The following is a 57,101-nucleotide window of genomic DNA, read 5'->3' as shown; positions in this document are numbered from 1 at the left end:
TTGACAACGACTGGGGGAGCAAAGGGCGTAGGACAATCGACAACAACGGCTGTTGTTACATCTCTACTAGCGATTTTTATTGCTAACTTTTTCCTATCTTGGTTGATGTTCCAGGGTTTAGGTAGTGCCTTAGTGGGATGAAATTCAAACTGCCACATTTTGTTTTGGGTCTAAGCATTGCCCTTGTAATCAGTCTACATGGTTGTACTTTTGGTAATTCTGGGCAAACTTTAGTGGTGGCGATCGCCGCTTCCTTGACCGATGTCATGGCAGAGATTCGTACCGAGTTTCAAACACAGTATCCAGACATTTCAATTCAATTTAATACCGCTGCTTCCGGGACGTTGCAAAGGCAAATTGAGCAACAAGCTCCCATTGACATTTTTGCTAGTGCGGCCCTAGAACCTGTTGAATCCTTGGCTCAAAAAGGGTTTATCGCAGCAGAAGCAATTCGTATTTTTGCGGAAAATCAACTCGTTCTGATTCAAAATCAACAAAGCCAACCGCAACTGAATCGTTTGGAAGATTTAGCGGGTGAGGATGTTCAAAAAATTGCTCTGGGTAATCCAAAAACAGTACCAGCAGGACGATATGCCGCAAATCTCTTAGAAAAATATTCCCAGCTTTACCAAACCCTAGAACAGTCCCAAAAATTAGTTTTTGGGGAGAACGTGCGGCAAGTTTTAACCTATGTCCAAAATCAATCGGCAACGGCAGGGTTTGTCTACCAAACAGATATTTTTCAGCAATCTAATTTGCGAGTTATTGAATCTTTTTCGCCAGAACTAACAGGGTCAATCTTGTATGTGATCGCCCCAATTAAAGTCTCACCCAACCAAACCCAAGGGCAACTTTTTATCAATTTTATTCTGGGTCAAAAAGGTCAGGCTATTTTACAAAAATATGGCTTTCTTCCCCCTAGGGATTAACTGTTTTTTGCTGCCAAGTACCGTCGGCTGTGAGGTCATATAAAAAGCGATTTTGGGGATTGCCCCGCAGTTCGAGGTGATCGACCTTTGTCACTTGAAACAGGAGAAGCACGAAATTAGAAACAGGCTCTTGATTATTCACTGCAGTTGGCTGGAAATCAGCTAAATTTTCACTACGGCGATCGCCAGGCTGGGGCCAGAGAAATTGAGCCCGGGCTTCATCCGAAAGGGCTTGCCAGGTCTGTTGTCTAGCGCGATTTAGTCGTGATGGCGGACTTGCTGCTGTAACCAGCTTAATCTGACCACTAAAGCGGAATTGCTCCCGGGTTTTGGTGAAATACCAAGCAATTTCGGCGTCGGAGCTAGTGGTGAGGTGGTTTATTTTGTCACTGCGCTGATCCGTAATGATTTTGAGATCATTGCTTCCTTCGAGGAACCCCCGAAAAACCACCGTGCGATTCCTGGGTTTTCCTGTCGGCGTTACGGTGGCCAACTGAAAAAAGCGGTGGTGGGGCTGACTTTTATTCCGGTGTAAGGCCCGGGCTAGGGGCGATCGCCAAGGAGCCAATTCAAACGTCACAGGCATGATTGTTTACGGTAGGGCCAAGCATAATCCAGTATCGAATAATTAGGCCTCTCCTTCTAACTGACGTCGCTTTTGAGCCACTTGCCAACATTCAGAAACCAATTGGTGCCAGGGCATCAACACCTGAACATCGACTCCAGCATTGCCATCGGTGGCTTGGAAAAGAGACTTGGTCGCCATCACCTCCCCCTGGGCCTGGCGAATGCGGGCGATTAGGTCTTCCTGCTCGGCGGGGGCCATAAAACTTAAGGATTTTTTTTCGAGGGCCGTTAGGGATAGATCAAACCAATAAAGAAAATCATCCAAAAGCGGGGCCAGTACAGCCTTTAAAAGTTGCTTTTCATCGGCGGGTTCTGGAGAAAACATAGATATTTTTGAAAATGAGACTTTCTTCACATATCTTAACATTTTGAGGCGATCGCCGCTGTCGAGGATGATTTCCTTGAATATTAAGCAACCTTAACAAACATTTCTTCACTCCCATTGCCCTGCTAAAAATAAGGGGAATTAGCTTGTATTGGGCTAGTTTATTCAAACTCTTATCAGGTAGAGTCACGGTGAAATACGAAATCCGCTATAAACCCGCCTTTGCTTGTCTATTTGTCACCCTCGAACCCGGCGAACAGGTCACAGCCGAATCCGGTGCAATGGTCAGCATGGATGGTGGAATCTTAATGAAAACTGAATTTTCGGGGGGATTTTTCCCGGCGATTCTCCGTCGGTTATTTGGGGGAGAATCCCTGTTTGTGAATGTTTATCGCAACACGAGTCAGCGGCCCCAGACCGTCATTTTAACCCAGTCAATGGTGGGTGATATCCACCGCATTGACCTGTCCCAGGGGCCGATCTGTTTTCAGCCCGGTGCTTACATTGCCCATACCCCCGGCGCAAAAATGGGAATCCGTTGGGCTGGCTTTGCCAGTTGGTTTGCGGGGGAAGGTCTCTTCAAGCTGCAATTCACAGGTAGTGGCCGGGTCTTTTACGGGTGCTACGGCGGCATCATTGAAAAACACATCAAGGGTGAATTTATCGTCGATAACAGCCACCTCGTTGCCTACGATCCGGGCATCACCATGAATATTCGGATGTCTGGGGGCTTATTTGGTTCTCTCACCTCCGGCGAAGGCCTGGTGAATAAACTCAAAGGCCGTGGCCGAATCTACCTCCAATCGCGGAGTGTGTCAGGTCTTGTGGGCTTTTTACGTCCAAAATGTCGTTAGGGGGTAGCTATGGAAATTAAACTCTTACATCAACCAGATAATGCGATCGCCCATGTCACCCTCGACGCTGGGGAAGAAATCATTGCCCAAGCCGGCGCCATGGTTGCCATGAGCGGCAATATCAATGCCAGCACGACCCTCCGCAAAGGCAAAGGGGGCGGCATCATGGGAGGGCTAAAACGGATGCTTGCCGGAGAATCCCTCTTTCTGAGCGTTTTTCGAGCACCCTTACCCAATAGTGAAATTTGGTTTGCCCCCAAGCTGATGGGGGATCTCCTCCTGTACGAAATGCGGGGCGATGAATTTGTTGTCCAAGCCTCTTCCTACCTTGCCTCTGGCCCCAATGTGGACATTGATCTCGGTTGGCAAGGCTTTAAATCCTTCTTTTCAGGGGAATCTATCTTTTGGCTCAGCATCAGTGGCCAAGGGCCTTTGCTGGTGACGTCCTTTGGGGCCATTTACGAAGTGGATGTGGATGGCGAATACGTCGTGGATACGGGCCACATCGTTGCCTTTGAAAAGAGCCTGAGCTTCACCGTGGGTAAAGCAAATCCCTCTTGGATTGGGGCATTCCTCGGTGGAGAAGGGTTAGTCTGTCGCTTCCGAGGCAAGGGCAAACTGTACTGCCAAACCCATAATCCCGGAGCCTTTGGTTCCCTGGTTGGTTCCCAATTACCACCCCGTTAAGTTGTCCTTTGAAGCCAGTGCTGAAAGTGCTTAAAAATTATGTCTCAGTTTGAATTTCGCGTTGAAAATAATCCCTCCTATGCCTCGCTCATTGTGACCTTACCGCCCAACCAAACCCTACTCGTAGAGGCGGGGGCGATGGCGGCAATGGATGCCAACATTGAGATGAAGTCGAAGATGCGGGGGGGTTTGATGAAGGGCATCGGGCGGATGTTCAGTGGAGAATCCCTATTTATCAGTGAATTTACCGCCAGAAATAGCGCCGGGGAACTCTATATCTCGCCAGGGGTGCCGGGGGATGTGACCTACTACCATTTGGACGGTTCTAAGGGTTTGATGGTTCAGTCTTCGGGTTTTGTCGCTTCTAGTCCCTCAGTGGATCTTGACACCAAATTCCAGGGGCTGAAGGGTTTCTTTACGGGGGAATCGATCTTTTTCCTGCGGGCATCGGGCCAAGGGGATTTTTGGTTCAGTTCCTACGGGGCGATCATTGAAATTCCTGTAGAGGGGGATTATGTGGTGGATACGGGCTACATTGTCGCCTTTGAGGATACGCTGCAATACAACGTGGAAATGATTGGGGGCTTATCTTTCCGGAGCCTGCGCACAGGGATTCTCGGCGGAGAAGGCTTAGTTTGTCGTTTCAGTGGCAAGGGTAAGCTCTGGGTACAATCGCGGAATCTTTTCCCCCTGTTGAATTTCCTTTATCCGTTCCGCCCCGTGCCAAATAATAATTAACTGCGTTTCTAGGAAAATTGATTAGCTGCTGTGCGGTGCGCCTTCGGGGTGATTACGGTATCCTGAAGGCAAATTCCATGCACGCAACAAGAGCAACCATGGCCCAAAAAAATGATACGTTGCCTCTAATGATGGCCCTCGTCGTTACCCTAGGCATTCTGGGGGGCGGTGGTTGGTGGTTTTTAAATCGTTCTGGCTTCCAGGGTTTGGCCCCAAATGGTGCAGAAACGGGAAATAATGATGGGGCGATCGCCCCAGGTTCCCAAGCTACAGATAATCCTTTCAGTCCACCGGCAACAGTGGCCCCAGGAACGGTGGTAAAAATTTCTGGCTCTACCAGTATGGTGCAGATTAACACCGCCCTAAAAAATCGGTTCGAGTTGCAATATCCCCAGACTCGTGTTGAAACAACTGCTAATGGGTCGAGTAAGGGGCTTGAAGATCTGCTGGCGGGAAATATTGACCTCGCGGCGATCTCCCGCCCCCTCCAGCCGGAAGAAATGCAACAGGGCCTCAAGGCGATCGCCGTTACCACCGATGCCGTCGCCATTGTAGTCGCCAAGGAAAATCCCTTTAGTACTGGGCTGACTGGGGAACAGGTACAGGGCATTTTCCAAGGGAATCTCACCGATTGGTCAGCGATTACCGATAAAGCGACAGGAACAATTCGGGTTATTAATCGCCCTCCAGTGAGTGGCACTTACCAAACTTTCCAAGAAACGGTACTCAACGGCTCAAACTTTGGGAATGGCCCTAATTTTATGAATATGGAACAGGATGCCACCACGCCGATTTTGCAGGCCCTGGGTGCAGATGGGATCAGTTATGCCACTTACAGCCAGATCGCCAATCAGCAAACTGTCAGAACAGTGCCCATCGATGGGGTCACCCCAGAATCAGACCTTTATCCCTACACCCGCACCCTTTATTACGCCTACCAAGAACCCGCTTCCCCCCAGGTTGAGGCTTTCCTTGGTTTTGTTGGGACTCCTGTGGGAGCAGAGTTGATCCAAGCGGCGCAGCAGTAATGTTTCAAACCACCCGTAATCGTCTGGCCCTCTGGTACACGGCGATCACCGCAGTGTTGCTTTTGGTTTTCGCGACGGGGGTTTATTTTTACGTGCGCTACACCCTGATTGAACGCATCGATGACACCCTAAAGCACGTAGTGGAAGTGGTAGAGCGATCGCTGATCATTGAGCCAGATGATCCTGTGGGCTATCACATCAATTTAGAAGCCAGCTTTCGGCAACAGTCCCCCACCGTCGAAGATGACCGCATTGACCTCGAATTTTTCAACCCAGCCGGAGAATTGCTCTGGTCTACTTTTTCTGAACCATTAGTCTTGCCCCTAGAGTGGCACCCCCGGGGGGAAACGGTACGTCTGGGTGATGATTATCTTCTGCGACAAATCACCGATCGCCTCGAAGTGGATCGCTATGTTTTGGGGTATCTACGGGTGAGCCATCCTTGGTTTGAGGTGACGCGACCAATTCGCAAATTAGTCCTTGATCTCAGCCTGGGGATCGCGATCATGATTACCTGTGGGGCGGTGATTGGCTGGTTACTGTCTGGTATTGCCATCGAACCGGTAAAGGATTCCTATCAACAATTGCGGCAATTTACGGCGGATGCGTCCCACGAGTTGCGTAATCCCATTGCGATGATCCAAACCAATGTCCAAATGGCGATCACCTACCCAGATCCCGACCAACGCCAACAAAATCTCAAGGTGATTGAGCGACTCACCCAACGGTTGGGCCGTTTAGTGAATGATCTCTTATTTCTCGCCCGCAGTGATAGTGGGGTGCTTCAGGCGGAATTTGAACAATTACCCCTGGATGCTCTATTGCTGGAGGTTATTGAAGAACAACGGGCCATCTGCCGCCAGGAAAAAATTGAGTTGCAGTTGGATATTCAAGGGGATGCCACCGAAGAAGCCTATCTCATCTTGGGAGACTGGGATCAGATGGCGCGCCTCTTTACAAATCTGATCGGCAATGCGATCGCCTATGCTTTTCCAGGGGACTGGGGCGACAAACCCAAGCAAATTACCGTCACCATGGCCCTCAAGGAGAAAACAGGGCGGACAACCGGAGAAACCCTCCAAGTGACGGTTAAAGATAATGGCATCGGTATTCCTGCCGAAAATTCAACCAATATTTTCGACCGTTTTTATCGTCTTGATCCCGCCCGGACAAACCCTGGGGAAAGTAGCACTGGTTCAGGTCTTGGCCTCGCCATTGCGGCGGCGATCGCCAAAAACCATAAAGGCAAAATCACCGTTGAAAGCAAAGATCAAGGCACAACATTTTCCGTTTTTTTACCACGAGCGACTTAAGAGCTTATTTATAAAGCCCTCCTACCCTCAGTCTGGGGGAGATTTTCGGACAATCAATTGGGATCATTGGGATCAAAGTCCTCCAAAATGAAAGTCTCTAAATCCCCAGCGAAAAATTCCCAAGAAAAAAGCCCCAACAGTTTTAACCTGCGGGACTCTTAATCTCCCCTTGAGGGGAGCTAGATGGGTGTTCCTGAAGGGGGGAGCTAAGGAGGTGTAGTTACTCCCACTCGATGGTGCCAGGAGGCTTAGAAGTGATGTCATAGACCACGCGGTTAACCCCTTTCACCTCATTCACCATGCGATTAGAAATGGTTTCCAAAAGCTCATAGGGGGGACGAGCCCAATCCGCTGTCATCCCATCTTCACTGGTAATCATCCGCAGTACGACGGGGTGAGCATAGGTGCGCTTATCGCCCATCACACCCACACTACGAATCGGTAGTAAGACCGCAAAGGCTTGCCAAAAATCACTGTAAACCCCTTGCTTTTTGATTTCATCCCGCACAACCCAGTCTGCATCCCGGAGAATATTTAACCGTTCTGCGGTGACTTCGCCAATGATCCGAATCGCGAGGCCAGGGCCAGGGAAGGGGTGACGGCGAATAATCTCTTCGGGCAAACCAATGCTGGCTGCTACCTTACGCACTTCATCTTTGAAGAGTTTGCGGAGGGGTTCAACCAATTTAAAACGCAGGTCTTCTGGTAAACCGCCGACGTTGTGGTGACTCTTGATTTTGACCGCGACCCGTTCTCCCGTTTTGGGGTCAACGTTGGTATCCGCCGATTCGATTACATCGGGATATAGAGTCCCCTGGGCGAGGTAATCAAAGGGGCCAAGGCGTTTTGATTCTTCCTCGAAGACGGCGATAAATTCGTGGCCAATGAGGCGGCGCTTTTCTTCGGGATCGGTAACCCCTTTGAGCTTGTCGATAAAGCGATCGCGGGCGTTGATATAGGCGACGGGAATGTGAAATTGCTCATCAAAGATTTCCACAAGGCGTTCCGGTTCCCCTTTCCGCATAAAGCCTTGGTCGATGAACATACAGGTCAGTTGATCGCCGATCGCTTGGTGGAGCAAAAAGGCCAAGGTAGAAGAATCGACGCCTCCAGAAAGGGCGAGGAGTACCCGTTGATCACCGACCCGGGCTCGGATCTCACGAATTGCTTCTTCAACGAAGGCTTCTGTGGTCCAGGTGGGTTCACATTTACAAATGTGATAAACAAAGTTGCGGATCAGGGCCATACCGTCCTGGGAATGAACCACTTCTGGGTGGAACTGCACCCCGTAAAGTTGGCGGCCATGGTGGGCGATCGCCGCACAAGGAGTATTGTCCGTATGGGCTAAAATTTCAAACCCTTCGGGCAGGTGCACACAGGAGTCCCCGTGGCTCATCCACATGGTGGAGCCTTCCTCCACATTGGTCAGCAGATCGGTGGGATCATCGATAAAGATTGATGCTTTGCCATACTCTGCGTGCTTGGCGCGCTCGACGGTACCGCCGAGTTGTTTCACCATTAGCTGCATCCCGTAGCAGACCCCAAGGACAGGAATCCCAAGATTCCAAATTTCAGGGTCACAGGCCGGGGCATAGTCGTCATAGACAGAACTGGGGCCACCGGAGAGGATGATGCCGCTGGGATTAAGTTGCCGCAATTGTTCGGCGCTGGTGCGATAGGAAATGACCTCAGAGTAAACTTCCGTTTCGCGAATTCTTCTGGCAATTAGTTCAGAGTATTGGGAGCCAAAATCTAAGATAACGATGATTTGGCGTTGAAGACTATTGCCTGTATTGGTGGCGTCAATCGGTTTTTGGAGTGGAGTCGTAGTCACGTTCAGCAAAAAATCCCTAGTGGAAGTTAACAGATAAAATAAGCCAGGGAAAAATCCAAGGCCTCGTATTTCCCAGCACCAGCGATCGCCGGGTTGCTGTGGAGATTGGGGAAAATTGTGAATGCTGAAGAGAGATTAAAAACGGTATTTTATAGAGCAAATAAATATTCCGAACAAAATAACACAGATCGATATTTTTTTAAAGTCTGATCTGAACCAGACAGAGGATCGTCATCTTCTGTATCCTCAAAGGGAGCTTGTCCTTTATTTGTCGTGGTAGCAGTAAGCATGAATCCGGTAGATTATCTCCGCATTAGCTTGATTGATCGATGTAATTTTCGTTGCCATTACTGCGTCCCAGATGAAGCGAGCCTCCAATATTTGCTGACCTCAGAGCAGTTGAGCAATGGGGAAATTCTCACGCTCCTCGAACAGGTGTTTATTCCCTTGGGATTTCGTAAATTTCGCCTCACGGGGGGAGAGCCTCTCCTACGTCCCCAGTTAGTCCCCCTCGTCCGGGCGATCGCCCACTTGCCGGGGGTAGAGGATTTATCGATGACCACAAATGCTTATTTACTAGCGGATCTGGCTCAGGATCTCTACAATGCGGGTCTGAATCGTCTCAATATCAGCCTAGACTCTTTGAATCCTGAGACCTTTGATCAAATTATTGGCAATCGGGGCAAGAGTCGCTGGCAGCAAACTTGGGAGGGCATCCAAGCGGCCCATCGGGTTGGTTTTGACCCCCTCAAGCTCAATGTCGTGGTGATCCCTGGGGTAAATGATCAAGAGGTATTAGATTTAGCCGCGTTGACAGGCGATCGCCATTGGCACGTGCGCTTTATTGAGTTTATGCCCATCGGCAACGACAAATTATTTAATGAACGGGCCTGGATTCCTTCGGAAGAATTACGCCAACGGATCCGGGCAAAATGGGGCTTAGAAACGGCATTCGTTCAGGGCAATGGCCCCGCAGATATTTTTAAGATTCCCGGGGCAAAGGGGACGCTTGGGTTTATTTCCCAGATGTCTGAATGTTTTTGCGATCGCTGTAACCGGATGCGCCTCTCAGCGGATGGTTGGCTGCGGCCTTGCCTATTGAATGAAGCAGCACAAATGGATCTCAAAACATTACTCCGGACTGGGGTTCCCCCTAGGGAAATTCGGGCGGCAGTCAAAGCACTCCTCGACCAAAAACCAGAGATTAATTTCAAAATGCGCGATATGGGAACCACCACGGGTCAATATGGCCGCACCATGTCGCAAATTGGCGGCTAAAGGGCAGTATTGTCTCGGATTCATTACATTTCGCGGCACAAAACGTCAATAAACGTGAATTAGGTTCCCCAAAGGGAGCTTTTTTTTTCTAGAATATTTGTAGCGAATGTTACCGAATAAATTTCGATTTGTGCATCAGTCCAAACCTATGATCAAAGAACGCCTTACTACCTGCGAAACTCTCCTCTACCGTTGGCTCCATTTCCACCAAAACCAAACGAAGCCAGAGGAGCTGAATTTACAGTATTTTCAAGTCTGGACCGCAGAATTTCTTGCGGAAAAGGCCAGTGGCGAGGATATTGATCAAGCTCTGCTGCGGTTGATGCAATTGCGCCTGATTTATCTCAACGATGGCGGAACATTGGCGATCGCCCCAGAAGAGCAACCGGGCGTACAAATGGCTCCCCTCCCCCGGAAATTTTGGCAAGCGTGGTCTTGGGAGCACCATTTGGCGGCGGGCAGTTTGGCGATCGCCTCGGTGGTTTTGATGGCCGTCTCTGCCTTTGCCCTGTGGCAAAACACCGATGCGCCCTTGGACATGACAGAATCAGCAACCGTTACGGAACAGGTGCTTGGAGAAAATGACCCAGAATAACGGCACTAGGGCAAGCACAAACTGGTGCAATCCATTAGCGGCGAAGGGAACGGGGGTTGAGATATTTTGCGGCGATCGCCCCGCCGATAAGTCCGAATAAATGCCCCTCCCAAGACACCCCTGGGGTCGTCGGTAGAACACTCCAAAGCACCCCACCATAGAGAAAAAATACCAAGAGCGAAACGGCAATGGATGGGATATCTCGCCGAAAGTAGCCCCGAAACAACAGAAATCCCAAATACCCAAAAATTAAAATACTGGCCCCAATATGCACAGAATTTTGGGCACCAATGAGCCATACTCCCAGGCCACCGACAAGCATTGTTATTAAAGTAACCGTAAAAAAGTCACGGATGCGGTCTAGCATCACGAGCCAGCCCAACAGCGCAAAGGGGATTGAGTTGGTGACGAGGTGCTGAAAACCACCATGGAGAAAGGGTGCAAAGAAGATTCCCCTGAGTCCCAGCAGTTGTCGGGGCAGAATGCCGAATACATCTAGGCCACCCCGCCAAAGATTTTGAAAAACAAACTGATCACTAATTTCTAGGCCCCAAAAACTCGCAAGAAACAAACCCAAAATCATGATTTGCTGCTTTAATTCCTGGGCAACAGCCTGGGCTTCGGGATCGCGCTGGTGGGTCATGGATTCGGCGAAAAGTTAGTTGTAATATTCCTTCCCACGTTAACAAGTTTCGCGATCAATGGGACGACTGCATTCACGAAAAGCGAAACAAGTGCAACCACTGCATGATCTGTGCCCCAGAAAGCTGCAACCGACTCTGTAAATCTGCAAAATCACGATACTGGCCCCGTTGCCGCTCTGTAATGATCCGTTGGGCCAGGGGAACTTCGACGCCAAAATCGACTAGCGCCCCAAGGTCAGCGCGGTTTAGGTTAATTTGTACTGGGGCTAGCTCTGGGGCATAGTAAGCAAAACTGAGGATCGCGGCCAAGGGCTGGAGACGTTGACGGGGAACCCCTAGGGCCGCTGCCACATCGTCGAGGCTATAGAATTGCACCCCCTGGCTGGTGAGCTGCACGAGCGATCGCCCCTGGTGAATGGAAATACCCGGCAGACGGAGCCAATCATCGACAGTGGCTTGGTTAACATCGATCTTGATGCCTATGGCCGCAGCGAGGGCGACTTCTTCGAAGGAACGGAGGCGGTAGTAGGGATCCTGGCGCAGGCGTTGCTGTAATTGCTTTTTCCGGAGAAAATTCATAGTCTTTTGCGGGCCTCAATCTTGTTTACTCTACAGGCGATCGCCTCTATTTTTTAGCATTGCCGAAAAGATCCCTTAGCCTTTACAATAGGCCGATAGACTTATTTTTATGCTTTATTCCGTAGGAATGCCTGGCCTAGTCCATCTGCTAACCTACACTATATTTCTCTTTTATTTTTATTGCGAGGGAACAACTTCTTCCCTTTATTTAAACCCAAACTAAAACCCTATATTTAAAAAAATCACCCTATTATTTTAGGGCCAATTTTGCTATGAACTTTTATCAGCGTCGCCTGTCTATTTTTGTAGATGGGAATAATATGTTTTATGCACAACAGAAAAATAATTGGTTTTTTGACCCCCGTCGTGTTTTAGATTATTTTACTTGCGATCCCACCGTGCGCCTGATTAATGCCTTTTGGTACACAGGCCTAAAGGATTCCCAAGATCAGCGGGGTTTCCGCGATGCCTTGATTAGTCTGGGTTATACAGTACGCACAAAAATCCTCAAAGAATACTATGACGATGTCTCCGGTCGCTACTCCCAGAAAGCAAATTTAGACATTGAAATTGTGGTCGATATGTTTAATACAGTCGATCAATATGATCAAGTTATTTTGTTTAGTGGCGATGGTGATTTTGAACGGGCCATTGAACTTTTACGCTCAAAAAATACCCACATTACCGTTGTTTCGACAGAAGGAATGATCGCCCGGGAACTGAGAAATGCCACGGATTGTTACATTGATCTAAATAATCTGCGGGCCGAAATTGAAAAAACAGAACCTTAAGCAATCACAGTAGCCATAAATGCTTTAAAAATGCCTTGAATGACGCCACTATTTTTGACTGAATTAAGGCCAAAGATTTAGTGTTGTGTTCCAATAACATAGGTACCCTCAATCGCACATGCTCTGGATGACTGGCAACTATAACTCTCGCCTGATATTCCGACTTTTTTGAGCTACCTACAGGAGCAGTAAGCCATTACCTCTGACCATGGGTCATGTTTGGATAAACGCCACCCATCCTTTTTTACGGCAGGAATATCTAATTCCTAAGGAATTGGTTTATCCTAGGGAGATAGCTATGGACTCTTTTAAAGTGGAGCATAGCCAGTACTTTTATTCCAATCAACATAGAGTTTTTATTTAGACTATTTTCACGCTAAGGGAGCGGGAAATGATGAACAACCAAGACGATCGCATTATTATTTTCGACACAACATTACGGGATGGTGAACAATCTCCGGGGGCAACCCTAAATGGAGACGAAAAGCTGGCGATCGCCCGTGCCCTGGCGCGACTTGGTGTAGATGTCATTGAAGCGGGTTTCCCCAGGGCGAGTCGGGGTGATTTTGATGCTGTGCAACGTATCGCCGCCGAAGTCGGCACAGAAAATGGGCCAACGATCTGTGGTCTAGCCCGGGCCACCAAGGGCGACATTGAAGCGGCAGGCAATGCCCTGAAGCCAGCTTTTAGCAATCGAATCCACACCTTTATCGCCACCTCCGATATTCACCTCGAGTACAAACTCCGCAAAAGCCGCAAGGATGTGTTGGCGATCGCCCCGGAAATGGTTGCCTACGCCAAAACCTTTACCAACGATGTGGAATTTTCCCCCGAAGACGCAGGCCGCTCGGATCCTGAATTCCTTTATCAAATCCTCGAAGCCGTCATTGATGCCGGGGCAACCACCGTTAATATTCCTGACACCGTCGGCTACACAACCCCCGCCGAATTTGGCGCTCTGATCAAAGGCATCAAAGAAAACGTCCCCAATATTGACCGCGCAATTATCTCTGTCCATGGCCACAACGATTTGGGCCTAGCGGTGGCCAATTTCCTCGAAGCCGTAAAAAATGGCGCTCGGCAGTTGGAATGCACTATTAATGGCATCGGCGAACGGGCCGGGAATGCCGCCCTCGAAGAATTGGTGATGGCTCTCCATGTGCGCCGCCAGTATTACAATCCTTTCCTTGGTCGGCCTGCTGACTCAGAAGCACCTTTGACCAGCATCAATACCAAAGAGATCTACAAAACATCTCGCTTGGTATCTAACTTGACGGGGCTTTCTGTCCAGGCCAATAAAGCGATTGTGGGTTTGAATGCCTTTGCCCACGAGTCAGGCATTCACCAGGATGGCGTCCTGAAAAATAAGCTCACCTACGAGATCATGGATGCCCAGTCCATTGGCTTAACTGATAATCAAATTATCTTGGGTAAACATTCTGGTCGGAATGCTTTCCGTACCCGCTTGGCAGAATTAGGGTTCGATCTGTCTGACAACGATCTCAACAAAGCTTTTCTGCGCTTTAAAGATCTGGCCGATAAGAAAAAAGAAATTACCGACTGGGATCTTGAGGCGATCGTTAAGGATGAAACCCAGCAACCGCCGGAATTATTCCGTCTGGAGCTGGTGCAGGTTTCCTGTGGTGATCATGCTCAACCCACAGCCACCATTACGATCCGTACTCCCGGAGGAAAAGAATTAACCGATGCAGCCATTGGTACTGGGCCTGTAGATGCCATTTATAAGGCGATTAACCGGGTCGTTCAGGTGCCCAATGAATTAATTGAATATTCCGTGCAGTCGGTAACGGCGGGCATTGATGCCATTGGTGAAGTCACGATTCGTTTGCGGCACGAGGGACGGATTTATTCTGGCCATGCTGCAAATACAGATATTGTGGTAGCGTCGGCCCGGGCGTACATCAGCGCCTTGAATCGTTTATATGCCGCTCTTCAGGAAGATGTGTCGGCTAATCCAGCGAAGGCTTCTCTGTAGTTGCTGCGACAGTTAACCCGCGCGCTTTTTCCCAGCTTTTTTTCAAGGGGACTTTTTCTCTAATTAATTGGGGAAAAGTCTCTTTTTTTATGTGTGGGATTTAAACTGCGCCTCAGAGCTTATTGACACAGCCCCCCTGCCCCCAGTTGGGGGGAGATTTTTTTAGTTGTGATCTCTCAGGCTAGCTGAAGTGGGCTAAATTTAAGGTAATTCAAAGACTTCTGAACGCGCGCGTCCCTTGGCTTTGGCATGGTACATCGCTAGGTCTGCGTCGCGTAAAATGCCCGTCGCCGTCAGATAGCGATCAAGTTTAGGTAAGACACCAATGCTCACCTTTACAAATAGGGACTGGCCTGCGAGTTCAAAGGGGGTTTGTAGGGCTTTATGGATCCGTTGACTAACCTCAAAGGCGGTCTGGGGCTCGGTTATTTCTGTGAGGAGTACGACAAATTCGTCTCCCCCCAAACGGGCCAGGGTATCCACATCCCGGAGACAGTGACAAATGCGTTTGGCAAAGTCTTGTAGGAGCTGGTCGCCAACGAGGTGGCCGAGGCGGTCATTAATCGCTTTGAAATAATCTAAGTCAAGAAATAAGAGGGCGTTGTGGTGCTGGGGATAGCGTTGTTGTTGTTTAATGACTTGCTCGAGGCGCTCTTCTAGGAGGGAGCGATTGGGGAGGCCGGTGAGGTGATCGTAGAAGGCCTCTTGGACGAGGCGCTGTTCTATTTGTTTGCGATCGCCAATGTCTACCATTTGCCGAATTACATGGAGGGGTTTGCCTTCGGCATCGCGCACGAGGGCGACTTGTTCTAGGATGTGAATTTTTTGGCCATCTTGGGCGATGTAGCGTTTTTCCCGCTGAAATTCCTGGCGATCGCCTTGCTGCAGGAGCTCATTGAGGCGTTCATCTTCGGCTTGATCATCGGGATGGGTTAACTCTAGATAGGTTTTTTCTAAGAGGGTCTCTTGATCGTAGCCAGTGATCCGACACCAGGCTTGGTTGACCCGTTCATAGTGGCCCCCTAAGGTCGTGATTGCCATGCCAATGGGGGCGAGTTGGAAGGTTTGGTGAAATTGCGCTTCGGTTTTTTGGAGGTTAGCAGCGGCGGCCTTTTCGTGGCTAATATCCGTTTGGATCCCAATAAAGTGGGTCAGATAACCGGCAGGATCTCGTACCGGAAAAATGTGGAGGGCATTCCAAAAGGGTTCACCATTTTTGCGGTAGTTGCGGAGGGTGACGTTACATTCTTGGCCCTTGAGGATCGCAGCCCGCAATTCTGTGAGGGGAGGCTGTCGGCGATCGCGGCCCTGAAGAAAATTGCAGTTACGACCAAGGATTTCATCTGCGGTGTAGCCAGTAATTTTTTCAAAACCTTGGTTGACATAAATAATTGGATTATTCTCTTCCCGGGCATCGGTGATTACCACTCCCTGGCGGATCACATTGATCGAGCGGTGTAAAAGGTTCATGTCCGCTGCCTGGCGATCGCGTTCGATACTACTAGACAGAACATGGGCGATCGCCTGGAGAAAATAAGTCTCATCCCCACTGAAATGACGTTCTTCGGTACTATAAACCGCCAGTACTCCCCAGGGGTTATCCACTGGGCCAATGGGCATACTAATTCCACTGACTACTTGATAATTGTGCAGTAGCGTTTCGCCCCGAAAGCGACTTTCAACGCGCAAATCCTCGATGCTGATCGCCTGTTGTTGGGTCAGGGTGTAGCCAACGTGGCTATCTGGAGTCGTGCTCACTGTGACCGCACCGATGAGATCGACAGGCCAACCATAACCTGCTTCTAGGGTGCAAATAGAGGTCTTTTTTTGTTTCAGATAGAGGCAGCTATAGGGAACGTCCAGGGTGCGGGCCACAAAAATCACCGCTTGACGAAATAATTTCGCTAGATCTGATGTGTTGAGGCTGATGCTCCCTAATTTGGCGATCGCCGACTGTTGGCGCACCTGTTGGCGGAGTTGTTGTTCCGTGAGGAGTTGCTCGCTCTCGTCGAGAATACACATCAAGATTTGATCCGGAGCAATAAACACATACTCCACCCGGAGGTACAAATTTAAGCGAATAAATTGCAATCGCTGACTGTTCGAGACCTCCCGTTTGAGGCAATTTTCTAAGTGGTGGTAGAGGGTGGGTAACGCAGCAAAAATTTTCTGGGGTCGTTGACCAAGATTTAAAGAAGGCTGCTGGAGTGCTTGGCTGTTAAACCGTGCCGCCGCCGGATTAAAGTCCGATAAATAAAGCTCTCCCTCAATGGCTTGCCAACGGTAGCAGGGAAGGGGCAACGAAAAATATTCTTGGTACTGTTGACTGTATTGGTGATCGTATTGCTCCTTGAGCTGATGGTATTGCTGGAGCGCCTCTCGATATTGGTTGGCGAGATGATCTTTTTCACGTTCTAAAGTTTCGATCTGGGCCGCTTGATTTTCTAACAGGGCGATCGCCTGACCATAGGCCTCAATTAACCACGCAAAACTGCCGATTCCTCTCGGTGGTTGCCCCCCTTGATCTGACGATTCATTAACCATAAAGTCTCTATTCCTAATCCAACGTTCCTTCTGTTTTTGTTACACAATCTGCTCTGATGTTGTTTATGGGGGGCACGTGCGAGAAGAGCTAAAAATGAAGCAACAAAAAGAGGACTTCTCCGTACTGGCTGTTAGCAATTGCCTAGGGGAGAAATTTGATCCCATCGCCGTTTTCTAGAGGTAGACCCTTAACCTGAGATAGAAGCAGCCTTTCTATCCTACCAAATTTCCTTTGTTTTCTCGGAAGAATCAAGGATTGATCGGCCTAAGATTACGGCTTTTCTAGGGGATTCTTTTTTGAGGGGATAATGCAGACTGAAATAATTTAAACCACTGAGGAGCGCCAATATCAACTAGATAAAATCATTTCTAAATAATTGGTGGGCTTGAGCCAAAAGGGGCGATCGCCCTATCAAAGAAATTGAGTATTTAAACTTATTAATTACCCCATTTCCCTGCAATGACCTGGGTATAATGAAGCTAAAGAAGCAACGCCGTAACCGCCATTGGGTTCAACGTTTAAAATAGGGGATTCCGCTGTTCAACCAGCAGTTGAGTCGAAATTAACCTGGGGTGATGTGCCATGTTTTCGCTGAGCAACCGTGATCGCGTTCTGGTCGTGGATGATTCGCCGGATAATTTATTGTTGATCCAGAGCATTTTAGAAGATGAAGATTTAGACCTGGTGACGGTTAATAACGGCCAAAAAGCCCTGGAGCTTGTGGCACAGCAGCCTTTTCACCTGATCTTGCTCGATGTGATGATGCCCCACATGGATGGCTTCGAGATTACACGGCACATTCGTAACGACCCCGACATCCCTTACATTCCCATCCTGTTGATCACCGCCCATGCTCAACCAAGTGTTGCCCTAGGTTTGGATATTGGTGCCGATGATTTTATCCGTAAACCCGTGGAGATTGATGAACTGATTGCCCGGGTGCGATCGCTGCTGCGGTTTAAACATACCGTTGATGAGAAAAATATGATTGTCCGGCAACGGGAAGACTTCGCCTCCCGGTTAACCCACGATATGCGCACCCCCTTAATTGCGGCGGATCGGATGCTCAATCTCCTTTTGCAGGGGGCTTTGGGGGAACTGTCGGAAGCAATGCAAGAGGTTTTACGCACCATGTCCCGCAGTAATGCCAATCTGTTGGAGATGGTGAACAATATTTTGGAGGTTTATCGCTACGAATCCGAGCGGAAAACGTTCTATTTTAGTCGGGTGGATCTCAAGACTGTGATTACCAATGTGCTTGAGGAATTACGTCCCCTCGCCCAGGAAAAACAACTGCAACTCCAGGGGGAACTCCCCGAAGTCTCCGTGTGGCTCGAAGGCGATCGCCTGGCCATGCATCGCGTTTTAGTGAACCTGGTGAGCAACGCCATTAAATTTACCGATCAAGGCCACATCACTGTTAAATTGACCCCAGTCGATCAAGAGCAAGTGCAAATTCAAGTAATCGATACGGGGAGCGGCATTAGCCCGGAAGATCAATTAGAAATCTTTGAGCGATTCCGCCAAGGCAAGCATTACAACGGGGGCAGCGGCCTGGGGCTACACCTTTCAAAACTGATCCTCGAAGCCCACCAAGGTCAGATTAGTCTCACCTCCCGTCTCCAGGAAGGTAGTACCTTTACAATCACCTTGCCCCTCTCCCAAACCCCTGCCCAAAGCGAGGAAAAAAAAGTTGTATGATTGAAGCTCTGCACAGAATATTATTGGCGTACTTGAGCAATTCAGTTCTATGAGCAAAGGCACTCTTTTTGATAAGGTTTGGGACTTACACACCGTTAAAGTTTTACCCTCTGGCCAAACGCAACTATTTATCGGACTGCACCTGATCCATGAAGTGACCAGTCCCCAGGCCTTTGCCATGCTCAGAGACCGCAATCTCCAGGTCATGTATCCAGAACGCACGGTCGCTACGGTGGATCACATTGTCCCGACGGAAAATCAAGCGCGACCCTTTGCGGATCCCCTCGCCGAAGCGATGATGCAGGAACTGGAAAAAAATACGGCTACCAACAAAATTCGTTTTTATAATGTCGGCTCCGGGGGCCAGGGGATTGTCCATGTGATTGCCCCAGAACAGGGATTAACTCAACCGGGCATGACCGTTGCTTGCGGCGATTCTCACACTTCTACCCACGGCGCTTTTGGGGCGATCGCCTTTGGGATTGGGACTTCCCAAGTGCGGGATGTGCTCGCCTCCCAAACCCTAGCTCTGGCGAAGTTAAAAGTCCGTAAAATCGAAGTAAATGGTGATCTCCAGCCCGGAGTTTATGCCAAAGATGTAATCCTACACATTATCCGCAAACTGGGCGTTAAAGGGGGCGTCGGCTACGCCTATGAATATGCCGGGACAACCTTTGAAAAAATGTCCATGGAAGAGCGGATGACGGTTTGTAATATGTCCATCGAAGGGGGCGCCCGCTGCGGCTATGTCAACCCCGATTCAGTAACCTATGACTATTTGAAAGACCGTCCTTTTGCACCCAAGGGAGAAGCATGGGAAAAGGCGATCGCCTGGTGGGATAGTCTCCGCAGTGAAGCCGACGCCGAATATGACGATGTGGTCACCTTTGACGCAGCAGACATTGCCCCCACCGTCACCTGGGGGATCACACCGGGTCAGGGCATTGGCGTTGATGAATCAGTGCCGACCCCAGAAATGATGGCCGAAGATGAACAGGCGATCGCCGCTGAAGCTTACAAATATATGCAGCTTCAACCAGGCCAAGCGATCCAAGGCACTAAAATTGATGTCTGTTTTATCGGTAGTTGCACCAATGGTCGCTTGAGCGATCTCCAAGAAGCCGCTAAATATGCCAAAGGCCATCACGTTGCTCCGGGAGTAAAAGCCTTTGTGGTGCCCGGTTCTGAGCAAGTGAAACAACAGGCTGAGGCCGAGGGACTCGATCGGATTTTTACCGAAGCAGGCTTTGAATGGCGGGAACCCGGCTGCTCCATGTGTCTCGCCATGAACCCCGATAAGCTCGAAGGCAACCAGATCAGCGCCTCTTCTTCGAATCGCAATTTTAAAGGAAGGCAGGGTTCTGCGACGGGGCGCACCCTACTCATGAGTCCGGCGATGGTCGTTGCTGCCGCTGTGACGGGTCAAGTCACCGATGTGCGCACCCTCAACTAAATTATTTCTTCCCCCAAGGTTACTCTTTCACCGAAGATAATACCCTCCGCCTTCAGCACCTCTCTCAAGGGCAATCTTTTAACGCTCTTCCACTAGAGGGGGCTAGGGGAGGGTTATCGAGCAACTGCGGAATAATAAGTTCCCTTCCTGAATTAAGCAAAAAAAGTGAGCCCTATCTCCATGGAACAGGACTCAAATTCAAGCTAGCTTAGGGAATAAACCCTAAGACTGGCGGGAGTTACAACTTAGGCGCTAACTGCAGTTTTTGCTGCGAGTTCACCGCTGGCATATTTCTTCGCAAACTCATCTAAGGGGATTTGCTTGATCTTGCTAGCGTTACCAGCACACCAGAATTGCTGATAGCGATCGCTACAAACCTGCTTCATGTACTTGATCGAAGGCTTGAGGAAGTGACGGGGATCGAAGTTCTTCGGATCCTTCATCGCTGCTTCACGAATTGCCGCAGTGATCGCCAGACGGTTGTCGGTGTCGATGTTGACTTTACGCACACCGCTCTTGATACCCTTTTGAATTTCTTCTACGGGTACACCATAGGTTTCAGGAATGGCACCACCGTACTCATTGATCATGTCGAGCCACTCTTGGGGTACAGAGGAAGAACCGTGCATTACCAAGTGGGTGTTGGGGAGTTTCGCGTGGATTTCAGCGATCCGGCTAATGGCGAGGATTTCACCAGTGGGCTTCCGGGTAAATTTGTAAGCACCGTGGCTGGTCCCGATTGCTACAGCAAGGGCATCTACTTGGGTACGCTCAACGAATTCGACAGCTTCGTCGGGATCAGTTAGAAGTTGTTCTTTGCTGAGAGCGCCTTCAAAACCGTGGCCGTCTTCTGCTTCACCCATCCCTGTTTCGAGGGAGCCAAGGCAGCCGAGTTCCCCTTCGACGGAAGCACCAACGGAGTGGGCCACTTTCACAACTTCAGCAGTCACACTGACGTTGTAGTCAAAGCTAGCGGGGGTTTTGGCATCGGCTTCGAGGGAACCGTCCATCATCACAGAGGTGAAACCGTTACGGATCGCAGAATAACAGGTGGCAGGGCTGTTGCCGTGATCCTGGTGCATCGCAACGGGGATGTGGGGGTAGGTTTCCACGGCGGCAAGCACGAGGTGACGGAGGAAGTTTTCCCCGGCATAACTACGGGCACCACGGGACGCTTGGAGAATTACGGGGCTATCGGTCTCATCAGCGGCCTGCATGATGGACAGAATCTGTTCCATGTTGTTGACGTTAAACGCAGGAATGCCATAACTATTTTCTGCAGCGTGATCTAAGAGCAAACGCATTGGGACGAGAGCCATAGATGTCCTCCTATCTTACTTGCTTATTTTATTCGTGATTTTGTCAAGAAAATTAATTCTCTTATCTGACAATCTTAAGATACATTCACCCTTTTGACGAATGCTTTTGTTGAGTTTTGGCGATCGCCTTTATTGTTTGGGATTTCTTATCACTGGGTTTAACCCCACTAATTATGCAAAAGGATGACCGAAAAATATTGGTATTTCCCAGGGCGATCGCCCGACAATTCACTTTCCCATTTGATGCGACATGGAGTTTTCTTTGGGAAAACTTTCCATGGTTCAATTTGGCTTAATAACGTTTCAAGGCCCGCGCCATTTCCCGGCTATCCTGGCGACGTTTAATCGTTTCGCGTTTATCGTGGAGCTTTTTCCCACGGCCAAGCCCCAGACTGACTTTCACTAAGCTGCCCTTGAGATACATTTTTAAAGGAATCAGCGTCAATCCCTTTTGTTCTAGTTGACCGATCAAGCGGCGAATTTCTTTACGGTGCAACAGCAATTTGCGATCGCGCTTGGGTTCATGGTTAAAGTACTGGCCACTGGCAGTATATGGCGAAATATGCACATTGAGCAGCCAAGCCTCGTTGTTGCGAATTAACACATAACCGTCCCCTAGGTTCACCTTGCCCGCCCGCACCGATTTAACCTCCGTTCCCTGGAGCTGAATCCCGGCCTCTAAGGTTTCAAGGATTTCATACTGGAAACGGGCTTTACGATTATCACTAATGATTTTGATCGGTTTTTTGGTGTCTGCCATAGGGTTTTGAACAACTGCGGAACAAGAAATATGTAATCTCTAATCCTAACAAATTCCCCGAAACCCCTGATCCCTTTCCCACCAGGCGCTTAATGAACCGCAATGGTCAGCAAAAGTGCCCGATCAGCCCATCGTTGTCGATACAGGTTTTTTAATTCGCGCAGGCAACACACCCTTCTGATCCCTCTTTAAAATCATCTTTTTGTACGGTGCGGATGTAGTAAATTGCCTTGCAACCTTCAGCCCAAGCCAGCATCAAGATTTCAAAAATATCCTTTGCTTTTAAGGCCCGTTCTGGTTCGTTCGGGAAATAAATGCCTTGGTTGAGATTGAAAATCAATTCCATCGAGATGCCCGTATCGATCCACTTTTGCATCGTCGCAACGGCTTTGACCACAAGACGCTGATCCATGCTTTTGTTTTCTTGGTAGAACCAGAAAGATTTACCGATAAACGGTGGGGCAATGGGAACGGTGCCTTTTGCCCATTTGTCATAGAAAAATTTGCTGTAGGTCGGCAAAATACTCGCGCTACAACCTTGCACTAGGGAAGAGGAGGTATTGGGGGCGATCGCCGTAATGTGGCTATTGCGGATCCCGTACTTTCGTACATCTTCACTGAGGCGTTCCCAGCGGTCTACTGCGTGGGCATTTTCCCGATACCAAGTAATCGGTTTCGCGCCAATCAGATGTCCCTTACTCCATTCACTACCCGGAAACCCAGGGTAAGCACCCCGTTCTTGGGCGAGGTTTACAGAGGTGCGGGTGCAGTAGTAGCCAATGTCTTCAAAGAGGCGATCAATGGCCTCAATATTTTTATAGGAAAGCTTATTTTTCGCGAGCCAATCTGCCAAACCCATCGCCCCCACACCAATGGTGCGGTAACGCTGGTTGTGGATGCTGCTGTCTTCAAAGGGAGTGTTGGTAATTTCGATGGTGTTATCAAGGATGCGCACCGCCACTTCGCAGGCATCGGCTAATTCATCAGCTTCAATATTCGCCAAGTTTAAAGAGTCGAGATTGCAGGTGTGGGCGAGCTGACCCGGCACCACATTGGAAAAAGATTCGACGCACAAGTTGACCCCAGGAATGTAGCCCTCGTGTTGGTTCGGGTTAGCGCGGTTGATGGTGTCTTTAAAGGCGATGTAGGGCATCCCAGTTTCGATCTGCGATCGCATAATTTCCTTAAACAGGTGCCGGGCATCGACTTTTTTGTAGAGCTTAATGTCTTGGTCTAGGCTTGCTTCGATTTGACGGTAGGCCGCGTCGAATTTTTCGCCCCAGAGGGCCGCGAGATCAATGCCGAGATTTTCTTTAACTTCGTAGGGATCCACCAAAGTCCACGCTTCTTTGTGTTGTACCCGCCGCATGAACTCATCGGTGACTACCAGTTGGGGAAAGACATCGTAGGCTTTGCGCCGCTGATCCCCGTTTTCGGTCTGCATTTCGAGAAATTCTGGCACATCTAAATGCCACACATCGAGGGAAACAGTAATCGCCCCGGCGCGGCGGCCCCCCTGATTAACGGCGATCGCCGTATCGTTGAGGAGTTTAATCCAAGGAATAACGCCCCCGGAGGCATTGGCCTTGCCCATCACGCGGCTCCCCGTGGCGCGGATCCGACTGACATTACAGCCGACCCCGCCGCCATTTTTCGAGATCCGGGCGGCATTGGTGATTTCGCGGAAAATACTTTCGAGGTTGTCTTCCATGCCAATGATGAAGCAGGAAGAAAGGGAGCCATTGGGAATCCGCAGGTTGGCGAGGATCGGCGTTGCTAAGGAAATCTGCCGCTGGGCGATCGCCTCGTAGAATTTTTTCGCCCACTTGAGCCGATTTTCTGGTTTTTCCGGGAGAGCCAGGAGGAGCGCACAAGTTAAAAAGGCTTCCTGGGGCAGTTCATCATCCAGCAGATAACGCTTTGTCAGTAACACCGCTCCGGCATAATCATAATCCATATCCCAATCGGGATTGATCCAGCCATTGGCAATTTCTAGCTCCGCCGCACTGTATTGTAATAGCCGCTCGTCGTAGGCTTTTGCGGCTACTTTATCTGCCACGAGCTGGGGGTATTGACCATACTGATAACCACGCGCCACGAGGGTATCTTTCCAGAGGCTCCAGATGTGGAGACGCCCAGCCACATAACGCCAGTCCGGTTCTTCGGGACTGCACATCTCCAGGGCACATTGAATTAAATTTTCTTGAATTTCGCGGGTGGTAACCCCATCTTTGAGGCGTGTTTTTAGACCGGCTTCCAGTTCGATGGTGTTGGCTTCTAAATCTTGACAGGCCCACTGCACCACGTTGCGAATTCTGGTGACATCGAGGGGAGCCCGTTTGCCACTCCGTTTGATCACATAGGTCTGGGGTTTCGTCGGTGTTACCGCCCTGGAAGCAGAGTAGGTAGCCGTAGCGCTGGGGGTGCTTCTGGAGAGGGCAGTATCTTGACGGAGATCCATAGGGCAGACGGGATTAATGGGGTGAAGTGACAAAAAAATCCTGTTCAGAGATAGCACCATATTTATGGTGAAAAACAGGAAGCCTGCATATACTAACACTAGATAAGCTTGGGAAACAAATAATTTTTTTACAGAAATTTTCAGTCAATTTAGGGTATCTGCGCTAGGAAACGTTAGGAGAAGATCCGTCATTTTCTGTCCTCTTTGCGGCGATCGCCAATCGCTGAGGGGACTCCCTTACAATGGCAAGGGTACAAAACTTTTTCTGACCCTGACGACTTTGTTTGACCAAGAACGCCTCCTTTTTGATCCTGTAACACCGACGGCCAACGCGATCCCTTTGATTTTTGCCTTTCCGAATACCTACACCGTGGGGATTACGAGCTTGGGCTACCAATTGGTGTGGGCAAAATTTAGCCAACGGCCCGATGTGGATGTGCGTCGTTTATTCACAGATTTAGAGGAAAAACTGCCGTCTCAGCCAGAAATTGTCGGCTTTTCTTTTTCTTGGGAACTGGATTATACAAATCTCTTTAGCTTGTTAGAAAAACTAAAAATTCCGCTGCGGGCAGCCGAGCGTGACGAACAGCATCCCCTTGTGTTTGGGGGTGGGTCGGTATTGAGTGCCAACCCTGAACCCTTTGCGGACTTTTTTGACGTGATCCTCCTGGGAGACGGGGAAAATCTCCTGGATGAATTTATCGATCAATACCAAGGAATGCGCCAAGGCGATCGCCAAACCAAATTACGCCACCTCGCCCAAACGCCGGGGATCTATGTGCCCAGTCTGTACGAAGTAACCTACCAGGAGCCAACGGGGGCCATTGAAACCATTCGTCCCAAATATCCTGATATTCCTGAAAGTGTTGAAAAACAAACTTACCGGGGGAATACCCTCTCGGCCTCGACGGTGGTCACAGAACAAGCCGCCTGGGAAAATATCTACATGGTAGAAGTGGTGCGCAGTTGCCCGGAAATGTGCCGCTTTTGCCTCGCCAGCTATGTCACCTTGCCTTTTCGGACGGCTAATTTAGAGCAGTCCTTGATCCCGGCCATTGAGCGGGGCCTTAAAGTTACGGATCGCCTTGGTTTGCTCGGGGCTTCTGTGACCCAACACCCGGAATTTGAGCAACTATTAGATTATCTTTCCCAACCCCAATATGCCGATGTGCGCCTGAGTATTGCCTCGGTACGGACAAACACCGTCACGGAAAAACTAGCCCGGACTCTTGCGGCACGGGATACCCGTTCGATCACAATCGCCGTAGAAAGTGGTTCGGAACGGCTCCGGGAGATTGTCAATAAAAAGCTCACCAACGACGAAATTATTACCGCAGCAATAAACGCAAAAGCGGGCGGCCTCAAGGGGATTAAATTCTATGGCATGGTGGGCATTCCTGGGGAAGAAATGGCGGATGTGGAAGCAACCGTCGCAATGATGCAGGCTGTGAAAAAAGCGGCCCCAGGCTTGCGTTTAACCCTCGGTTGCAGCACTTTTGTTCCCAAGGCCCATACGCCTTTCCAGTGGTTTGGAGTAAACCCAGCGGCCAAAAAACGGCTGCAATTCCTCCAAAAGCATCTCCGCTCCCAGGGGATAGAGTTCCGGCCCGAAAGCTATAACTGGTCTGTGATTCAGGGGTTGCTTTCCAGAGGCGATCGCCGTCTCTCTAGCCTTTTAGAATTAACCAGGGATTACGGTGATACCCTCGGCAGCTACAAGCGGGCCTTTAAGGAACTGAAAGGCAAAATTCCCCCCCTAGATTTCTATGTGCATCAGGATTGGGCGACAACTCAGGTCTTACCCTGGCAGCATTTGAATACGGCGATCCCCAAGGTCACCATCAAAAAACACCTGGCAACGGCGGGAGTGCCCCTCCAGGTTTAGCCCAATCTAAAACTGAAATAAGTCGGCGATCGCCTTCCCAGGATCCAGCTGTTTCACGAGAGATTCGCCGATTAACACTGCCTTTGCTCCGGCTTCTTTGACAAACTGGAGATCCAGGGGCGTATGCAAGCCTGACTCGCTGACAACGCGGACACCCTTAGCCTGGAGTTCGGCGCGACGACTTTCCAGCAATATGGTGGTTGTTTCCAAATCGACGGAAAAATCTTCGAGGTTACGGTTATTAATCCCCACGAGGCTCACCCCCTCAATGGCGAGGACGCGATCAAGTTCCGCGAGGGTATGGACTTCCACCAGGGCGGTCATCCCTAAGCTGCGGATAATTTTGACGAAATAGGCGAGGTCTTGGTCACTGAGGATCGCGGCGATCAAAAGAACCGCATCGGCACCATGGCTGCGGGCCTTAAAGATTTGATAGGGATAAATAATAAATTCTTTGCAGAGCAGGGGCAGATCCACCGCATCGCGCACGAGGCTCAGGTTTTCGAAGCTGCCCTGGAAAAACTTGTTATCGGTGAGGACTGAGAGGCAACTGGCTCCCCCGGCGGCATAACTTTTGGCGATCGCCACAGGGTCAAAATCTTCCCGAATTACCCCCTTACTAGGCGAGGCTTTTTTTACTTCAGCGATGAGGGCTGGCTGGGTCTTCCCATGGACTAAGGCCCCCAGAAAATCTTTTGCAGGCGGCACCGTTGTGACCCGCTGACGTAGCTCTAGCAGAGAAACCTTATCGCGTAGTTGCTCCACTTCTTTTTCTTTATGCCAAACAATTTCTTCCAGGATATGCTGGGGTTTGGCATCGGGCACCGCCACTTGGTACTGCAAGATGCTGACGTTAACGGGACGGCTGGGGTGGAGACGACGGATTTGCACAGTCATAGATTTGCTGGGGATGAAAAAGCAACCCCTAGGGGCTGCTCCTGTCAAAAACAAAGGGTAATTTACGCGAAAAGCAGTAGAGATAAAGACTTATTTCTTCGTTTGCATATTGCGGAGTTGGTTCAGGGCAGCCGCAGCAATGTTAAAGATTGCCCAAGAGCCAGCGATGATTACGGGAGCTAAAACAACAACAACTCGCCAATCCATGGTTTGATTCCTCTCAGTTAAAAAATGATGATAAACAAAGTTTTTCAATTCTATACTAATAACCCATTAAGCTCCTTTTTCCAAGGGTTGCAAGAAGATCCCCAGGGGGGTGTCTGACCGGGGCGATCGCCGCTCAAAATCGAGCAAAAGACCAGGGATCGGTTAGGGTAAATGGAGCAATTTTTCTGGAATTTAGGTGTGGTAATGGTCGCTTTGCAACAGTGGTTTACCCTGATGATCGCCCAATGGCTGATCCTTTGGCCCTGGCTTTTTGTGGGGGTATGTCTCTCGACGGTGGCTTTAATTTTTACGCCCCGTCCCTGGTGGGAAAAAGTTCTTCCCCAAAGCGCCTGGTTACAATTACTGGCTGGTCTTGGCCTCGGCTTTATCCTACCTGTGGGTCAAGTGGGTGGGCTGCCCCTCCTGCGACGGCTCCTATGGCAATCCGGCTCCTCGGCGGGGGCGATCGCCTTTTGGTTGGGGACTGTTTCCCTGAGTCCCTTTGTGCTCGCTAAATTCTGGCAGCAGCTACCTGGTCGGGGAGGACTTGTGTTGTTCTATGGCAGCCTGAGCCTAGGGATTTTGCTTTTAATTGCCAGTATTTTTGTGGGGGCGCGTCAACAGCGCAGTTACCAACAGGGAGATCTAGACACTTTTTTGTATCCGGCGATCGCCCGTCCCAGTTCCCACCGCATTCCCAATACCCAACCAGAAACCCTGGCGCCACCGAGTAAATTAACCATTCTGCCCACTTCTCGCCGATTTCGATCCCTCATGGCGAGCCAAAACCTTATGCAAGAACTGCTGGAATGGTCGGTTTGGCTCCTGATCGCCTGTGGTGTGATGGCTTGTGGCCAAGTCCTTTTCCCCCTAGAAACATTACTCAGCCACGGTATGACGGGTCTATTTGGCGCGGGGATCTTGTACGCTGTTCAACCGACACAAATGGCGGCGATCGCCGATCTGATCTTGGGGAATAATAGCCCTGGTGTTGCCCTTGGCTTTCTCCTGACTGGGACTTTCTTCAATGGCATCACCCTAATTTTGTTGATTAATGTTGTCCGCTGGCGGGCCTATTTTTATCTCAGTCTGCTTTTGGGGTTGACCCTCCTGGCCCTGGATCTATGGCTGAATTTTTATGTTTTTTAATCTTTTGTAAGTGCCTACTTTTAGTGGCCCAAAGAAAAATCACGTTCCCCCAGATCTCCTAGATTGGGTGATATCGTTAGAGGCAAGAAGCAAAGCGCTTCTCCTGGCAGATTAAACAGCTTAATCTAAACAATAGAAAAAAGAGGTGAAAACGCTGTTCCAAACTACGTCTGTCCATCCATATCCAAAAGCAATAATCCTCACGAACATTCGCTATTTTCCAGAGTGCTGAACAGGGGAGTTTGATCAAGGCTAGTTCTTTGGCAGCTCCAAGATTTTCTGAAATAGATTCGGAAAAGCAAGCTTGAGTATTCGGACTGGATTCTTGTTTTTGTCATGAACTCTCTGTTACACATTCGTTTATCAACTGCACATTCTCTAAGCTCACAGTTTGTGGGCTTTTTTTGTGGGTAAAAAGCCAAGGACAGATCAATTTATTGTTTGTAGCGGCGTCCCCGGAGATTTTCTTTTATCTTTAAGGATGCATTCTGTTTAGATTTTTGCGACGTAATCCATGGCCTACCCCTCGATTCATCCTGAAACCATCGAAGAAATTCGCGCCAAGGTTGATATTGCGGAGGTGGTATCTGATTATGTGGTGCTTAAAAAGCGGGGCAAGGATTTACTGGGGCTTTGTCCATTCCATGATGAGAAGACCCCCAGTTTTACGGTGAGTCCGACGAAGCAGTTCTATCACTGTTTTGGCTGTGGGGCAGGGGGCAATGCGATCAAGTTTTTGATGGAAATCAATAAGTCTCCCTTTGCCCAGGTGGTGCTGGACTTGGCCCAACGGTATCAAGTCCCGGTCAAAACCCTCGAACCAGAACAGCACCAAGAGATCCAGCGGGAACTGTCCCTCAAGGAGCAGCTCTACGAAATTGTGGCGATCGCCAATGATTTTTATCAATACTCCCTGCGGCAACCGGAAGGGCAAACGGCCTTAGCTTATGTCCGCGAGCAACGGCGATTAACGGAAGCAACGATTCAAAACTTCGGCCTGGGCTATGCGCCGGGGGGCTGGGATACCCTCTACCACTACCTTGTGGAACAAAAGCGCTATCCCATCGATTTGGTCGAAAAAGCAGGCTTAATTAAACCACGCCAGTCGGGGAACGGCCATTATGATCAGTTCCGCGATCGCCTGATGATCCCGATCTACGATGTCCAGGGTCGGGCGATCGCCTTTGGTAGCCGTACCCTCACGAACGAAGAACCAAAATACCTCAACTCCCCAGAAACGCCCTTATTTGACAAGAGCCGGACTTTATTTGCCCTCGACCAAGCAAAGGGGGCGATCGCCAAACAGGATGCTGCCGTGGTCGTCGAAGGCTATTTCGATGCGATCGCCCTCCACGCAGCGGGTTTTGAAAATGCGGTGGCTTCCCTCGGCACTGCCTTTACCCAGGGGCAGATTAAACAACTGCTGCGCTACACCGATTCCAAGCAAATTATTTTTAACTTTGACGCAGATAAGGCGGGGATCAAAGCCACCCAACGTACCCTCACCGAAATTGGACCCCTAATTTACAGTGGCCAGGCCCAGGTGCGGATCCTCAATCTCCCTGGGGGGAAGGATGCGGACGAGTTTTTGCAAACAGACCAAGGCCCGGCGCAGTATCAAACGGCCCTTACAACGGCGCCCCTCTGGCTCGATTGGCAACTGGAGCAAATTTTGCTGGGCCAAGACGTCACCCAAGCCGACCAATTCCAAGGGGTGATTAAACAAATGATTCGCCTGATCGCCAAAATTGATCATCCGAGTTTTCGGAGCCACTACATCGCTAAAGCCAGTGAACTCATCAATCACGAAGATTCCCACTACAAAAAACAATTGGAAGCGACCCTCCTGACCCAGGTAAACCGTTTCCGCAAAGCCCAAGCCCGGAATCCGACGGCGACCCCGGAGGTGCAACCAGAGGCGATCGCCATTTCCTCCCAAACCATTGCCCTCGCCCAGGCCGAAGAATTGCTGCTACGGATCTATCTCCATAGTCCAGCCCAGCGTCACCCCATCGAAGCACGCCTCGCCGAAAAGGAAGTGATGTTTAGCCTGTCCCACCACCGTTGGCTCTGGCAACAAATCCTTGAAACCCCCTTAGAAATTAAGCAAAACCATGTCCATAATCAATTATTGGGCCGGATGCTCGATATTTTGACCCACCACCCCGAACGGATGCATAGCCTCGGTTCTTTGCTCTACCTCACCGAAACCACTGAAATCGATGTGCGTCGGGCCACCTTAAATATCCATGCGGCGATCGCCACCCTCGAACACGTCAACTGGACTCAGCATCGCCGTTATTGTCAAGAGAAATGGCAAGGTCTCGATCCCCAGCACCCAGATTTTGCCTATTATCTACGGGAATTTGAACAGGCCGACCGTAAACTGAAGGCGATCGCCCAGGAACGGCAATTTTCCCACCTGGAGATCCTCCACTACGAAACATAACTCGCCCCATTCCCACAATGGAAAGAACAGAAACTGATACCATGAGAGCTTGCAGATAGCCATGCTTTTATATCCTAAATTTTATGAGTACCCCATCCGGTCTAATTGCGCCCCACGGTGGCCAATTAATTAACCGCATCGCCTCCGACGCCGAGAAGCAAGAATTCCTCGCCCAAGGCGATCGCCTCCCCCGCATCACCCTCGATGCCCGCGCCCAATCCGACCTCGAAATGATTGCCATCGGTGGCTTCAGTCCCCTCAAGGGTTTTATGGAGCAAAAAGACTACGAACTCGTAGTTGAAGAAATGCACCTCAGCAATGGCCTGCCCTGGTCTGTGCCTGTCACCCTCTCCGTTTCCGAAGAAATTGCTGATCCCCTCAAAGAAGGCAATTGGGTACGCCTTGATGATGCCAACGGTCGCTTTATCGGTGTCCTCGAACTGACCGAAAAATACCACTACAATAAAGCCCACGAAGCGATCAACGTCTACCGCACCGATGAAGAAAAACACCCCGGTGTCAAAGTGGTCTACGAACAGGGTGCCGTAAATCTCGCTGGCCCCGTCTGGTTACTCGAACGGGATGATCACCCCCTTTTCCCCAAATATCAAATTGATCCCGCCGCTTCCCGGGCCGCTTTCCAAGAGCGCGGCTGGAAAACCGTGGTTGGCTTCCAAACCCGGAACCCGATCCACCGTGCCCACGAATACATCATTAAATGTGCCCTCGAAACCGTCGATGGTTTATTCCTCCATCCCCTCGTTGGCGCAACCAAGAGCGATGATATCCCGGCTGATGTGCGGATGCGTTGCTACGAAATCATGCTGGAAAACTATTTCCCCCAAGAGCGCGTAATTTTAGCGATTAATCCTTCAGCAATGCGTTACGCTGGCCCCCGTGAAGCGATTTTCCACGCCCTGATCCGGAAGAATTACGGCTGTACCCACTTCATCGTTGGTCGTGACCATGCGGGTGTCGGTGATTACTATGGCACCTACGATGCTCAAAAGATCTTTGATGAGTTTGATCCCCAAGCCCTTGGCATCACCCCGATGAAATTTGAACACGCCTTCTTCTGTAAGAAAACAGAACAGATGGCGACCTCGAAAACCAGTCCCAGTGGCCCCGAAGATCGGATCCACCTCTCTGGCACGAAGGTTCGGGAAATGCTCCGCCGTGGGGAATTACCACCGCCACAGTTCTCTCGTCCCCTCGTTGCGGCTGAACTCGCGAAAGCAATGCACGATTAATTTCTACTAATTTCAAAGAAAAAACAAAACCTCCTTTTCGCAATGATGAGGAGGCTTTTTTATGCATTTCAAACTGCTATTAAATATCGAGATCGTCCATATTCAGCTTGGGGGCATTCATCTCGATAAACTCCCGCCGAGGGGCAACGCGATCGCCCATCAATACCGTAAAGATTCGATCCGCTTCCGCCGCATCCTCAATTTCAACGCGTTTGAGGGTACGACTTTCTGGGTTCATCGTGGTGTCCCAGAGCTGTTGGGGCATCATTTCCCCCAGACCCTTAAAACGTTGGATATTATATTTCGCGTTATCAGGAAGCTGGCTAATTTGATCTTGCAGTTCGCGATCGCTGTAACAGTAGGCGTGATTTTTACCCCGTTCCAGCTTATAGAGGGGCGGGCAGGCAATATAAATGTAACCCTGATCAACCAATTCCCGCTGATACCGATAGAAGAAGGTTAATAGGAGTGTCCGAATGTGCGCTCCATCCACGTCCGCGTCGGTCATGATCACCACCCGATGGTAACGGAGTTTTTCCGGGTTAAATTCCTCCCCTTTAATCCCTAAGCCCAATGCCGTGATCAGAGACTGAATTTCATTATTTTTATAGATTTTGGCGTCGTCGGTTTTCTCAATATTGAGGATTTTTCCCCGCAACGGCAAAATCGCTTGGAAGGCGCGATCGCGGCCCTGTTTCGCACTACCGCCCGCAGAATCTCCTTCCACTAAATAAATTTCTGTCTTCGCCGGATCTCGTTCACTACAATCGGCTAATTTACCGGGGAGCAAAGAAGACTCTAAAACGGATTTACGGCGCACCAATTCCCGCGCCCGCCGTGCTGCTTCTGCTGCCTTAAAGGCTTGGATTGCCTTTTCTAAAATCGCATCAACAACATTTAAATTAAATTCAAAATATTCCGTTAACACCTCGCCCACAAAGGAATCAACAATCCCCCGCACTTCGGAGTTGCCGAGCTTCGTTTTCGTCTGCCCTTCAAATTCTGGATCGGGCACCTTCACCGAAATTACCGCGGTTAAGCCTTCACGAATATTTTCACCCGCCAAATTTGAATCATTATCCTTGAGCTTATTGCGTTTGCGGGCAACGGTATTCATCGTCCGGGTGAGGACACTTTTTAAGCCTTCAAGGTGTGTCCCGCCGTCAACGGTGCGAATATTGTTGGCAAAACCCAGCAGGTTATCGCTATAAGCATCGGTACACCATTGCAAGGCTACTTCTAGCTGGACACCGTTCTTTTCCCCGGTGACATAAATGATTTCTTCATGGAGGGGCGATTTTTCGCGGTTCATGTAGGCGACATATTCTTTGATGCCTCCTTCATAAAAATAAGTATTACTGGCCTGTTTTTCGGAGCGATGATCCGTAAAGACGATTCTGACGCCAGCATTTAGATATGCCAGTTCCCGCAGGCGTCCGGCGAGGGTATTGTAATCAAAAACAGTAGTTTCAGTGAAAATTTTCGCATCGGGCAAAAAACAAACGGACGTTCCCGATAAATGCTGGGGGGCCGGGGCTTCGGTGAGTTCGCCTTGGGGGACGCCCCGTTCGTACCGTTGTTTGTAGGTGGTTTCGTCGCGCCACACGGTAACTTCGACCCATTCGGAGAGGGCATTAACCACAGAAACGCCCACCCCGTGCAGACCACCGGAGACTTTATAGCCACCTGCGCCAAATTTTCCGCCTGCGTGGAGCACGGTCATCACGGTTTCGAGGGCTGATTTTCCGGTACTGGGGTGCACATCAACGGGAATGCCGCGGCCATTATCAGTGACGGTGACGGAGCCATCGGCATTAATTTCAACGTTAATTTCTGTGCAGTATCCGGCGAGGGCTTCATCGACGGAGTTATCAACCACTTCATAAACGAGGTGATGTAAGCCACGGGGACCAGTGGTGCCGATGTACATTCCGGGACGTTTGCGGACAGGTTCTAATCCTTCGAGAACCTGGATCTGCTGGGCACTGTAATTACTGGTCATGGACGAACTCCGAATTTTGGGCGTAAAAACTCTGTAGCCTGTTTTTGGGTTAAATCAGGCAAAAATTATACCATAAAAGGCTTCTGGGAGGAGCAAGCTGAATCTGCGGCAAGATTTACCGAGGGGGTGGAGCGGAGATTTTGCAGCCAAAAAATATATATGCAAACTAAGCAAAAAATAAACTCGGGGCGATCGCCATAAAAAGACTCAATGAAGCGGGAAGAAATTAGTACGTCTATTTCACAATTTTAGCGCAGGGGCGAGGGATCAGAAAAAATGTTTGGGAGCTAGAAGATGTTGAGATGTTGGGGTTGTTCGGCGGCGGCAATGAGGCGATCGCACCCAGATTTGGGGGCGGCCCAGCGATAGTGACATTCCTTCGGGTTGCCCCAGCAGAGGGCGAGGTAAAATTCACCATGGCCCACGTCTAATTCCGCCCATTCAGCGAGTCGACTGGCCCGCTCTAGCTCCGTAAAAGTCAAGGGAGAAAGTTGATGATCGACTAACTGCCAGAGGTTTAAACCAGTGGTGATGTGGTGCCAAAAGTCGAGGACATTTTGTTTGGCTGCCCGGAGAATCGCTTTGTCGCTGTCGATGGCAATGAGTTGCTGATGAATTTCCGGCAGGCGCAGTTGGCGATCGCCGACGGTGATTTCCCGCCAAACGATGCCGGAAACATGATTTTCCCGTTGGTATTGATGAATCTGTTGGGTAAAGTCCTGACAGGCAAACACTTTTCCCAGTTGGTCTTGATCCAGGGCCATGGTCACAATCGGTACCCCCACCCGCGCATCGGGGGAGAGCAAAAGGCGATCGCCCCGGAGGGTTGCCTTTAACTCTTGGTTGAGGATTTCAATTAAATCTTGGGTGCTGTAGACCATGGCTTTCAGGTGGTCGCTTTCTTCTAACGATAACCTGCCCAGGGACTCACTTCGATCACGCCGTTGGGTTGAAAGACCACATTCACCTGGGTCAGCGGTTCCGTGGGCAAGATGGTTTCGCCAGGGACAATGCCCGCTGCCGCTGGTTCGACCAAGGCCGGGAGGGGGGTCTGATCAAGGGCTGTTTTCGCAGCGTTATTATCGGCGACGACAATGGCGATCGCCCCGTCGTTGGTCACCCCTAGGGTATAGGCCAGGGTTTGGGGGATGGTGGCATTTTCTCGGTCAAACTCAGCGGCGATGGTGTCTTTGACCTGTTGGATCAATTGTCGGAGTGCTTCTCCTTCTACTTCGCGGGAGTCAAAATCCAATTCGCTAGAACTTTGAAAGCCATCCCAGGGGCTTACTTCCAGGACATTCCCCGCAAAATTGACTCGAAATTGAGCCATGGCCTGTTCGTTGGCGATCGCCGCTACCTCTGGAGTATGACCCAACTCACCCAAGGCCGTTGTTCCCGTTGTCACCGCAGCACCAGCTAAAGGTTGTACCCCCAAAAGACGACCATCGGTTCCCAGGGCCAAGCGATAGGAAGCATTCTCTGTGGTATCGCGCTCCGTCCAGGCCGAGTCCAAAGTGCCATAGAGATAAGCTTGCATTAGCTGAAGATCGCGGTCTGTGGCAATGGTGGGTAAAGTTTCACCAAGACGATTAAAATCAGCTTCCGTCCAGAGGGCCGTATCCGGTAAAGTTGCGCTGGCGAGTTGTTCCGTTTCTTCCCCAGAGCTAACTTGTTCACTGTCGGTGCGTGTTGTTTCCGGTGCTGGGACAAAGAATAATGCAAAGGCCGTTAGGGCTAACCCACTGACGCCAACCAGGGGCGGCACTGCTCGATCCGCAAAGGATTCTTCGGGTACGCAATGGCGACGGCTCAGGGGCGTTAGGGGTAAAACAAAATCCGGGAGGGTCAAACCATCGGCCAGGAATTGATCAATGGCTTCGGTTAAATCAAACAACTCCGCCGTGGTTAGTTCGAGGGTTTCGGCGGCACTGCCATCGGGTTGTTGCCAATGGAGATGATGGGTATAGGTTGCCGTGGCTGTTTCTAAGCGAACTTGGCCTTTTGCATCGAGGATTTCGGGGGGGCGTTGGAGACCGCTTAAAATACCCTGGGCATATTCACTCACGGCTTGGACGAGGTGATCAAAGAAAATTTTCCCGCCACTGAGCACTTTCTGGGAGGTAGTAAAACGACATTCCACATTGGAAAGGATGGTCAGGGTGTCGAGGAGTTTGCCGCTCCCATCATCGAATCCTTCGAGGGTGAGGGTGCAGTTGGGGAGGTTGTATTGGCGACGAATATTCATGGTAATTGTTTAGCTCACTTCTCCATCAAAGAGGCTGACCCATAGCCGTTGGGTGCCAACGGTGCCTGTGCAAAACAGCAGTTTTTCGAGGAGGGCGATCGCCAGTTCATTTAAATCTTGTTTTGACTGGTTGTAGAGGGTGACACGGACGCGCCGGGGATTCATCCGACTCCGGAAGTGGGCCCGAAACCGCTCTAGGTATTCCGAAAGGCGAAAATGACTATCTAAGGGGAGATTGCGTTCCCGGAGGTGCTGGGCGGCGGGTAAAAGTTGTCGCAATAAAGCCAGTAAATTCTTGGCGCGATCGCCAATGATCAATACCAACGCCTTTGCTTCTGTGGGGGTCAGGTGGCCGTGGGTGTGGGAACGTCGCCAGGGGTTGGTGCGCCGTAATCGCCAGAGGACGACCCGATTCGGGATAATTTCTGTCAATTCTAGTTTTTGGGCAGAGCGCAGCATCAATTCTGAGCCGCCCAACTCTAACGCTTCTAGGGCCAAGAGGAGCAGGTCAATTTGCTGTTGTGCCCGGCGCGGGAACACTTTTCCCTCCGGCAACAGATCCGGCAGATTTTGCAACAGGTAGGGTTGTCCTGGGGATACCGATGGGGAACTAGGATTGGGCATTACGCTCACAGAATCATTCATACTCTCAGAAAAACAAGCTTGGTTCGCTGCAAACCCACGACGGGAGATGATTGCTATCTATCGCCAGGCCATCAATGAGGCTCAAACCCGATCATACGCGATGATCAGAGGTCTCACACCAGGGCAATGGATTATTCTCAATCAGTTTACCCCACAAGACCGGTCGTCCCAGCGAAAAAATTCCGGGCGATCGCCCCTTTAAACTTCTGGTTGATCTCCACTGATCAGCACAAAGGGCTGCACAATTAATGTCGCAAATACGAGGGTCTGGGTTGCTTGGTTCCAACGTTCTAGTTCTTCTTTTGTGGGCTTACGCACTAGGCCACCGCTCATCCACTTGCCCACCAGGGGAGCATTATCCGTGGCGATCGCCTCTCCCACCTGTAACAGATCTAAGGAAGGATGTACCACAATCAGCGCATCACGGGCCGCATGGGGCGCGAGGTCATGCCACTCACTGTCGCCAAAACTGGACTGGAGCTGTTTAATCAAATCTGACATCAAAAAATAATGAGGTTTAAGGGCAACGGTTAAGGTTTACTGGATTTTCAGCTTTTTGACAATTATCCAGGGCCACCAAAAAAAGATTTGGGGAGACTGTTGACGCTTCTGAAAAATTGGTGTTATATTTTTAAAGGCTTAAACGCAATGGGGTGTCGCCAAGCGGTAAGGCATCGGATTTTGGTTCCGACATTCCCAGGTTCGAATCCTGGCACCCCAGTTAAATTCACTAAATCAAAATAACTCACAAGCTCTACGGTTTTTGAATCGCGGATTCATAGAATCTACAGAATCTTAGGAAATCCTGTCTGGGTGTTTGAGCGATCGCCCAGTAAAGAAAATTCTTACCCCAGTTTTACGGCGGTTCCGGTGGCTGTGATCAGCAACAAAACGCCTTTGTCGTCGACATTGATTGTGCCTGTGTCCATGCTAATGCCAATCACCGCATCGGCACCGCGCTTTTGGGCATTGCTTTCTAGTTCCCGCAGCGCTTCCTGGTGGCCTTTTTCAAAGATTCGCTCGTAACTGGCAGTGCGGCCGCCAATCATATCTCGGATGCCCGCAAAAAAATCCCGGAGGGCGTTGGTGCCATAGACCACTTCAGCGGTGACGACACCTTGATAACTGGTGATGGTTGCTCCTTCGATGGTGTTGGTGGTACTTAGAATCATGTTTTTTCTGGGGATTAGTGTGACAAAAATTTAGCGAGGCGATCGCCTCTGTTTCTTTCAATGTCAATTAGTCGTAGAAAGATTGCGGAATTCTTTCTTTTCGAGGATCGGGTAACTTTTGCCCATGGCTTTATCAAAGGCTTTCTCAGCGGCATCAACTTCTTCTGGGGAAACGACTTTCCGTAGGGCTTGGCTTGACCAGGAAACAACAACGGTGAGCTGATCCGGGTGGTCGGCATCTTGCCAGATTTCTTTGCGCACAAAGGCAGGCGATCGCCGATCAATTGGGTTCCAGATTTCTAGTTCTGTTTCGATAAATTTTGCTTGGTCGGCCTGGGGTACCGCGAAGGTTAGCCACTCAACCACAGGCTCATCTGTTGTACCTTCAGCAAAACTCGGCTCTTGTCCCAAACCGAAAACTAAAGCCAGTACCAAGGCGATCGCCCCGAACCATCTACCCATCGGATCCGTTACTCCTAACTGAAACTGTTACCCGCTATTTTACTCTTCTCCCAAAATGCGAATCCGCACACTACTCTCGCCGGAATCATCTAAATCGACTTCCAAAACCTCGCTACTCAGGGCTTCTAGGGTGCCCAACATCGACCGTAAATAGGGATTGCTCGCCCCCGTATCCACATAAAGGCGATCGGCTAATTTTCCTAGGCGCTTCCAGGTGGTAAAGAGCTTCACCACACATTGCTCCATCTGGGTGGCCTGTTTCACCAGATCGGCGGCAGTACCCAGACAATCCAAACGCAGCGCTTCTTCGAGGGCCATTTCCAGGTCAATATTCGCCTTACGGAGGGTCTGCACCTGGGCGGCGGCATCGATATATTTCGCTAAACTCTTCGCCTCACGGGTCATCGCTTTGACGGTATCGGTGTTGGGGGCTTCGCGGATTTCTTCTTGGATCGCTGTGACGTGGGTTTCTGGCAGCTTTTCTAATTCTTTTACCAAGGGCGAGAGAAACCGACTGGGGAGGGCACCGCTGGCGGCCTGTTCTTTAACTTCATCGGGGAGCATCTCCGAACTCATGCTCGTCCATTCGTCGGCCAACTGTTTTACTTCCCGTCTGGTAATGCGATCGCCTTTTTGGGCGGCATCGGCGACGAGTTTTTGAATTTCGGGGGCCGATTTCGCCGTTTCGACGAAAGCATTTTTACTGAAATTATTAATGCTGTTGGGGTCTAGTTGCCCTTCGGCGAGGAGAGTATCAGCACTGTTGGCTAGTTCGATGAGGCCGTAGGCTTGACTCTTGCTAATTTCCCGTTGTTTGAGCCAGTTTAAAAAGCCTGTTCCGCGCCCGTCGCCGCCACGTTTTTCTCGATCTCGCACGGCCCGCATAATCCGGCCCCGCCAAATGTCCGTTTGCAGGTCAAAACGATCGCAAATTTGCCAGACCCGCTCGATCTGGGTATCAAATTCCGCGTCGTGGAGTTGATCGTCCTCTGGATCGGGCAGCTCCAAGTTAAAGTCAACGTCAGTGGTCAAGGCGGCGGCAAGGTCTGCCGTTGAAATGTCGGTCAAGCTGGTCATAAAGGCGATCGCGTTTAAAAACGACAGGGAGTAAAGGTTTAGCTTTCGTTAAGCCCCACTGATTTTAGAGGGAATTTTCCCACCCGACAAGGCGCGTCCTAACGGCGGTGGGGGCCATGATTTGGGGTGAAATACGTTAATCTAGTCCTGAGAAAAGAGCCAAAATCTGCGCCTATTTGGTGACGCGAAACAACCGTTATGAGTCAATCTATCTTTACGCCCAACTCGATTTTGTCCCCCACCGCTAAGGTCAATGTCTCTGAGAGCAATGGCTGGCAGGATTTTTTTCAGGAAACGGTGGCCCTCACCCAACGCTTGGTAATTCAGCTCCAGCGGCGACCGACGACCCTGATTGCGGGCATTATTCAACCATTTATGTGGCTGATTTTGTTTGGGGCCTTGTTTTATAAAGCGCCCCAGGGACTGTTTGGCAACGACATCAACTATGCCCAATTTCTCGCCCCAGGGATTATCGTGTTTACGGCCTTTTCCGGGGCATTGAATGCAGGTTTACCCGTGATGTTTGACCGGGAATTTGGCTTTTTAAACCGGCTTTTGGTGGCTCCTTTAGCGACGCGCTATTCCATCGTGGCGGCTTCAACGATTTACATCATGGGCCTGACCTTGATTCAAACGGCGGTGATCGTTGGGGCCAGTGCTTTATTGGGGGCCGGTTTACCCAGTGCCTTGGGTCTGGGGGCGATCGCCTTAGTGGTGTTTTTAATCGTCTTGGCGGTAACAGCTTTGAGCTTGGGTTTAGCCTTTGCGCTGCCGGGACATATTGAACTGATTGCGGTGATTTTTGTGGTGAATTTACCCCTACTGTTTGCCAGTACCGCTCTAGCGCCCTTGGATTTTATGGCGAACTGGTTGCAGCTTGTCGCGAGCTTAAACCCTTTGACCTATGCCATTGAGCCGATTCGCTATTTGTATATGCACAGTGATTGGACATTCCAGAGTGTCGTATTCAGTGCCCCCTGGGGAAATTTAAACTTTGGGGCCGTGCTCGGAATTTTGACGGGCTTTGGGGCGATCGCCTTGGCGACCATTCAACCGCTTCTTAAACGTCGTTTGGGCTAATTTCCACAAAAAAAGGAACGACCGCCGTTCCCAAATCTTTTTAAATTCTTGCTTGACCAGGGAGAACCTAAGCCAGTTGATCCTTGGTCTTTTTACGTTTTGTCCAGCGGTAGACAATGAAGCCACAGAGACCGAGGGCGAGAAAAATCATGACCGGGCTGTGGAGAATAATCGACACAATGATCGTTAACCCAGACAAAATCGCCGCCACAATAAACGTGGCAAACCCTGTAGCAGTGCGGGCTAGATCTCCTAAAAAGGGAATGACATCTAGAACAACACCGAGGGGTTCTACCACCAGATTCAGACCAATCCACATCAGCAAAAAGCCCCCAAACCGTAGGCCCCAGGTGATCAACTTATGTTGGGTTGCTAGGTTGGCGATCGCCTGGTCACGGGTACCCGGAAAGAGTCGATAAAAAGTCACATTTTTTTTGCCTTGGTGGGGCGTGAGTTGGTTACTGCTGCCCAAATCACCGAAGACCGTCGCTTGAATATTTTTGTTTAGGGCTTGATAACTGAGGCGCAGATCGCCAATTTCCGGACTGCCGAGGCTACCTGTTCCAAAAAATAAATAACTGCCGTTGAGTTTGTTTTTTGATTCTGCCGGGATCTGGGCCGCCGTTAAATTAACGGGTTGGTTGATGGGAAACTGCAACTGATTTACATCCAGTTGATAATCACCCACCTGGGCCTGGGGAACCCGCAGTTCTTGACTCTCGATGCTTTTGGCTGGATTATTATGACCCGTTGGATTTTTAAAACGAGAGGAATCATCGGGATTTTCGGCCCACTCCTTGGCGTAGGTATAGGTCGTCGTTTTCGTTTCTGAACCCCCGGCATTTTTCTTGGTGGTAGTGCGGCTATTTTCTTCCCAGGCATACATCTCTGTTTTGCGCCGGAGGGCGATGTATTCACCGGGTTTTAAATAGGGGGGATCGCCGAGGGTTTCTGGGCTGCTTAGGTTACCCGTAATTGATACAAAACTATTGGCTTTTACCGTGGTGGTGCCGGTGGCGGGAATTTCCGTGGCTGTGGCCGCAATTTTCGAGAGGTCTACCCGGCCTTCATTCCAGTAGAGCACCCCAAAGGACGCTAAAAAGAGAACAACCCCTAGGAAAATTCCCACAATCGAGTTGCCGAGGCGCTGAAAATACCCCGTTGTTTTTTGTTCAACAAATTGGTCACTCATTGGCTTTGGAACAGTACAAAACATTGCCTTTATATCCACCTCAGCCGAGGGAAAGCTTTCGGTTAATCGGTGAATTAAGGTGCTTTCAGGATATAACTTGGGCCTCGTTTTTTTGGACTTTGTGACGCTTCTCAATCATCCTTAACGTTTTCCGTTGCTGCTCTGCGAAACCTTTGCTTTTCGTGAACAAATAGACAACATCTCAGTGGCTTGATCTGGGCGATCGCATAGGATAGGATTTAGCTTTTGCGGAACGTCCCTAGACTTTTGGGGATTAACGGCATTTTCAATCACGGTCTAAGCGAAGGACAAACACACCATGGAAGACAAACATATGCTGATGATTCCCGGCCCGACCCCTGTGCCGGAGCAGGTTTTGCTAGCAATGGCCAAGCATCCTATCGGTCACCGGAGCGCCCAGTTTAGCGAAATCATGGCCGAGGTCACTGCGCAACTCAAATGGCTCTTCCAAACTCAGAACGATGTGTATTGCCTCGCCGCTAGCGGTACCGGTGCGATGGAAGCGGGTTTGATCAACTTTATTAATGCGGGCGATAAAGTCCTCGTCGGCGATAACGGTAAATTTGGTGAACGTTGGGCGATCGTCTGTGAAACCTACGGCATGGACGTAGAACGGGTCAAAGCCCCCTGGGGTGAAGCCCTCGATCCTGAAGTTTTCCGCGCCAAACTCGAAGCCGACACCGCCAAAGAAATCAAAGCCGTTGTCGTCACCCACTCGGAAACTTCTACTGGCGTCCTCAACGACCTCGAAACTATCAGCCGTTACGTCAAAGCCCACGGAGCCTTGATGATTGTCGATGCGGTTACGAGCCTAGGGGCCTGCAATGTCCCCACCGATGCATGGGGCCTTGATGTGGTCGCCTCCGGTTCCCAGAAAGGCTTTATGATTCCGCCGGGCTTGGGCTTTGTTTCCGTCAGCGAAAAGGCTTGGGCGGCCTACGAAAACGCAAAAATTCCCCGTTTCTACTTTGATCTCAAGGCCGCGAAAAAGAATTTAGCGAAAAACACCACCCCCTTTACACCACCGGTGAATCTGATCTTTGCGCTCCAGGCAGCCCTGGGGATGATGCAACGGGAAGGCTTAGAGAATATTTTTGCTCGCCACCAACGCTTAACCGATGCCACCCGGGCCGCAGTCAAGGCTTTGGGCCTAAAGACCTTTGCCCCCGATGGTAATGCCAGCACAGCGGTTACTGCCGTTGATCCTGCCTCCATTGGCGCAGAAGATATCCGCAAGGCGATGCGGACAAACTTTGATATTGCCCTCGCGGGTGGCCAGGATGATTACAAAGGAAAAATCTTCCGGATTGGTCATCTGGGCTTTGTCCATGACCGAGATGTGATTACGGCGATCGCCGCCCTCGAAGCAACTCTCCAAGGGTTGGGTCACGGTGATTTTGAGTCTGGGGCTGGGGTGAAAGCGGCCGCTGCGGTGTTCCAAAACGCCTAGAACGATTAACTTTCTAAACTTCACACTGAAATTTTCGTCTCTGGTCTGTAGTGCCGGAGGCGAATTTTTTTGCGAGATCCCGTTTCGTGAATAAATCCTACAGGGTGGCTAGGGACAGGGACAGAATTTCTAAAATTGCAGTGATTTCCTTACTTAAATCAGGATTTTTCACGCTATGGAACCGCCAACCCTCCCTCTCCATACCCAATTGCTCCAAATGGCCTCTGGTTATTGGCTTTCCCAGTGCATTTATGTGGCGGCAAAATTGGCGATCGCCGATCACCTCAAAGCCGGAGAACAACCTTGCCGTGCGTTAGCCCATCTCACCGAAACAGACGAAACGGCTTTGTATCGCATTCTCCGGGCCTTGGCCAGTGTGGGTATTTTCCAAGAAACAGCCTCCCAAACCTTTGCCCTGACACCGCTAGCCGATTTTCTCCGCAGTGATCATCCCCGCTCCATGCGAGGTTCTGTGGTGATGTTGGGGGAACCAGAGCATTACGAAGCCTGGAGTAATATTCTCCACAGCGTTAAAACCGGTGAACCTGCCTTTGACCATCGCTATGGCCAGGGGGTGTTTGAATATTTCGGCAATCATCCAGAAGCGGCGGCGATTTTTGAAGAGGCGATGAACAGTTTCTCCAGGAATGAAGAGCCGGAAATTTTGGCCCATTATGATTTTTCGGCTTTTTCAACCATCGTTGATGTGGGTGGGGGCTACGGGGAATTGCTCGGCAGCATTTTGGCGAAATATCCCCAATTACAAGGTATTTTGTTCGATGAAGATTATGTGGTGGATAATGCTGCTCCGACGTTAAACCGCCATGGGGTCGGCGATCGCTGTCAACGGATTGGCGGCAGTTTCTTTAGAACAATTCCGGCGGGGGGCGATGCCTATTTGCTCAAACACATTATTCACGATTGGGGCGATGACCAGGCGATCGCCATTTTGCAAAATTGTCGCGCTGTACTGCCGGATGACGGCAAAATCTTGATCTGTGAAGCGGTGGTTCCAGAGGGAAATCAACCTAGTGGCGCAAAAATGCTCGATATCAATATGCTGGTGATGTGTCCCGGTGGCAAAGAACGCACCGCCGCTGAGTTTGAAACCCTGTTGGCGGCGGCAGACTTAAAACTGACGCGCATTGTTAGAACCGCCGAGGAAATTTGCGTCATTGAAGCCTGTAAAGCTTAACAAAACCAATTCACTCAGGAGGATATTTGCTAGGGCAAATTTCTATAGAAATCAAAAAAAATCCCCTGTATTGAGGGGATTCTTTAAATCGCCATGATTTGCGTTGAATTGTTTTAGATTTTGGCCTAGTTATACGAGATTAATGTCGGGGTAATAGGTCAAAATATCGTCAGTGCTGAGGGTGTCACCAATCGCTTGGGGCGTCCATAAAACTTCGAGGGCCAAAAGGCGATCGCCACCAAGGGCACCAATTTGACGGATCGCTTGTTCGAGGGATTGGGAATCGGTCACTTTCGGTAACTCAACTTTCCCCATGGCCCCAGCGATGATTGTCACCATGATGTATTCGTTCGGTGTATCGTCGCTTTTTACCAAATCAGCACTCCCACTTTTCCCAGCCACATCCCGTTCGTTGTCAACGTTACTAAGGGTCTCGGCGGTAAATTTACTCCGCTCGTTCAGGGCCAATTGATTAAACTTGGCTTCGGCAGCATCAACCCCAGCTTCGAGGGATTCGCTCGCACCATAGACCCAATATTCTGGGTGGCGCAACAGGGCCAGAGTCGATTCTTGAAGAACCTTAGCGCGTCCAGCCGGGGTGCCAGTATCAGCGGTGCTCGCCAGGCGATTTAGATCCTGCTGGAGATCCCGTGCTTGGGCCAACAGCCCCACCTGTACCTTCGCCACAGAAATTTTGCTACTGGGGGCAGAGTAACCGAGACTGTCGCCCTCGTTCATGCCACCCCCCATCACGTTCTGGAAGGTGCGGACAAGGAAGCCGGCGATCGCCAACATAATGAAAAGACCGAAAATGCCGCTAAAACCACCGAATCCGAAGAAAGGCAGCAGGAAGGGGAACCCAAATCCACCCCCAAATCCGTAACCATAGCCACCCCCAACGGGAGCCCGTCGTGCTGGGCCAGGGGAAAAACTGCGACTAGGGGCACTGCGGAAGGAACCGCCACCAATGCGTCCTCCACTGCGGGCCGCCCAAGCATTATCCGCTGGGGTAAAGATCAGGGTAAAGGCCAAGACAATGGCGATCGCCCCATAAAAAAACCGTTTAATCATGATTGAATTGTTAAATGTGCTGCGTAAAAATCCTGAGATCTATTCTATCAAGCCCCAGAATTCCGAGCATTGGCGGTTTTTCCCCTAATCAAACCAACCGATTTCCTCATCGGGGATGCTGGAGGGGGGCTGATCAGGAAATTGCAAATTTGCTTGGTAACTGGCAATGCGGGCCAGTACAAGGGCGCGGTCTTCCTCAACGGTGCGTTCTATGGCGGCTTCTTTTTCCGTCTGTTGCGCTTCGAGGCTTTGGATTTGACCGTATAACTTTTCGACGAGGCCCCGTTGTGCGTCTAACTCTTGTTCGAGCTTTGTCTTTTCAGAAGAATCCGCTTCGAGGGTCTTAATGGTTTTCTCCGCGTTGGCGATCGCCTTTTGTTGGGCGGCAATTTTTTCTTCCAGGGCTTTTACTTCGCTCGCCAAGGTTTCCTTCTCCGTGAGCAATGTTTGATCAACAGAATCTGTCGCGACCGTTTCCTGTTGGGCGTAGAGGGTTTCAATGTGGGCCAGTAATTGCGCCTTCGTCATCCGGGAAAGGGCTGTTGGTGAAGGTTTCTCCGGTGTATCATTAACCGCCGTTTCGGGGGCAGCAGCCTTGGTTTTGTCCTGCTTTGCCTCCTGCCGTAATAAATCCGATAAATTTTGTTTGCTGCTAGCCATAACCGTTAAGTCCAATCTCGTTGCAGTTCATCCGCGACACGACGATAATCCGTTTCCGCATCCTTAGCCTTTTTACCACGCATTTGGGTCATGGGAACGCCTGCGAGGACAGCTTGCTCGTGGGCTTTATAACTGCGCACAAAGGCATGGCACACCGGAATCCCCAACTCAATCAAGGTATTTTGGGCATCAATGCTCTCCCGGAGGCTGCGACTATCGACTTTTGTCAGGAGCACTCGGTGACTAATTTCAACGGGATTAATGGCCGTTTGCACCGTTTCAATTAAGGCGCTTAAGTCCATCGGCGCTGGTGGTGTCGGCAAGATCACATAATCCGCAATCCGGAGGACGGTCTTGAGGGCCTGCGATCGCAAGGCTGGGGGGGTATCCACCACGATCAAGTCATAGCCTTTAATCTGTCGGAGATTTTGAAGTAAATCTGGTTGATGTTCTCTACTGACATCCAGTTGCCATTCATCGGGGTTACGATCCACCCACCAAGAGGCCGATCCCTGGGGGTCGCTATCCACCAAGAGAACCTGCTGTTTTTCGGCAAAAATGGCCGCAAGGTTAACGGCGGTTGTTGTTTTACCAACGCCTCCTTTGCCATTTACAACTGCTAAAATCCGCTGGGATGCCACGATAGATTTGTTTTTTGCTTATTAGCCTTGATTTATGGTGAGACATTATAGCGGCTCTGTTCCCACTCCCTAGTAAATGCAACGTTTCTTGAGGGAGCAGTGACGATCAAAAAGGCGATCGCTCTTCCCAATATGTTCTGGTGGTAGGGGCAAGTTCTAGATCAGCACTGAGCAAATCCAGGCCATCAATCACATCGGGCCAAAAGTCTCGTTTTATTTGAAGACTTTCAAAACATTGCTGGCGATAATCAGGGTTTGTTTGAAAGGATTTAATCGCATCACCCAGGGGACAGAGCACTTCATAGGCATTTTCTGCTTTGGCGATCGCCTCGCGGGAAAGCCCTGTGTGTAACCGTAAAACAGCCAAATCGATTAGATCGCGGGATTCAACGCTTCTATCCATGTAGCGATCAGCATTTGCTAATAATTTACTGGTTAAACAGTCGTTCAAACTCAGACAAGGGACAGGGGACCATGGAGGGAAGCGCGGCTCATCCAGTTCAAAACGGACTTCAGCAATGATTTCTAATTTAATCGGCACTTGATTGATTTCTACCAATAATCGCACGCCATACTGATCAGTGGTTGCTCGTCTAATTGTTAACGAAGAATTTTTTAAAAATAAACCTTGGTCCCCTGTCTGATATAAATGGGTACGCAGTTTTTTGTAACCTTGGGAAGTAACAGAGCAGATAAGATCAATGTCTTTACTCCAGCGATATTCTTTCATATCTAAAGCGAGAAGTGTTCCACCACCAAAATAAGCCTGACAATCGAGTAATAATTTTGGATCAAGGGATTTGAGAATTTCTAAAATGTAATTATGGTGGGGGATTTTAAACTTCACAGCTGAGCCTGGAGCCAGGAATGATATTGCTTTGCAAGACGTTGGACAAACTCCAACTCTTCTCCTTGAGGAGGCTGAAAAATATCTTTATAACGCCAACCCCGTTCATACCGCGAAAGCATTTGTTGCGGCGTGAATCGATAAACATCTTCTGTTTGCCAGCAAATCGCCTCTAAAAATGGCAAATACTGAGGATAATCAAAATTTTGAGATCGGGTTTCGTTGGCCATGGCTTAAGTAAGAAACATGACTCATAATGTTATTTTAATCACAGTATAGCCCACCTAAAATGTTCTTTTCTTTGCAATTTTATGGATGTAATTCTCTGTCACCAAACCGTTGATTTTGATGCCCTGGGGGCGGCGATCGGCTTGGCTTATCTGCGGGTTGGGGCGCGAGTAGTGCTGACTGGCGGGGCACATCCAGGGGTAAAACGGTTTCTCGCGCTCTATCGAGGGGAGTTTCCGTTTATTGAGATGCGTTCAGTCCATCCGGAGCAGTTGCGGACGATTATGGTGGTGGACAACCAGCAGCGACAACGACTGGGTAAGGCCCAGGAGTGGCTAGATCGCCCCCAGGTGAAGCAGATCGAAGTTTATGATCATCACCTTGATCAGGAGCGAGACATTCCGGCGACCTACGTGGAAATTGAAGACGTGGGGGCGACAACGACGATCATTGCAGAAAAATTGCAGGCGAGGGGGGTAGAACTCGATCCCTATACGGCGACGGTGATGGCCTTGGGGATTCATGTGGATACCGGGTCACTCACCTTTGACCAAACAACGGTACGGGATGCCCAGGCTTTAACGTGGCTAATGGGTCAGGGAGCCATGGTGAAAATTATTGCGGAGTATGCTGAACCCGGTTTTTCGCCCCAGGTGCAGCATTTATTTTCGGAGGCGATCGCCAACCTGGAGCGGGAAAATGTTGATGGCCATCGGGTAGCGCGAGTCTTGTTAAAAACAGCGAGTTTTGTGCCGGGACTATCGAATCTCGTCGAGCAGATGATGCAAATGACCGACCTCGATGCGCTGTTACTGGGGCATTTTTATCATCAGACCGATGCGGAAGGAAAAATGGTGATCATTGGGCGATCGCGGATTGTGGGGACAAGTCTCAATCGACTGTTTACGCCCTATGGTGGTGGTGGTCACGATCAAGCCGCATCCCTAAGCTTGCGCCTCAACAAACCAGAGGCAATGTTACACAAAATTTATGCCGAATTCATTGCCCAGGTGCCCCCTGCCCTAACCGCCCGAGATTTAATGACGGCCCCTGTGCGCACGATTTTGCCCCAAACTTCCATCGAGGAAGCCCAGCGGGTGTTGTTTCGCTACGGCCATTCCGGATTAGTGGTGGTGGATGATCGGCAACAACTGGTTGGGGTCATTTCGCGGCGGGATCTAGATTTGGCGATTCACCATGGCTTTCACCATGCCCCCGTTAAGGGTTATATGAGTCGAGAGGTGCGCACGATCCAGCCGGACACGACCATGCGCGACATTGAAACGATTATGGTGACGGACGATGTGGGGCGATTACCAGTGATCGAGGGTGATCAACTTTTGGGCATTGTGACGCGGACGGATGTTTTGCGACAACATCACCAGGACGAGCAGTCTCTTGATCTGTTACCCACTCCCAAGGATGACAAAAATCGCTATCCTTTGCGGGAAATTTTTGCGGAACGGCTGGCCCCTTCCCTGTGGCAGTTATTGCAGGGGGTGGCAACGGAAGCCGAAAAACGGGGCTGGCATTTGTACCTCGTCGGTGGGGCGGTGCGGGATGTGTTGCTCTCAGATTCCGATGAAGAATTGCTGTTGCAGGATATTGATCTGGTGGTGGATGGTTTCCATACGGCGGCGGATGTGGGGGCCGGGGTAACGCTGGCAAATTACATTTGCGATCGCCAACCGAACGCGCGGTTATCGGTGCATGGGGAATTCCAAACGGCGGCGATTTTGTGGCATAAAGATCCGGTGTTGGGTTCCCTATGGCTGGACATTGCCACGGCCCGAACGGAATTTTATCCCTATCCAGCGGCGAATCCGGAGGTGGAAGCGAGTTCGATTCGACAGGATTTGTATCGGCGCGATTTTTCGATCAATGCCCTCTGTTTGCGCCTGACGGAACCCCGGTCGGGGGAATTGCTGGACTTTTTTGGGGGACTCTGGGATCTCAAAAAACGGCAAATTCGGGTGCTCCATGCCAACAGTTTCATCGAAGACCCGACGCGCATCTATCGGGCGGTGCGGTTTGCGGTGCGGTTAAATTTTCAGCTAGAAGTGCAGACGGAGGAATATATTCGCTATGCGATCGCCTCTGGCATTTACGACAAATTGCACCACGAAAAACCCCAGGCCCCAGCACTCACGACGCGATTACGGGCAGAATTAAAATATCTTTTAACGGCAAAATATTGGAAGCCCGCATTGCAATTGTTGGACGATCTGGGCGCGTTGAAATGCATCCATAAAAATCTGGCTTTAACAGATGCGGTTTGGTGGCAAATTCGCTGTGTGGATCGTTGGCTGCGCTATCATGACCCCGATTATGAGTTGGAGCATTGGCTGCTTCGTCTGGAAGGATTACTACTGAATTTGACCACCGAAGAGCGCCTAAAGGTGGGCGATCGCCTGCAATTACCAAAGGATAGTTTGCAACGGTTAGAAGCAATTTCCCAGCATGAAGCGCAAATTTTGCCCAAACTTTTCCAGGCCACAAAACTGAGTGAAAAAGTCTTTGCCCTTAAGCATTTATCCTTGCCAGAAATTATCTTGCTAGCCGCCATCAGCCCGAAAAAAATGCGTCACGATTTATGGCATTATCTCCGCCGCTGGCAATTTATCCAAGCACCCCTTAATGGTTTTGATTTAAAAGAATTAGGTTATAAGCCAGGGCCACAATTTCGCGATATTTTATCAGATCTCCTCAAACAAACCCTCGACCAAAACATTGGCGATCGCCCCTCTGCTTTAGCTTATTTAGAAACCCACTATCCTCTCAATTAACTATTCCTCAATGAGAATTGCTTTCGGTTCCCCGACGGTCAACAGAGAAGTGGCGAGCAAAATAACTGGGTCAGGGGTTTCATTTTGGCCAAAATGTACCATTCCCTCGGATTCTGTTACCGCATCCCCTGGTTTGAGGAGGGTTTTTTGTCCCGCAGTTAAGGTTTCTTTTGTGCCATCCGTGCGGGTGATGAGTGCCGTGCCTTCGATGACCGCATAGGTCAACAAGCCAAATTCCACCCGGGCGATTTGCAAGCCAGGATGGATGTGGGGCGGCAGGGTCGCAAAGGGAGGAATTTCATAACGCACCAACTCCAAAATTTGATTGGGGGCCGCTTCCGGCAACCCTTCAGCTAGAACAGTGCGAGTGACGGTTTGGGTATATTGATTTTTGGATTCTGATTCAGCTAGAGCCGCCGGGAAGACAGAAAAACAGCTACAGAGCAGGAATGAAGAAAGAAAATAATGGGGTTTCACAGCGAACGGAACTCACTTTTGTTAAAAGACGATAGTTGCAGTGTAAAAGTCTCTTTGGCGATCACTTTCTAGGCAACATAATTCTTAAAATTCTTTGAAATAATCCCTAGCAAAAGTAAGAAATTTTGTAGCATTTTCAATTTGTTGATTCGCTTGGTATGCAGAAATTGCCTGGAACTTTCCATAGTCACCTGTCTGTCGAAGAGACTGGGCATCAATAAGAAAACGATGAAATTCTCGTGGCACTTTACCTAATTTAGCAAAATCTCGACCAAAAGCAGAAATTACAGCAGTATGACTCGAAAAAGTTTTTGCTTCTCCTTCTAAAAAAGCTTCGGCTAAGTAAAACATTGTGTAGTAAGCTCGCGAAACCGAATAATCAAAGTATTGATTGTCTCGTAATAATTTGGCTGCTTCTAAACTTTCAGTTGCCTTACTCATTAAGTTTTGCTGCTGGCAATTCACAAATAAATACCTTCTCGCTGAATATTTCGAATTAGAGCACTCCGATGTTTTTCAAAATATTCATTGTCCATAAAAATGCGGTTGATTAAAATGTCATATTCCAAGCAGATATCAGCAATTATGGCGCTGGTTTTTTCTAATTCTTGATCTAAATTAAAATTGTGTTTTAAAACAATGGCAATGTCAATGTCTGAGTCTTCTTTTGCCGTATTTTTCGCCTGTGACCCGAATAGGATTAAGTCTTTGAGTTCTGGCCCATAGATTCTTTCGAGAGAGTCTCGCAGTCGTTCAAGAATAGCACTAAGAGCGGGATGAACCATGGCGATCGCCTGCAATGTTTACTGTTTTATTTTAATCCAAGAAAAAAAGAAGTACTCAATAATGAATACTCCTCTGTGAAAGCTAAAAATTCAAGTTAGTTAGTAGTAATTACCCACTTTGCGGTGGTGAACAGCAGTTAAACCATCGGGGTTGGAGACGCGACCCGCAGCGACTTTGCTATACACAATCCAGTGATCGCTACATTCCATCCGACTGACCACTTCGCATTCGAGGTAGGCCAGGGCATCATTCAAAATCGGGGAACCATTTTTCGCGGTTTGCACTTTTACCCCTTCAAAGCGGTCTGCGCCGGGGGGAAAACGCTTGAGGAAATGTTTCATCAAAGGTTGGTATTTCCCTTCCTCGAGGATATTCAACACAAAGCGATCGCCCACTTGCATCAGGGATTCAATCGCTCGGTCTTTTGCCACCGCGACGGTAAAACCGGGGGGGGCAAAACTGGCTTGGGTCACCCAGGAGGCGACCATCGCCCCTTTCATGTCGCCTTTCTGGGCGGTGATGATGTACAAGCCGCCACTGATGCGTCCCATCGCTTTATCGAGTTCAGTATCGATATTTTTCCGTTGTTTGAGCTTTTCTTTTTGGGTGAGCAATTGGCCGAGGTCAGTACCAGATTCCTCACAGAGCTGATAAAGACCTTCGCCGGGTTCATCCTTGACGCGGATCGAATCAAAAGCTTTGGTCAGGCCAGCATCCCGGAAGCGCATCAGCAACGGATCAATGGGTTCGTCGTTGCCGCCGTAGGATTCGAATAGTCCGACAACTTGTTTGTCCTTTGAGGCGGCGAGAATGGTGCCCACGGCTTTACTTAATTCGGCGTTGTAGGCGCTGTCGATGGGGGGCATGCCAATCACTAGCCCTGCGGCGCGACCAACAATTTCGTGGACATCCTGGGGATCTGCGACTTTGAGATCGACCATTTCTACGGCAACTCCGGCTTTGGTAATCCCCTTGGCGATCGCCTGGGAAATACGGTCACTGTAGCCATAATCAGAGACGTAAAATACCGCCGCCATTTTATCGCCCTTGGTTTGGGCCTCGCTCCACTGGCGATACCACTCCATCATTTCCTTGGTGTTGTGCTTCAGCAGCGGGCCATGGCCATTGGCAACTAAGGTGATTTCCCCGTCGAGCTTGTCCACCCGCTTCATTGCACTCAGTACCGAGCGGGCGTTGGGAGCCATCAAACATTCGTAATAAAAACGGTAATCCGGTGTGATCGCCTGGAGATCCTCGTCGTAGGTGGCATCAGAACAATAGTGCATCCCGAAGGCATCGCAGGTAAACAGAATTTCGCTTGCCGGATCGTAGGTAAAAATCGTGTCGGGCCAATGGAGGTTCGGCGCACTGACAAATTCAAGGTTGTGACCGTTGCCTAAATCGAGGCGATCGCCACTTTTCACTTCGATAAATTCAAAGGGATCATGGACTAAATCCTTAAGGAACTTAATCGCAATTTTCGCGCCGACCACCACTGCTTGGGGGGCAATTTTCAAAACATCTTTAACGAGGCCACTGTGATCTGGTTCCGTGTGGCTAATGATCAGGTAATCAATGGTTTTCGGGTCAATTTCGCCAGTGAGCGCATCGAGGTATCGCTGCCGAAACTTCGCGTGGGAGGTATCCACAAGGGCAACTTTTTCGCCTCGGATGATGTAGGAATTGTAGGTGGTGCCATTTTGCAAACCGAACTCGATGTCAAAGCGATCGCGGTCCCAGTCCAGTGAACGAATCGTTGTGGTGTTGTCGTTAACCTTTTCTGTCTGGATCGTTAACCGCTTTTCGGTTTTAATTGGCGTAGCAACCATAGGTAACCCTCCTACACTGTGATGCAATAGTCATCTTTCACTTATTGTGGCACGAATTTATTAGGGGTTGTGGCCTAGGCAGAGGGGGAAATGATTAAACATTTCGATAACATTCATCATGGCGCAATGGTCTGAACTGCGGGAGATTTCTCGATTATTTTTGCGATTAGGTTTTACGGCGTTTGGCGGCCCTGTGGCTCACATTGCGATGATGCACGACGAGGTGGTAAAAAAACGCCACTGGCTTACGGAACAGGAATTTCTCGACATTCTCGGCGCAACAAATTTAATTCCTGGCCCCAATTCTACGGAAATGGCAATCCACCTCAGTTTTAAGCGCGCCGGTTGGTGGGGCTTGCTCATGGGGGGCCTTAGTTTTACGGCTCCGGCGGTGGGTTTAATGCTGCTCTGTGCGATCGCCTATCAGCAGTTTGGCACAACACCCCAGGGGACATGGCTGCTCTATGGGGTCAAACCAGTGGCGATCGCCATTATTGCCCAGGCCCTATGGAAGCTTGGGAAAAAGGCAATTAAAGATAGATTTGGGATCGGTTTAGCAGTATTTAATGTGGTGCTATCCCTGGTCGGTCTCCATGAACTGTGGTTGTTGTTTCTGAGTGGCTTCATTGGCCTAGGGAAAAAACTAGGGGGCCAATGGCTAAAAACAAAACAAACCCGTAGCATTGTTCCCGCTCCGTTGCTGTTGCTATTAAATGGCACCCCTGCAAATTTCAGTTTGGGCTGGCTTTTTTTAATGTTTCTTAAGGTGGGGGCGGTGCTCTATGGCAGTGGCTACGTCCTCGTGGCTTTTTTGCGGGCAGATTTTGTGGAGCGCCTCGGTTGGCTGACGGATCAACAACTCCTCGATGCGATCGCCATTGGTCAAATCACCCCAGGGCCTTTATCTTCGACGGCGACTTTCATCGGCTATCTGTTGGGGGGAGTACCGGGGGCTGGGGTTGCCACCTTGGGAATGTTCCTCCCTTCTTTTCTCTTTGTGGCGATTCTCAATCCAATTTTGCCGAAACTGCTCCAGGCCAAATCATTCCGGGCTTTTCTCGATGGGGTGAATATTGGTGCGCTGAGTCTCATGACCGTTGTCACCGTGTTTCTGGCGCAATCTTCTTTAGTTGATCCTCTGACCATTGGGGTGGCGATCGCCGCTTTATTTCTCTTGATCAAATACAAAATCAATTCCCTCTGGCTAGTGCTGGGTGGGATGGCGATCGGTTTACTGTCTCCTTTTTTGCCAAGCTAGTGGGTTTGAATTTAGAGGAGTCAAGGTAGACTAAAATCACATTCATCTGCGTATCAGTCCAAACCATGCAACTCTCGCCCCAGGAAAAAGACAAGCTGCTCATTTTTACGGCCTTTTTAGTGGCGGAACGCCGGAAAAATAAAGGACTTAAGCTCAACTATCCTGAAGCGGTGGCCTACATTTCAGGCTTAATCCTCGAAGGGGCAAGGGAAGGTAAACTGGTCGCCGAACTGATGAGCGAAGGACAGACTTGGCTGACCCGTGATGATGTCATGGCCGGGGTCGCCGAAATGGTGGATGAAGTACAGGTAGAAGCGACTTTTCCCGACGGGACGAAACTGGTAACGATCCACAATCCGATCCAATAATCAAAAAATTTCAGAAACTTCCCTAAAAATTTCTGCCCTCCAACAGACGAATAAAACACCATTAAAAACCTTAGAATTGGAGCAGTCTTTTTTTTGGTGTGACCGGAGTGAGGTGCCTCGGTGAATGTTCTAGATATCCTAAACCGTGGGGGGCCAGCGATGTGGCCCTTAGTACTCTTGTCGATTATGGCTCTGAGTACGATTATTGAGCGGCTGTGGTTTTGGTGGAAAGTGATCCAACAAAGCCAGCGGGTCCAGGACAAAATTTTGGATGCTGCCCATTACCAATGGCAAGCGGTGAGCGAAATTGCCCGCACCTGCCAAAAACATCCCCTTGGTCGCTTCCTCTATGCTCCTTTGAAGCAACAGGCCACCGACCCAGAAATTTTTCACTTGGCCCTTGAAGCGGCGGCAGATGAAGAATTGGCGAATATGCGTCGCGGTGAAAAGGTCTTAGAAGCAGTCATTGCTCTCTCGCCTTTGTTGGGACTACTGGGAACTGTTTTAGGCTTAATCAACTCCTTAGGATCAATCCAATTGAGTGATTTAGGTACAGATTCGACCACAGGGGTGACCTTGGGGATCAGTGAGTCGCTCTTTTCGACGGCGATGGGTTTGATCGTCGCGATTGTGGCCCTAGCTTTTTACCGTTTGTTCCAAGCGCTTTCGAGCAATCAGGTGCGCCTTTTCCGTCAAGCGGGCAGTGAACTAGAAATGCTCTATCGCCAAAATTATCTCGAAGGATTACCTGCTTCTGTTGACAATGTAGATGCAATGCTCATTGAAGGAGACCAAAATGAAGCGTGAGCCAATTAAGCCAGAAACTTTGGGTTTAAGGCCGTTCCAACTCTGGCAAGAAAATTCTGCGCCGGATCTGCGCATCGAAATTATTCCGCTGATCGATGTGATTTTTTGTGTGCTGACCTTTTTTATCCTGGCGGCAGTGAATTTATCGCGACAGCAAGCGATTAACTTAAATTTACCTGTGGCGGAGAGCGCAACGACCCAAATGCCCGATATGGTGATTGTGAGTTTGACGGACTTCGGGCAAATCTATGTGGAAAAACAATTGATTGAGACCCAGGCCCAATTTTCACAAATTGTTGAGGATTATTTAGGGCGTAATCCTAATGGTGTCGTTGTGCTCAATGCGTCGGAAAAGCGGCCCTATCAGGAAGTGATTCAGGTTTTAGATTGGCTCAAATCCATTGGTGGCGAACGGGTCGCCTTGGGAACGGGCGCAGGCACCCAGGGGGAACAGGCCCTTGATTCTTTCTTTGAGGGCCAACAAACTCCGGGCTTGAATCCAGGTACG

General features: G+C 49.8%; 54 protein-coding genes and 1 tRNA gene (2 of these 55 running past the window's edge). 26 read left to right on the top strand and 29 right to left on the bottom strand.

What is annotated here, in order from left to right; genetic code table 11:
- Both AACQ84_RS06990 and modA read left to right on the top strand, forming a co-directional pair.
- On the top strand, nt 1–141 hold the 3' portion of the coding sequence (locus tag AACQ84_RS06990; RefSeq protein WP_012306990.1) for an MlaE family lipid ABC transporter permease subunit. It extends 654 nt beyond the left edge of the window; 141 of the gene's 795 nt are visible here — the last part of the coding sequence; its start codon lies beyond the left edge, outside the window; it ends in the stop codon at nt 139–141.
- Nucleotides 138–929, top strand: coding sequence for a molybdate ABC transporter substrate-binding protein (modA, locus tag AACQ84_RS06985; RefSeq protein ID WP_012306989.1), 792 nt, complete (start codon nt 138–140; stop codon nt 927–929). The genes AACQ84_RS06990 and modA overlap by 4 nt, the downstream gene beginning before the upstream one ends.
- Here modA and AACQ84_RS06980 read toward each other — a convergent pair.
- Nucleotides 919–1,515, bottom strand: a complete 597-nt coding sequence (locus tag AACQ84_RS06980) for an Npun_F5749 family FMN-dependent PPOX-type flavoprotein (RefSeq protein ID WP_012306988.1) — start codon at nt 1,513–1,515, stop codon at nt 919–921. The two genes, modA and AACQ84_RS06980, sit on opposite strands and share 11 nt — an antisense overlap.
- A gap of 42 nt (nt 1,516–1,557) precedes the next feature.
- On the bottom strand, nt 1,558–1,881 hold the full coding sequence (locus AACQ84_RS06975; protein ID WP_012306987.1) for a DUF2605 domain-containing protein: 324 nt from the start codon (nt 1,879–1,881) through the stop codon (nt 1,558–1,560).
- Nucleotides 1,882–2,072: 191 nt separating this feature from the next.
- Here AACQ84_RS06975 and AACQ84_RS06970 point away from each other — a divergent pair, with 191 nt between their 5' ends.
- The 5 genes from AACQ84_RS06970 (at nt 2,073) to AACQ84_RS06950 (ending at nt 6,501) form a co-directional block, all read left to right on the top strand.
- On the top strand, nt 2,073–2,735 hold the full coding sequence (locus AACQ84_RS06970) for a TIGR00266 family protein (protein ID WP_012306986.1): 663 nt from the start codon (nt 2,073–2,075) through the stop codon (nt 2,733–2,735).
- Between the two features lie 9 nt (nt 2,736–2,744).
- A complete protein-coding gene (locus tag AACQ84_RS06965) occupies nt 2,745–3,422 on the top strand; it encodes a TIGR00266 family protein (RefSeq protein ID WP_012306985.1) in 678 nt (225 codons plus the stop codon).
- A 39-nt stretch (nt 3,423–3,461) separates the two neighbouring features.
- Entirely contained in the window at nt 3,462–4,160 is a 699-nt protein-coding gene (locus AACQ84_RS06960) for a TIGR00266 family protein (protein ID WP_012306984.1), read from the top strand.
- Nucleotides 4,161–4,258: 98 nt separating this feature from the next.
- Complete coding sequence (locus AACQ84_RS06955; protein ID WP_012306983.1) at nt 4,259–5,188, top strand: substrate-binding domain-containing protein; 930 nt, start codon at nt 4,259–4,261, stop codon at nt 5,186–5,188.
- A complete protein-coding gene (locus AACQ84_RS06950; protein ID WP_012306982.1) occupies nt 5,188–6,501 on the top strand; it encodes a sensor histidine kinase in 1,314 nt (437 codons plus the stop codon). Before AACQ84_RS06955 ends, AACQ84_RS06950 begins: the two co-directional genes overlap by 1 nt.
- Before the next feature lie 220 nt (nt 6,502–6,721).
- On the opposite strand, the gene guaA is transcribed toward AACQ84_RS06950, so the two are convergent.
- Nucleotides 6,722–8,344 (bottom strand): glutamine-hydrolyzing GMP synthase, encoded by a 1,623-nt coding sequence (guaA, locus tag AACQ84_RS06945; RefSeq protein WP_012306981.1) that lies wholly within the window; start codon nt 8,342–8,344, stop codon nt 6,722–6,724.
- Nucleotides 8,345–8,623: 279 nt separating this feature from the next.
- Between guaA and moaA the strand changes: the two genes are divergently transcribed.
- Nucleotides 8,624–9,613 (top strand): GTP 3',8-cyclase MoaA, encoded by a 990-nt coding sequence (gene moaA / locus AACQ84_RS06940; protein ID WP_012306980.1) that lies wholly within the window; start codon nt 8,624–8,626, stop codon nt 9,611–9,613.
- A 148-nt stretch (nt 9,614–9,761) separates the two neighbouring features.
- Nucleotides 9,762–10,208, top strand: coding sequence for a hypothetical protein (locus AACQ84_RS06935; RefSeq protein WP_143589352.1), 447 nt, complete (start codon nt 9,762–9,764; stop codon nt 10,206–10,208).
- 34 nt (nt 10,209–10,242) lie between these two features.
- Here AACQ84_RS06935 and AACQ84_RS06930 read toward each other — a convergent pair whose 3' ends face one another.
- Nucleotides 10,243–10,851 carry a rhomboid family intramembrane serine protease gene (locus tag AACQ84_RS06930; RefSeq protein WP_012306978.1) on the bottom strand — a complete coding sequence of 203 codons (609 nt, stop codon included), beginning with the start codon at nt 10,849–10,851 and terminating at the stop codon, nt 10,243–10,245.
- A 73-nt stretch (nt 10,852–10,924) separates the two neighbouring features.
- A complete protein-coding gene (locus AACQ84_RS06925) occupies nt 10,925–11,431 on the bottom strand; it encodes a hypothetical protein (protein ID WP_012306977.1) in 507 nt (168 codons plus the stop codon).
- A gap of 272 nt (nt 11,432–11,703) precedes the next feature.
- Between AACQ84_RS06925 and AACQ84_RS06920 the strand changes: the two genes are divergently transcribed.
- Together AACQ84_RS06920 and AACQ84_RS06915 are read left to right on the top strand one after the other, a co-directional pair.
- The gene (locus AACQ84_RS06920; RefSeq protein WP_012306976.1) at nt 11,704–12,222 is read left to right on the top strand and encodes a LabA-like NYN domain-containing protein; all 519 of its coding nucleotides are present in this window, start codon (nt 11,704–11,706) and stop codon (nt 12,220–12,222) included.
- A gap of 394 nt (nt 12,223–12,616) precedes the next feature.
- Nucleotides 12,617–14,218 carry a 2-isopropylmalate synthase gene (locus tag AACQ84_RS06915; RefSeq protein ID WP_012306975.1) on the top strand — a complete coding sequence of 534 codons (1,602 nt, stop codon included), beginning with the start codon at nt 12,617–12,619 and terminating at the stop codon, nt 14,216–14,218.
- 201 nt (nt 14,219–14,419) lie between these two features.
- On the opposite strand, the gene AACQ84_RS06910 is transcribed toward AACQ84_RS06915, so the two are convergent.
- Nucleotides 14,420–16,762 carry a sensor domain-containing diguanylate cyclase gene (locus tag AACQ84_RS06910; protein WP_012306974.1) on the bottom strand — a complete coding sequence of 781 codons (2,343 nt, stop codon included), beginning with the start codon at nt 16,760–16,762 and terminating at the stop codon, nt 14,420–14,422.
- Between the two features lie 583 nt (nt 16,763–17,345).
- Between AACQ84_RS06910 and AACQ84_RS06905 the strand changes: the two genes are divergently transcribed.
- Nucleotides 17,346–18,464, top strand: a complete 1,119-nt coding sequence (locus tag AACQ84_RS06905) for a sensor histidine kinase (RefSeq protein ID WP_012306973.1) — start codon at nt 17,346–17,348, stop codon at nt 18,462–18,464.
- 49 nt (nt 18,465–18,513) lie between these two features.
- Nucleotides 18,514–19,917, top strand: coding sequence for a 3-isopropylmalate dehydratase large subunit (leuC, locus tag AACQ84_RS06900; protein ID WP_012306972.1), 1,404 nt, complete (start codon nt 18,514–18,516; stop codon nt 19,915–19,917).
- A gap of 245 nt (nt 19,918–20,162) precedes the next feature.
- Here leuC and fba read toward each other — a convergent pair whose 3' ends face one another.
- From fba to AACQ84_RS06885, 3 genes are all read right to left on the bottom strand, one after another.
- A complete protein-coding gene (gene fba, locus AACQ84_RS06895; protein ID WP_012306971.1) occupies nt 20,163–21,236 on the bottom strand; it encodes a class II fructose-bisphosphate aldolase in 1,074 nt (357 codons plus the stop codon).
- A gap of 292 nt (nt 21,237–21,528) precedes the next feature.
- A complete protein-coding gene (gene smpB, locus AACQ84_RS06890; protein WP_012306970.1) occupies nt 21,529–21,996 on the bottom strand; it encodes an SsrA-binding protein SmpB in 468 nt (155 codons plus the stop codon).
- 151 nt (nt 21,997–22,147) lie between these two features.
- Nucleotides 22,148–24,457: a ribonucleoside-diphosphate reductase subunit alpha gene (locus AACQ84_RS06885; RefSeq protein ID WP_083764441.1), complete on the bottom strand. Its 2,310-nt coding sequence runs from the start codon at nt 24,455–24,457 to the stop codon at nt 22,148–22,150.
- A gap of 280 nt (nt 24,458–24,737) precedes the next feature.
- Between AACQ84_RS06885 and AACQ84_RS06880 the strand changes: the two genes are divergently transcribed.
- Nucleotides 24,738–26,342: a B12-binding domain-containing radical SAM protein gene (locus AACQ84_RS06880; protein ID WP_012306968.1), complete on the top strand. Its 1,605-nt coding sequence runs from the start codon at nt 24,738–24,740 to the stop codon at nt 26,340–26,342.
- A gap of 6 nt (nt 26,343–26,348) precedes the next feature.
- Here the strand turns inward: AACQ84_RS06880 and trpC are convergent, their stop codons facing one another.
- Nucleotides 26,349–27,233, bottom strand: a complete 885-nt coding sequence (gene trpC / locus AACQ84_RS06875; protein ID WP_041443833.1) for an indole-3-glycerol phosphate synthase TrpC — start codon at nt 27,231–27,233, stop codon at nt 26,349–26,351.
- A gap of 96 nt (nt 27,234–27,329) precedes the next feature.
- Nucleotides 27,330–27,446, bottom strand: a complete 117-nt coding sequence (locus AACQ84_RS06870) for a photosystem II protein Y (RefSeq protein WP_012306966.1) — start codon at nt 27,444–27,446, stop codon at nt 27,330–27,332.
- A 171-nt stretch (nt 27,447–27,617) separates the two neighbouring features.
- Here AACQ84_RS06870 and AACQ84_RS06865 point away from each other — a divergent pair, with 171 nt between their 5' ends.
- From AACQ84_RS06865 to sat, 3 genes are all read left to right on the top strand, one after another.
- The gene (locus AACQ84_RS06865) at nt 27,618–28,595 is read left to right on the top strand and encodes a permease (protein ID WP_041443476.1); all 978 of its coding nucleotides are present in this window, start codon (nt 27,618–27,620) and stop codon (nt 28,593–28,595) included.
- 514 nt (nt 28,596–29,109) lie between these two features.
- Complete coding sequence (dnaG, locus tag AACQ84_RS06860; protein WP_012306964.1) at nt 29,110–31,044, top strand: DNA primase; 1,935 nt, start codon at nt 29,110–29,112, stop codon at nt 31,042–31,044.
- Nucleotides 31,045–31,127: 83 nt separating this feature from the next.
- Nucleotides 31,128–32,294 carry a sulfate adenylyltransferase gene (sat, locus tag AACQ84_RS06855; RefSeq protein WP_012306963.1) on the top strand — a complete coding sequence of 389 codons (1,167 nt, stop codon included), beginning with the start codon at nt 31,128–31,130 and terminating at the stop codon, nt 32,292–32,294.
- A 79-nt stretch (nt 32,295–32,373) separates the two neighbouring features.
- Here the strand turns inward: sat and gyrB are convergent, their stop codons facing one another.
- The 5 genes from gyrB to AACQ84_RS06830 all read right to left on the bottom strand — a co-directional run bounded on the left by gyrB (nt 32,374) and on the right by AACQ84_RS06830 (nt 37,687).
- The gene (gyrB, locus tag AACQ84_RS06850; RefSeq protein WP_012306962.1) at nt 32,374–34,296 is read right to left on the bottom strand and encodes a DNA topoisomerase (ATP-hydrolyzing) subunit B; all 1,923 of its coding nucleotides are present in this window, start codon (nt 34,294–34,296) and stop codon (nt 32,374–32,376) included.
- A 287-nt stretch (nt 34,297–34,583) separates the two neighbouring features.
- Nucleotides 34,584–35,177: a hypothetical protein gene (locus tag AACQ84_RS06845; protein WP_012306961.1), complete on the bottom strand. Its 594-nt coding sequence runs from the start codon at nt 35,175–35,177 to the stop codon at nt 34,584–34,586.
- A gap of 23 nt (nt 35,178–35,200) precedes the next feature.
- Nucleotides 35,201–36,541, bottom strand: a complete 1,341-nt coding sequence (locus tag AACQ84_RS06840) for a DUF4335 domain-containing protein (RefSeq protein ID WP_012306960.1) — start codon at nt 36,539–36,541, stop codon at nt 35,201–35,203.
- Nucleotides 36,542–36,550: 9 nt separating this feature from the next.
- Entirely contained in the window at nt 36,551–37,186 is a 636-nt protein-coding gene (locus AACQ84_RS06835) for a DUF3038 domain-containing protein (protein WP_012306959.1), read from the bottom strand.
- Between the two features lie 198 nt (nt 37,187–37,384).
- A complete protein-coding gene (locus AACQ84_RS06830) occupies nt 37,385–37,687 on the bottom strand; it encodes a DUF2288 domain-containing protein (RefSeq protein ID WP_012306958.1) in 303 nt (100 codons plus the stop codon).
- Between the two features lie 148 nt (nt 37,688–37,835).
- Here AACQ84_RS06830 and AACQ84_RS06825 point away from each other — a divergent pair.
- Nucleotides 37,836–37,907 (top strand) — tRNA-Gln (locus AACQ84_RS06825).
- Between the two features lie 124 nt (nt 37,908–38,031).
- Here the strand turns inward: AACQ84_RS06825 and AACQ84_RS06820 are convergent.
- The 3 genes from AACQ84_RS06820 to AACQ84_RS06810 form a co-directional block, all read right to left on the bottom strand.
- Nucleotides 38,032–38,358 (bottom strand): YbjQ family protein, encoded by a 327-nt coding sequence (locus tag AACQ84_RS06820; protein ID WP_012306957.1) that lies wholly within the window; start codon nt 38,356–38,358, stop codon nt 38,032–38,034.
- 63 nt (nt 38,359–38,421) lie between these two features.
- Nucleotides 38,422–38,820, bottom strand: a complete 399-nt coding sequence (locus AACQ84_RS06815) for a TIGR03792 family protein (RefSeq protein WP_041443474.1) — start codon at nt 38,818–38,820, stop codon at nt 38,422–38,424.
- A gap of 39 nt (nt 38,821–38,859) precedes the next feature.
- Nucleotides 38,860–39,897, bottom strand: a complete 1,038-nt coding sequence (locus tag AACQ84_RS06810) for a hypothetical protein (protein WP_041443473.1) — start codon at nt 39,895–39,897, stop codon at nt 38,860–38,862.
- Between the two features lie 198 nt (nt 39,898–40,095).
- On the opposite strand from AACQ84_RS06810, the gene AACQ84_RS06805 reads away from it, so the two are divergent.
- Nucleotides 40,096–40,977 carry an ABC transporter permease gene (locus AACQ84_RS06805; protein ID WP_012306954.1) on the top strand — a complete coding sequence of 294 codons (882 nt, stop codon included), beginning with the start codon at nt 40,096–40,098 and terminating at the stop codon, nt 40,975–40,977.
- 67 nt (nt 40,978–41,044) lie between these two features.
- Here AACQ84_RS06805 and AACQ84_RS06800 read toward each other — a convergent pair whose 3' ends face one another.
- On the bottom strand, nt 41,045–42,169 hold the full coding sequence (locus tag AACQ84_RS06800) for a TMEM43 family protein (protein ID WP_041443472.1): 1,125 nt from the start codon (nt 42,167–42,169) through the stop codon (nt 41,045–41,047).
- 319 nt (nt 42,170–42,488) lie between these two features.
- Here AACQ84_RS06800 and AACQ84_RS06795 point away from each other — a divergent pair, with 319 nt between their 5' ends.
- Nucleotides 42,489–43,640, top strand: a complete 1,152-nt coding sequence (locus AACQ84_RS06795; protein WP_041443471.1) for a pyridoxal-phosphate-dependent aminotransferase family protein — start codon at nt 42,489–42,491, stop codon at nt 43,638–43,640.
- Nucleotides 43,641–43,815: 175 nt separating this feature from the next.
- The gene (locus tag AACQ84_RS06790; protein ID WP_041443470.1) at nt 43,816–44,835 is read left to right on the top strand and encodes a methyltransferase; all 1,020 of its coding nucleotides are present in this window, start codon (nt 43,816–43,818) and stop codon (nt 44,833–44,835) included.
- Between the two features lie 129 nt (nt 44,836–44,964).
- Here the strand turns inward: AACQ84_RS06790 and AACQ84_RS06785 are convergent, their stop codons facing one another.
- The 5 genes from AACQ84_RS06785 to AACQ84_RS06765 all read right to left on the bottom strand — a co-directional run bounded on the left by AACQ84_RS06785 (nt 44,965) and on the right by AACQ84_RS06765 (nt 48,284).
- Nucleotides 44,965–45,906: a DUF1517 domain-containing protein gene (locus tag AACQ84_RS06785; RefSeq protein ID WP_012306950.1), complete on the bottom strand. Its 942-nt coding sequence runs from the start codon at nt 45,904–45,906 to the stop codon at nt 44,965–44,967.
- An 84-nt stretch (nt 45,907–45,990) separates the two neighbouring features.
- The gene (locus AACQ84_RS06780; protein ID WP_041443469.1) at nt 45,991–46,566 is read right to left on the bottom strand and encodes a hypothetical protein; all 576 of its coding nucleotides are present in this window, start codon (nt 46,564–46,566) and stop codon (nt 45,991–45,993) included.
- Between the two features lie 5 nt (nt 46,567–46,571).
- A complete protein-coding gene (locus AACQ84_RS06775) occupies nt 46,572–47,207 on the bottom strand; it encodes a ParA family protein (protein WP_012306948.1) in 636 nt (211 codons plus the stop codon).
- 106 nt (nt 47,208–47,313) lie between these two features.
- Nucleotides 47,314–48,054 (bottom strand): nucleotidyl transferase AbiEii/AbiGii toxin family protein, encoded by a 741-nt coding sequence (locus AACQ84_RS06770; protein ID WP_012306947.1) that lies wholly within the window; start codon nt 48,052–48,054, stop codon nt 47,314–47,316.
- Complete coding sequence (locus AACQ84_RS06765; protein ID WP_012306946.1) at nt 48,051–48,284, bottom strand: hypothetical protein; 234 nt, start codon at nt 48,282–48,284, stop codon at nt 48,051–48,053. The genes AACQ84_RS06770 and AACQ84_RS06765 overlap by 4 nt, the downstream gene beginning before the upstream one ends.
- 81 nt (nt 48,285–48,365) lie before the next feature.
- Here AACQ84_RS06765 and AACQ84_RS06760 point away from each other — a divergent pair, with 81 nt between their 5' ends.
- On the top strand, nt 48,366–51,068 hold the full coding sequence (locus AACQ84_RS06760) for a CBS domain-containing protein (RefSeq protein WP_012306945.1): 2,703 nt from the start codon (nt 48,366–48,368) through the stop codon (nt 51,066–51,068).
- Here the strand turns inward: AACQ84_RS06760 and AACQ84_RS06755 are convergent, their stop codons facing one another.
- The 4 genes from AACQ84_RS06755 to AACQ84_RS06740 form a co-directional block, all read right to left on the bottom strand.
- Nucleotides 51,069–51,545, bottom strand: a complete 477-nt coding sequence (locus tag AACQ84_RS06755; RefSeq protein WP_012306944.1) for a cupin domain-containing protein — start codon at nt 51,543–51,545, stop codon at nt 51,069–51,071.
- 84 nt (nt 51,546–51,629) lie between these two features.
- On the bottom strand, nt 51,630–52,010 hold the full coding sequence (locus tag AACQ84_RS06750) for a HEPN domain-containing protein (protein ID WP_012306943.1): 381 nt from the start codon (nt 52,008–52,010) through the stop codon (nt 51,630–51,632).
- Nucleotides 52,007–52,330, bottom strand: a complete 324-nt coding sequence (locus tag AACQ84_RS06745) for a nucleotidyltransferase domain-containing protein (protein WP_012306942.1) — start codon at nt 52,328–52,330, stop codon at nt 52,007–52,009. The genes AACQ84_RS06750 and AACQ84_RS06745 overlap by 4 nt, the downstream gene beginning before the upstream one ends.
- 99 nt (nt 52,331–52,429) lie before the next feature.
- Entirely contained in the window at nt 52,430–54,160 is a 1,731-nt protein-coding gene (locus AACQ84_RS06740) for a diflavin flavoprotein (protein WP_012306941.1), read from the bottom strand.
- 118 nt (nt 54,161–54,278) lie between these two features.
- Between AACQ84_RS06740 and chrA the strand changes: the two genes are divergently transcribed.
- From chrA to AACQ84_RS06720, 4 genes are all read left to right on the top strand, one after another.
- Nucleotides 54,279–55,418, top strand: a complete 1,140-nt coding sequence (chrA, locus tag AACQ84_RS06735) for a chromate efflux transporter (protein ID WP_012306940.1) — start codon at nt 54,279–54,281, stop codon at nt 55,416–55,418.
- A gap of 65 nt (nt 55,419–55,483) precedes the next feature.
- Entirely contained in the window at nt 55,484–55,786 is a 303-nt protein-coding gene (ureA, locus tag AACQ84_RS06730; RefSeq protein ID WP_012306939.1) for an urease subunit gamma, read from the top strand.
- A 186-nt stretch (nt 55,787–55,972) separates the two neighbouring features.
- On the top strand, nt 55,973–56,593 hold the full coding sequence (locus tag AACQ84_RS06725) for a MotA/TolQ/ExbB proton channel family protein (protein ID WP_303396470.1): 621 nt from the start codon (nt 55,973–55,975) through the stop codon (nt 56,591–56,593).
- On the top strand, nt 56,583–57,101 hold the 5' portion of the coding sequence (locus AACQ84_RS06720; RefSeq protein WP_012306937.1) for an ExbD/TolR family protein. It continues 189 nt past the right edge of the window; only the first 519 of its 708 coding nucleotides appear in the window; it begins with the start codon at nt 56,583–56,585; its stop codon lies off the right edge, out of view. The genes AACQ84_RS06725 and AACQ84_RS06720 overlap by 11 nt, the downstream gene beginning before the upstream one ends.

This window comes from Picosynechococcus sp. PCC 7002 (assembly GCF_963860125.1).
GTDB lineage: Bacteria > Cyanobacteriota > Cyanobacteriia > Cyanobacteriales > MRBY01 > MRBY01.
This window is presented reverse-complemented; position numbering and strand designations above follow the sequence as displayed.

Bases quoted from the DNA above. Each gene is read 5' to 3' on its own strand.
- modA (WP_012306989.1), top strand. From the start codon at position 138: ATGAAATTCAAACTGCCACATTTTGTTTTGGGTCTAAGCATTGCCCTT.
- AACQ84_RS06980 (WP_012306988.1), bottom strand. From the start codon at position 1,515: ATGCCTGTGACGTTTGAATTGGCTCCTTGGCGATCGCCCCTAGCCCGG.
- AACQ84_RS06975 (WP_012306987.1), bottom strand. From the start codon at position 1,881: ATGTTTTCTCCAGAACCCGCCGATGAAAAGCAACTTTTAAAGGCTGTA.
- AACQ84_RS06965 (WP_012306985.1), top strand. From the start codon at position 2,745: ATGGAAATTAAACTCTTACATCAACCAGATAATGCGATCGCCCATGTC.
- AACQ84_RS06960 (WP_012306984.1), top strand. From the start codon at position 3,462: ATGTCTCAGTTTGAATTTCGCGTTGAAAATAATCCCTCCTATGCCTCG.
- AACQ84_RS06955 (WP_012306983.1), top strand. From the start codon at position 4,259: ATGGCCCAAAAAAATGATACGTTGCCTCTAATGATGGCCCTCGTCGTT.
- AACQ84_RS06950 (WP_012306982.1), top strand. From the start codon at position 5,188: ATGTTTCAAACCACCCGTAATCGTCTGGCCCTCTGGTACACGGCGATC.
- moaA (WP_012306980.1), top strand. From the start codon at position 8,624: ATGAATCCGGTAGATTATCTCCGCATTAGCTTGATTGATCGATGTAAT.
- AACQ84_RS06935 (WP_143589352.1), top strand. From the start codon at position 9,762: ATGATCAAAGAACGCCTTACTACCTGCGAAACTCTCCTCTACCGTTGG.
- AACQ84_RS06930 (WP_012306978.1), bottom strand. From the start codon at position 10,851: ATGACCCACCAGCGCGATCCCGAAGCCCAGGCTGTTGCCCAGGAATTA.
- AACQ84_RS06925 (WP_012306977.1), bottom strand. From the start codon at position 11,431: ATGAATTTTCTCCGGAAAAAGCAATTACAGCAACGCCTGCGCCAGGAT.
- AACQ84_RS06920 (WP_012306976.1), top strand. From the start codon at position 11,704: ATGAACTTTTATCAGCGTCGCCTGTCTATTTTTGTAGATGGGAATAAT.
- AACQ84_RS06915 (WP_012306975.1), top strand. From the start codon at position 12,617: ATGAACAACCAAGACGATCGCATTATTATTTTCGACACAACATTACGG.
- AACQ84_RS06910 (WP_012306974.1), bottom strand. From the start codon at position 16,762: ATGGTTAATGAATCGTCAGATCAAGGGGGGCAACCACCGAGAGGAATC.
- AACQ84_RS06905 (WP_012306973.1), top strand. From the start codon at position 17,346: ATGTTTTCGCTGAGCAACCGTGATCGCGTTCTGGTCGTGGATGATTCG.
- leuC (WP_012306972.1), top strand. From the start codon at position 18,514: ATGAGCAAAGGCACTCTTTTTGATAAGGTTTGGGACTTACACACCGTT.
- fba (WP_012306971.1), bottom strand. From the start codon at position 21,236: ATGGCTCTCGTCCCAATGCGTTTGCTCTTAGATCACGCTGCAGAAAAT.
- smpB (WP_012306970.1), bottom strand. From the start codon at position 21,996: ATGGCAGACACCAAAAAACCGATCAAAATCATTAGTGATAATCGTAAA.
- AACQ84_RS06885 (WP_083764441.1), bottom strand. From the start codon at position 24,457: ATGGATCTCCGTCAAGATACTGCCCTCTCCAGAAGCACCCCCAGCGCT.
- AACQ84_RS06870 (WP_012306966.1), bottom strand. From the start codon at position 27,446: ATGGATTGGCGAGTTGTTGTTGTTTTAGCTCCCGTAATCATCGCTGGC.
- AACQ84_RS06865 (WP_041443476.1), top strand. From the start codon at position 27,618: ATGGAGCAATTTTTCTGGAATTTAGGTGTGGTAATGGTCGCTTTGCAA.
- dnaG (WP_012306964.1), top strand. From the start codon at position 29,110: ATGGCCTACCCCTCGATTCATCCTGAAACCATCGAAGAAATTCGCGCC.
- sat (WP_012306963.1), top strand. From the start codon at position 31,128: ATGAGTACCCCATCCGGTCTAATTGCGCCCCACGGTGGCCAATTAATT.
- gyrB (WP_012306962.1), bottom strand. From the start codon at position 34,296: ATGACCAGTAATTACAGTGCCCAGCAGATCCAGGTTCTCGAAGGATTA.
- AACQ84_RS06845 (WP_012306961.1), bottom strand. From the start codon at position 35,177: ATGGTCTACAGCACCCAAGATTTAATTGAAATCCTCAACCAAGAGTTA.
- AACQ84_RS06840 (WP_012306960.1), bottom strand. From the start codon at position 36,541: ATGAATATTCGTCGCCAATACAACCTCCCCAACTGCACCCTCACCCTC.
- AACQ84_RS06835 (WP_012306959.1), bottom strand. From the start codon at position 37,186: ATGAATGATTCTGTGAGCGTAATGCCCAATCCTAGTTCCCCATCGGTA.
- AACQ84_RS06830 (WP_012306958.1), bottom strand. From the start codon at position 37,687: ATGTCAGATTTGATTAAACAGCTCCAGTCCAGTTTTGGCGACAGTGAG.
- AACQ84_RS06820 (WP_012306957.1), bottom strand. From the start codon at position 38,358: ATGATTCTAAGTACCACCAACACCATCGAAGGAGCAACCATCACCAGT.
- AACQ84_RS06815 (WP_041443474.1), bottom strand. From the start codon at position 38,820: ATGGGTAGATGGTTCGGGGCGATCGCCTTGGTACTGGCTTTAGTTTTC.
- AACQ84_RS06810 (WP_041443473.1), bottom strand. From the start codon at position 39,897: ATGACCAGCTTGACCGACATTTCAACGGCAGACCTTGCCGCCGCCTTG.
- AACQ84_RS06805 (WP_012306954.1), top strand. From the start codon at position 40,096: ATGAGTCAATCTATCTTTACGCCCAACTCGATTTTGTCCCCCACCGCT.
- AACQ84_RS06800 (WP_041443472.1), bottom strand. From the start codon at position 42,169: ATGAGTGACCAATTTGTTGAACAAAAAACAACGGGGTATTTTCAGCGC.
- AACQ84_RS06795 (WP_041443471.1), top strand. From the start codon at position 42,489: ATGGAAGACAAACATATGCTGATGATTCCCGGCCCGACCCCTGTGCCG.
- AACQ84_RS06790 (WP_041443470.1), top strand. From the start codon at position 43,816: ATGGAACCGCCAACCCTCCCTCTCCATACCCAATTGCTCCAAATGGCC.
- AACQ84_RS06785 (WP_012306950.1), bottom strand. From the start codon at position 45,906: ATGATTAAACGGTTTTTTTATGGGGCGATCGCCATTGTCTTGGCCTTT.
- AACQ84_RS06780 (WP_041443469.1), bottom strand. From the start codon at position 46,566: ATGGCTAGCAGCAAACAAAATTTATCGGATTTATTACGGCAGGAGGCA.
- AACQ84_RS06765 (WP_012306946.1), bottom strand. From the start codon at position 48,284: ATGGCCAACGAAACCCGATCTCAAAATTTTGATTATCCTCAGTATTTG.
- AACQ84_RS06760 (WP_012306945.1), top strand. From the start codon at position 48,366: ATGGATGTAATTCTCTGTCACCAAACCGTTGATTTTGATGCCCTGGGG.
- AACQ84_RS06745 (WP_012306942.1), bottom strand. From the start codon at position 52,330: ATGGTTCATCCCGCTCTTAGTGCTATTCTTGAACGACTGCGAGACTCT.
- AACQ84_RS06740 (WP_012306941.1), bottom strand. From the start codon at position 54,160: ATGGTTGCTACGCCAATTAAAACCGAAAAGCGGTTAACGATCCAGACA.
- chrA (WP_012306940.1), top strand. From the start codon at position 54,279: ATGGCGCAATGGTCTGAACTGCGGGAGATTTCTCGATTATTTTTGCGA.
- ureA (WP_012306939.1), top strand. From the start codon at position 55,484: ATGCAACTCTCGCCCCAGGAAAAAGACAAGCTGCTCATTTTTACGGCC.
- AACQ84_RS06725 (WP_303396470.1), top strand. From the start codon at position 55,973: ATGGCTCTGAGTACGATTATTGAGCGGCTGTGGTTTTGGTGGAAAGTG.